Here is a 57,671-nt window from a genome sequence, read left to right on the forward strand (position 1 = left end):
CGGAGGCCGCCCCCGGAGAAACCAGTCCCGGAGAAACCAGTCCCGGAGAAACCGCTCCCGGAGGAACCGCCCCTGCAGAATCCGTCCTTGGGGACGACGATCCGGCCGCCGGCGATCCGCTGGCCGGCGAGGCATCGCTGATCGCCACCGGTGCGTCGTCATCCTCGTCGGTGGTGTCGGCGGGATTGGCGGGCGGGGTGATCACCTGCACCGGCGGCAGCCGGTTCTTCAGCTCCGCCATGCTGGTGAACTGGGTCGGCGAGATCGTATGCAGCTGGAGATACTGGTCGGAGTATTTCCGCAGCGTCTCCGGGTCGTTCAGCATCGTCCATTCGGCCGCCAGCAGGCGGCTCTGCTCGCGCAGCGAGGCGGTCTCCCGCACCGTGCGCTCGATGTCGCGGTCCAGCTCCTGCGTGGCGTGCTTGGTCTGATAGAGGTAGAGGCCGGAGCCGCTCGCCATCAGAAAGGTGATGATGGTCAGGGGTCTGATCATGGCTGGGACCCTTCCGAGGGGGCGAGGCGCTGCATGGCGCGCAGCCGGGCGCTGCGGGACCGCGGGTTGTCGCGGGCTTCGCGCGCGGTGGGACGCTGGGCCTTGGTGGTGAGCAGGCGAAACCGGCCCCCGGGCCGTGCTGTCAGGCCACGCGGATCGTGCCGCGACGGACCGGCGGCGCGCCCGGCGGCCTCGGCCATGGCGCGCTTGACCAGGCGGTCCTCCAGGCTGTGGAAGGAGACGACGACCAGCCGCCCATGCGGCGCCAGCAGGCGCGTCGCCTGGTCCAGCGCCCGTTCGATCTGGCCCAGCTCGTCGTTCACCTTGATGCGCAGGGCCTGGAAGCTGCGGGTCGCGGGGTCGATGCCGGACCGGTCGGGCGGCAGCACGCCGCGAATGATGGCGGACAGCCGGCCGGTGGTGACGATCGGCGCTTCCTGGCGCGCCGCGACGATGGCCTTGGCGATGCGGCGGGACGCCCGCTCCTCCCCGAACTCATACAGCACGTCGGCGAGCGCCTTTTCCGGCAGCGTGTTCACCAGCTCGGCGGCGGTCGTCCCATGATTTCCCATGCGCATGTCCAGCGGCCCGTCCTGGCGGAAGGAAAACCCGCGCGCCGGGTCGTCGAGCTGGTAGGAGGACACGCCCAGATCCAGCACGATCCCATCCAGGGCGGTGACGCCGGCGGCGGCGAGCAGGTCGACCATGTCGCCGAACTCGCCTTGCAGCAGATGCAGCCGGCCGGGATGGCGGGCGGCCAGCGCCGCGCCGCGCTGGATTGCCGCCGGATCGCGGTCGATCGCCCAGACGGTGCAGCGCGCGGCGTCCAGGATCGCCCGCGCATAGCCGCCGCCGCCGAAGGTGCCGTCCAGGTAGACGCCGCCATCCGCCGGGGCCAGCGCCGCCAGCACCTCGGCGAGCATGACCGGCACATGGCCGGGATCGGTCCGCGCGCCGCTCATGCGGGCACCGTGCGCAGACTGAGCTGGGCGGCCCGCACCGCGGCCTTGGCCTCGGCGATGCGGCGGGCGCCGGCTTCCGGCTCCCAGATCTGGAACGTCTTGTTGGTGCCGATGAAGGTCACGGTGTCGGTCAGGTTGGCATAAGCGACCATGTCGGCCGGCAGGACGATGCGCCCCTCGCGATCGGTCTCGATCGAGGTGGCATCGCCGAACAGCGCCATCACCAGGTCCTCATGCTCCTGGCTGAACTGGTTGTATTGGTCCAGCGGCGCGCTCAAGGCCTCAAACCCCTTCTCGGTCCACCCCTCGATGCAGGGGTACTGGTGGGACGGACGCAGCACCAAGGTCGCGACGAGCGCCGACTCACCGGCATGGCTCATCCGCTTCAGGACCGTGCGAAACGACGCAGGGATCGAAACGCGCCCCTTGGCATCCAGCTTGTTCTGGTATGTGCCGAGAAACAGGGCCATCGCGACCCGCCTGCCTTTCCCGCTTCGCGTTTCCCATGAGTGGATGCAGCATCAGCCATCTCGACGAGGTGCCACGACCGGATGACGGGGTGACCGGAGCGCTTCGCCGCCGCGCGGTGGATGATTGGTCCGCCGTGGGCCCGTATGGGATATCATGGGCAGGTATGGTCAGCAAGGTGTTTTGCCTCCCCGTCCGCCCGGACGGGTTAGATTTTGCCGGATTCGTCAAATACTTAAGGGCCGGCTGCCGAGTCCCCCCAAGCGGTATCTGTTTCGCAGGTGAATTCTTGTTTTGTTCCTGTGGACAACTCTGTGGATGCGGCGTCATCCGGCGTTGAGACTGAGGATAAGCAAAATCGGATAAGCGCCTGCGGCGGCAGCGTCCATGCGACGGCCGATCGCCCGCCGGTCAGCCGGATCCCCCGGCCGGTCCCCCAGCATGTCCCTCAGCCGGGCGCCGCCGCCGCGCCAGGGCGGCGCACAGGAGCCAGACAGCCTGTAAGCCGGGTTCTGTCCACCCCTGACGGGGCTGGACGGCCATTCCTCTGGGACGCATCTCACGATGCGCCTCACGCGACCAACCCGGGCGGCGGGGCGGGAACGCCCCCGCGGGCCGATGAACCGGCTGGACGCCGGCCATCCCCCGCAGCCGCCCCTATTCGGTCTTGCTCCCGGTGGGGTTTACCGTGCCACCCCTGTTGCCAGGGGCGCGGTGCGCTCTTACCGCACCGTTTCACCCTTGCCCGTGAGGCCGCAACGGCCCCGCACAGGCGGTCTGCTCTCTGTTGCACTGTCCCTGGGGTCGCCCCCGCCGGCCGTTAGCCGGCACCGTGTTCCCGTGGAGCCCGGACTTTCCTCCACCCTCGCGGGCAGCGGCCGTCCGGCTGTCTGGCTCCAGCCTCCACGTGGCGCATCACCGCGTCGGGGTCAAGGCAGACACCAGGGGGCGCTGCCCCCTGGACCCCCGCTAAGGGCGTAACGCCCTTAGAACCCATTTATTGGGGGGAAAAGGGAGGGGCGACGCGGACGTTGCAACCGGCATGGTCGCCCCTCCCTTTTCCCCCCAATGGACGGGGATCCAAAGGGGCGTGCCCCTTTGCGGGGTGCAGGGGCAGCGCCCCTGCGTCTGCCTCACCCTCGCGCGATGACGCCGCCGCCCAGGATGCGGGAGCCCAGATAGGCGACACAGGCCTGGCCGGGGGCGGGGAGAGCCGGGTCGTCCAGGGTGACGGTGGTGTCCAGGAGCGTGGCCGGGCGTGGGGTGTCGCGGGCGCGCAGCTTCACGGTGCAGCGGAGCGGGCTGGTGGGGCGCGGGATCAGCCAGTTCGGATCGCGCAGGCGCACAATACGGGTGCCGCTGCCACGGGGACCGACGATGATGCGGCGGCGGAGCGGGTCGGCGGCGAGGACGACCTGGCGCTCGCCGCCGACCTGGGCGGCGGGGCCGAGGCGCCTGGTCTGGCCCACCGTGTAGCGGGCGATGCCGTCGTGCTGGCCGACCGGGGTGCCGTCGGCGGTGACGATCTCGCCAGGCTCCAGGGCGTCCGGACGGTGCCGAGCGACGATATCGGCATAGCCGCCGGTGGGAACGAAACAGATATCCTGGCTGTCCGGCTTGGCGGCGACGGGCAGGCCAAGGCGTTCGGCAATGGCGCGGACGGCGCGCTTGTCCGGCATGTCGCCCAGCGGAAACAGGCTCAGATCGAGTTGGGCGGGCGTGGTGGCATACAGAAACCAGCTCTGGTCGCGCGCGGGATCGACCGCCGTGTGCAGTTCGGCACCGTCCGGCCCGTCCAGCCGCCGGACATAATGTCCGGTGGCCAGGCGCTCGGCGCCCAGCCCGGCGGCCAGGGCGGACAGGTCACCGAACTTCACCGTCTGATTGCAGGCGATGCAGGGGACCGGCGTCTCACCGGCCGCATAGCTGTCGGCGAAGGGGGCGATGACGCTGTCGGCGAAGCGGGCCTCGGCGTCGATCACGTAATGCGCGATGCCCAGCCGGTCGGCGACGCGCTTCGCGTCATGGATGTCCTGGCCGGCACAGCAGGCGCCCTTGCGGCCGCTGGCGGCGCCGTGGTCATACAATTGCAGGGTGACGCCGATCACCTCGTGCCCGGCCTCGTGCAGCAGGCCGGCGACGACGCTGCTGTCGACACCGCCGGACATGGCGACGAGGACTCTCATGCGGCCGGCGCCCCTACCCCATCGCGTTGCGGGTCGAGGCGGGCAGCTTCACCACCAGCCCGTCGAGCGCGTCGGTCAGCACGATCTGGCAACCCAGCCGCGAGGTCTGGGTCAGGCCGAAGGCAAGGTCCAGCATGTCTTCCTCATCCTCGGTCGGCTTGGCCAGCTTGGCGTACCAGGCGGGATCGACGATCACGTGGCAGGTCGAGCAGGCCAGCGAGCCCTCGCACGCGCCTTCGATGTCGACGCCGAACTTGTGCGCGATCTCTAGCACCGAGTAGCCGGCCGGCACTTCCACCTCGCGGCGCGTTCCATCGCGCTCGATAAACGTCATCTTCGGCATCGCGATCAGGCCTCAGCCAGTTGTCGGTGTGGTTGGGGTGGCCGGCGGGGGATGGACGGGTGCACCGCCGGCATGGGCCGCGGCGAGCGCCGCGGCGGCGTAGTCGACATCCGCGGCGGAGGTAAAGCGTCCCAGGCCGATACGCAAGGTCTTCCCCGCCTGTTCGTCGGTCAGTCCCATCGCGCGCAGGACATAGGAGGGCTCGACCGCCGCCGAGGAGCAGGCGGAGCCGGTGGACACGCACAGATCGGGCGCCGCCTCCATCAATGCGCTGGCGGTGGCCCGGGGAAAGGTCAGGTTCAGGTTGCCGCTGATGCGCGCGCGCATCGAGCCGTTGACCTGCAGGCCGGGGATCGCGGCCGACAGGCTGTGCAGCAGCCGGTCGCGCAGGCCGGCGATGCGTTCCGCGTCGGCCGGCAGTTCCGCCCCGGCGATGCGGCAGGCCTCGCCCAGGCCGACGATCAGCGGTGTGGGCAGCGTGCCGGAGCGCAGCCCGCGCTCCTGCCCGCCGCCGGAGAACAGCGGCTGCAGCCGCACGCGCGGGCGACGGCGGACGAACAGCGCGCCGATGCCCTTGGGACCGTAGACCTTGTGGCCGCTGACCGAGGCGAGGTCGACCTTCCAGCCGGCCAGGTCGATGGGGATTTTCCCCACGGCCTGGGCCAGGTCGGTGTGGAACAGCGCGCCGGCTTCCTTCGCCAGCGCCGCCAGGGCCGGAATGTCCTGGATCACCCCGACCTCGTTGTTCACCGCCATGATGCTGACCAGCAGGGTCGGCACCGCCAATGCATCCCGCAGGACGGCGGGATCCAGCAGCCCATCGGGCCGCACCGGCAGGAACACCGGTTCGAAACCTTCGTCGGCCAGGTCGGCGACGGATTCCAGCACGCATTTGTGCTCCGTCACGACCGTGATGATGCGCTTTCGCTCATTGCCGTAGGCCGCCGCGAAGCGGGCGGCGCCCTTGATGGCGATGTTGTTCGCCTCGGTGGCGCCGGAGGTGAAGATCACCTCCCGCTCATCCGCGCCCAGCAGGTGGGCCACCTGGTTGCGCGCGCGTTCGACGGCGGCTTCCGCCTTGCGGCCCATGGCGTGTTCGACGCTGTGCGGGTTTCCGTAGTCCTCCGAGAACCAGGGCAGCATCGCCTGCAGCACGCGCGGGTCGCAGCGCGTGGTGGCCTGGTTGTCGAGATAGACGGGCCGGTTGGGTGTGGCGGGCTGGGTCATGCGTCTGTCAGGTGGGGTCAGGCGGCGCTGGACGCCAGCGCCGGGCGCAGCCGGTCGGCTACGCGCTTGTACGCGGCGGCGAAGCCGTCGATATCGGCGCGGGCGGCCGTCCAGGGCAACGAGACGCGGATCGCCTCGGCGGCGCGCGCGCCCAGGCCCATCGCCCGCAGCACATGGCTGGCGGCCACCTTGCCGGAGCTGCAGGCGGCGCCGGCGCTGACCGCGACCCCTTCCAGGTCCAGCGCGATCACCTGCGCGTCGGCGCGCACACCGGGCAATGCCAGACAGGTGGTGTTGGGCAGCCGCGGCGCTCCGGCGCCGATGACAATGGCGCCGGCGTCGGCGGCGGCGGCCTCGGCGGCGTCGCGCAGCGGCAGGAGCGCCTGTGGGTCGTCGCCGGCGGAGGCCGTGGCCGCGGCGGCGAAACCGGCGGCCAGCGCGACCGGCTGGGTGCCGCCGCGCCGGCGCAGCTCCTGGCCTCCGCCGGCGATCAGCGGTCCGGCGAACGGCGCGTCCGGCGCCAGCAGCAGCGCCCCGATCCCGGCCGGGCCGCCCAGCTTGTGCGACGACAGGGCCAGGCTGTGCGCGCCAAGCTCCGCCAGGTCGACCGGAATCCGCCCGGCCGCCTGCACCGCATCCACATGCAGCAGGGCGCCCCGCGCGCGGCATAGCGCCGCGGCCTGCCGCACCGGCTGGATTACCCCGGTTTCGTTGTTCGCCAGCATCAGGCAGACCAGCGAGGGTACCCCGTCGGCCAGGATCGCCGCCAGCGCGTCCAGCTCCGCGATGCCGTCCGGGCGCACCGGCAGGGTCACGGTCCCCATGACGGTCCCGGTGGTGGTCCCGGTGGTAGTCCCCGTGGTGGTCTCCGCGACGGACCCGTTCGCGAAAGATCCGCCCGGCGCGGGCGCGGCGGCGCGCACGGCATCATGCTCGATCGCGCTGACCACCAGGCGCCGGCCGGCACCCAGCGCGTGAACCGCCAGCGCGTCCGCCTCGGTGCCGCCGCTCGTCAACACCAGGTCCCTCGCCCGGCCCCCGAACCGCTCGGCCAGCACCTCCCGCGCATCCTCCAGCAGCCGGCGCGCGGCCCTGCCGGCGCCATGGACGGAGGCGGCGTTGCCGGTCGTTTCCCAAGCGGTCATCATGGCCGCCTTCGCCGCGGGACGCAGCGGCTGCGTGGCGTTGGCGTCCAGGTAGATCGGGGGACCGGCACGCATCAGCCGGCTTCCCGCAGACCCGGACCCCGGGGATACGCGCCGGACCGACCGGCGCCCGCGTCCGCCACCGGCGGAACCGCGACGGCGCGGCCGGCGACCCGGCCTTGCACCACGTCGGCCAGGGTGATGCCGTCGAGGAACAGGGTCACCTGCCGTCCCAGTTCCCACCACAGGTCATGGGTCTGGCAGGGCCGTCCGGCGGCCGGCCTGGCGGGAGACACCCCGCTCGGGGACGCTTCCCTGGAGCACGCTCCGTCGGCCGCGGCCGTGCCGTCCCGGGGCGCTTGCGGCAACGCCAGGCAGCCGCCGCTGCCGATCTCGCAGCGGGTGGCCTTGATCGGTTCGTCAACCGCCAGGACGACCTCGGCGATGGCGATGGCGCTTGCGGGTCGCGCCAGCCGATACCCGCCGCCGGGTCCCCGAGCAGAGGCGACAAGGCCGGCTCGGCGGAGCTTGCTGAAGAGCTGTTCGAGATAGGACAGGCTGAGTTGCTGGCGGGCGGCGATTTCGGCGAGGCAGACCGGACCGCAATCGCCCTTGCCGTACCGGTTTCGCTGGCTGGGGTCTCGCTGGCCGGAGTCTCTGGGGCCGGAGTCTCTGGGGCTGGAGTCTCTGGGGCTGGAGCCGGATTCCCCGGGATTGGAGTCCGTGCGGCCGGCGTCCGGCGCGCCGGCGCTTCCCGGCGGCTTTGCTGCCTCCCGACCGGCGGTCTGGCAGGCGGCGAGGTCGACCATGGCCATGACGGCGTAGCGGCCGCGGGTGGAAATCTGCACGATCAGGCTGCCACTGTCTGGGGTTTATGAGGCGGCGGCATCAACTGTGGACTGCACGGTCTCGGTGTAAAGTCCGCGTTGTCATTGGCACAACCGGCGCCCTCATGGAAAAGTTGTCTTATATCCAGATAATTCAACCATTGGTAGTTGCAATCAACCAACCAAGACGCGGCCGTGGGCGGTTCTTCGCGCGGCTTTATTTTGATTGTCTTACGTCGGAACATAAAAGCCATGCGACATTTCCATTATGAAAGGTGCGCGATCTTGTCCTATAAGCGCCGCTACGGGTCGCCTTGCAGGTGGGGTTGAGGCCGGCGCGCTTGGAAGAAGGGGACTAGAGTGTTCGGACCCTGAGTGGTGGACGGCTTGCCTGCGTTGGTAGAATTTCCGACTCTATAGGTCAAGAATTGATGCCAGCGGAAGGATCGCGTCACTGCAATCCGGGCACTTCAATCCCCATAACAGGGATGGCAGGCCGGGGCACGCCCCGGTTCGTTCAAGTTGGGCATGCCGGCAAGCGACGCTCGGGACCACAGGTGGTTCCTGGTCGTCCACGCCAGGCGGGACAGGAAGCAGGTTGAATGCCAGAGGTTATGTTTGCAGGCCCGGACGGGCGCCTGGAAGGCCGTTACCACCATTCCAAGGAGCAGAATGCTCCGGTTGCCCTGGTTCTGCACCCGCACCCGCTGCACGGCGGGACCATGAATAACCGGATCACCTACTCGATGTACCAGGCATTCCAGAAGCTGGGATGCTCCGTCATGCGCTTCAATTTCCGCGGCGTCGGACGCAGCCAGGGCCGCTATGACGGCGGGATCGGGGAGATCGGCGACGCTGCCGCCGCGCTCGACTGGATGCAGGCGGTCAATCCGGGCCATGGCGGCCTGTGGATCGCCGGCTACTCCTTCGGCGCCTTCATCGGCATGCAATTGCTGATGCGCCGGCCGGAGATCTCCGGCTGGGTCAGCGTCGCGCCGCCTGCCAACCATTACGATTTCGGCTTCCTGGCCCCCTGTCCGTGCGGCGGCCTGATGCTGCATGGCGACAACGATGAGCTGGTACCGGAAAACGCCGTGCACAAGCTGGTCGACAAGCTGAACACCCAGAAGGGCGTGCATGTCGATTACCGCGTGCTGCCCGGCGCCGACCATGTCTTCGCCCAGCATGCCGACGTCATCGCCGACGCCGTCGAGGATTATTGCGGCAAGGCCATCGCCCGGAAGCAGATGGCGCTCGCCGCCGACTGACTGACCCCGTAGACACGCACCGTTCGGGCCGGCTGGCGGATCACCCGCTCACCGGCCCGCGGTGTTTTTATGCCCCGGCTGCGGCAGGCGGATCCCGGCCTGGCGGCCCGCCGGCCTCCCGATCGATATGCGCCTCTGGGTGTGCCGCTGGCGGAAACCGGCCTCAAGGCCGCCGGCTGCGCCGAGCCGCTGCGCCACCGCGGGCCTTGACGCCGGTCCCCGCCAGAGATTCCTGCTCCGCACGCCCCGCGGAGCCATCGACGAGAGGGAGTCAGCCGAACGCGGTGGGCAGCACGCCATGAGCGCTGCCGGGCGGGCGGATCAGGGATAGGCGATCCGGCCCCCGGTCAGCGGCGCCGGGACGCCAGTGGTACCGGGAAAGCTCAGCGGCAGCCCCGCCAGGACACGGGCCGCGAGAAAGCCGAAACACTGCGCCTCCACCGCATCGCCATCCCAGCCGGCGGCATCCGCAGGCTCGACCGGCACGCCCAAGGCGGCCGCAAGCCCGGCCATCAGCACCGGATTGTGCCGGCCACCGCCACACACCAGCCAGCGCGCCGGCTGGGCGGGCAGCGGCGCGGCCGCGACGGCCGCGACCGTGAAGGCCGCCAGCGTGGCGGCGCCATCGGCGGCGGACAGCCGCTGCAGCCCGCTGGCCGCCAGCGCCGCGGCGAAATCCAGCCGGTCCAACGATTTCGGCGGCGCCTTGCCGAAATACGGGTGCGCCATCAGCCGCCCCAGCACGGCCCGGTCCACCCGCCCCGAGGCGGCCAGAGCACCGTCCCGGTCATAGGCCTGGCCGGTGTGGCGCGCCGCCCAGTCGTCCAGCGGCCCGTTGCCCGGGCCGGTGTCGAACGCCAGCAGCGCGCCATCCGCTCCGATCCACGTGACGTTCGCCACGCCGCCGATATTCAGGATGGCCAGCGGCTTCGGCAGCGCCGCGGCCAGGGCGGCATGGTAGACCGGCGCCAGCGGCGCCCCCTGCCCGCCCGCCGCCACGTCGGCGGAGCGGAAATCATGCGCCACCGGCAGCCCGGTCCGCCTGGCCAGCAGCGCCGCGTCGCCGATCTGCCAGGTCCGGCGCCGGTCGGGCTGATGCAGGATGGTCTGGCCGTGGAAGCCGATCACGTCGGCGGGCTCGTCCAGCGCCTCGACCGCCAGAGCGTGGAACACGGTCAGCCGCTGCACTGCATCGCGCAGGCGCGCATCATCCGGCGCCAGGGTCGGGGCTGCATCCAGCAGGGCGCGCAGATCGCGGCGCAACGCTTCGTCATAGGGCAGGGTCAGCGACCGGCCGAACCCCGTCACAACGCGGCCGTCCGTCTCCACCAAAGCCGCATCCACCCCGTCCAGCGAGGTTCCGCTCATCAGCCCGATCGCGCGCGGCATTTTCCCTCGCGTCCGTCTATGGTAACCCGCCGCCTCCGCACAGCACGGGTTCGCGAGTCATGTCCACCGAGACTTTCCTGGAGGAAGCCGCCGCCCGCGGCTTCATTTTCCAGTGCACCGACACCGAGGCACTGGCCGCCGCCATGCGCGCGGCGCCGATCCGCGCCTATATCGGCTTCGACTGCACCGCGGACAGCCTGCATGTCGGCAGCCTGGTGCAGATCATGATCCTGCGCCTGCTGCAGAAGCACGGGCACAAGCCGATCGTGCTGCTGGGCGGCGGCACCACGCGGATCGGCGACCCGTCCGGCAAGGACGAGTCCCGCCAGATGCTGACCGACGCGGCGATCGCCGCCAACATGGCCGGTATCCGCCGCTGCTTCGGCCCGTTCCTGCGCTTCGGTGCGGGCGCGGCGGACGCGATGATGACCAACAACGCCGACTGGCTGGACCGGCTGGCCTATATCGACCTGCTGCGCGACATCGGCACCCATTTCACCGTCAACCGCATGATGACGTTCGATTCCATCCGCCTGCGGCTGGAGCGCGAGCAGCCGCTGACGTTCCTGGAATTCAACTACATGATCCTGCAGAGCTACGACTTCCGGGAGCTGCATCGCCGCCACGGCGTGACACTGCAGATCGGCGGGTCGGACCAGTGGGGCAACATCGTCGCCGGCATGGAGCTGACGCGCCGCACCGACGGCAAGCACGTGTTCGGCCTGACCACGCCACTGATCACCACCGCGTCCGGCGCCAAGATGGGCAAGACCGCCCAGGGCGCGGTGTGGCTGACCGATGACCGCGTCTCCGCCTACGAGTACTGGCAGTTCTGGCGCAACACCGAGGACGCGGATGTCGGCCGTTTCCTGCGCCTGTTCACCGACCTGCCGCTGAATGAGATCGCCGGGCTGGAACGGCTGCGGGGCGCCGATATCAACGAGGCGAAGAAGGTGCTGGCGACCGAGGCCACCGCCCTGGCGCATGGCCGCGACAAGGCCGAGGCCGCCGCCGAGACCGCCCGCCGCGCCTTCGAGGAGGGCGAGGCCGCCGAGACGCTGCCGAGTATCGAGGTCCCGGCCGGCGACCTGGCCGAGGGGATTCCGGCCTTCCGCCTGTTCGCCCTGGCCGGCCTGGCCGGCAGCAACGGCGAGGCCCGCCGCCTGATCCGCGGCGGCGGCGCGCGGGTGAACGACGCCCCGATCAGCGATGAGGGGACGGTGATCTCCGCCGCCCTGGTCCGCGATGGGGCGATCAAACTGTCGGCCGGCAGGAAGCATCACCGGCTGGTACGGGGGGTGTAGGCGGCCGGGTCGATATCCGGCGCCAACCCGCCCTCCGGTCAGCTCTTGACCAGCGGACAGCCGCCCTCGGACAGCGGCCGGAACGCCTGGTCCGCCGGCACCGTCGCCAGCACGTCATACACGTCGCCCGGATGCTTGCTTTCGGACGGCTTCTTCACCCGGAACAGGTAGCTGTCATGCAGTGCCCGCCCGTCGGGGCGGATCGTCGTCTTGCCGAACACGTCGTCGTCGAACGTGTTTTCCTTCATCGCGGCGATCGTTGCGCGGCCGGACGCCTTGGCCTTGGCCACCCCGATCTGCTTCACCGTCTCCAGATAGGCCCAGGTGGCCGAGTAGTTGCCGGCATGCACCGCGTTGGGGAACACGTTGGCCGGCAAGCGCGGCTTGATCCGGGACATGAACGCGCGGCTGCGGTCGTTGAGGTCCCAGTAGAACGTCTCGGATTGATAGACGTCCTGCATCGTGTCGAGCCCGGCACCCATCACGGCGGTGACGGAGCTGACCATCGCCGCGATGATCAGCCCCTTGCCGGTCAGGCCGAACTCGCGCGCCTGCTTGATGCAGTTGATGACATCATCCCCCGCATTCGCCAGCGCCAGCACATTGGCGCCGCTGGCCTGGGCCTGCAGCAGGTAGGAGGAGAAGTCGGTCGTGCCGGGGAACGGATACGCGGCGGATCCGGCCTTCGTGCCGCCGGCGGCCGCGAGCAGCTTCGTGGTATCGTCCTCGACCGAATGGCCGAACGTATAGTCGGCCGTGATGAAGAACCACTTCTTTCCGCCCTTGGCGACGATCGCCTGCGTCATCGTGTGCGACAGGTTCCAGGTGTCGTACGTCCAGTGAATCTGGTTGGCGTTGCAGTATTTCCCGGTCAGCACCGACGAACCCGCCGACGTGTTGACATGCGCCTTGTCCTTCTCGGCCGCCACCGTGGTCACGGCGATCGCGGCGGCGCTGTTGCCCACATCGGTGACCATGTCGACGCCGTCCTGGTCGAACCATTGCCGCACGATGGAGGCTGCCACATCCGGCTTGTTCAGATGGTCGCCGCTGATCAGCTGCACCTTGATGCCGGGGTTGGCCTTGGTGAACTCATCGACGGCGAGCTGGGCGCAGGCCACGCTGGTCGGGCCGGTCACGTCACGATAATTGCCGGACAGGTCCGTCAGCACGCCGATCTTGATGGTGTCGGACGCCTGCGCGCGCGGGTGGCGCAGCGGGGTGGCGGCAAGCGTGGCGGCGGCGGTCGTCAGCACGGCGCGGCGGGTGATGGCCATAGGCGGTCCTTCGCGGAAAATGGCAGGCTGGCTGCCGTACGGCGCGGACCCTATCAGACAGCGGCATTGGTGCAAACTCGGATCGATACGGCGATGCCGCGGCGTATCGAAAAGCCTTTCCGATGGCCGGCCAAAGGGCGGCCAAAGGGCGGCCAAAGGGCGGCCGGCCATCACACCGGATGGCGCCGAGACGGGTCCGCCGGATCAAGCGCGCTCGACGCGCCGAAGGCCACGGACGGTGGCGTGCAGAGGATGAAATCAGCGGATCGTTGAGACGAGATCCATGACTATTTTCCTTGACAGGATGTGGTAATTAGTCCTATGCACTCGGCACGGCAATCCTCTCCGCAAGGCCCCGCGATGTCCCATCCCCTGGCTGCCTTTTCCACCGTTATCCTCGCGGTCGTGCTGGACCCGCTGATTTTCCTTCTCCTGCCGGCTGCTGGCGGCGATGCCACCGCGGCTGGTGATGAGGCTTTGGAGATGATCGCGGAATTCGAGCCGGCCACTCGGGAGGAATTGCGTCTTGCCGCCGAGATTTCCGCTTTCGGACTGCAGGTCAACGCCACCCTGCGCGACGCGGGACGGGCCAGCCTGAACGAGGCCGCCGCGCAGGCGCTGCGCCGCACCGCCTGCCAGCTGCAGCGCAGCGAGACATCCGCCCGCCGCCTGCTGTCCTCGCTGCAACGCGCGCGGCGCGTCAAACCGGGGAAGGACGTCGAGGCACGGAGCAACACCCGGCCCAAGCAGGGTCCCGGCACCGGTACGGCCGAAACGGCGCCAGCCGCTCCGGCAACGCCTCCGGCCGCCGATCCCGGGCCGGCCGCCACGCCCGCGCCGGCTGTCCCGACGCTGGCTGCCCCGGCGCTGGCTGTCCCGGCGCTGGCTGTCCCTGCACCGGCCCCACGCCCGTGCGCCGAGCCGACCCGGGAGGAGGAAATGGCCCTGCAACCCTATCTCTCCGCCATCCGCGAGACCCTGATGCCGGCCCGCGCATCGAACCGAGCGAACGCGCTGCCGGCCGTATCCCGGCAGGCGATGACCGCGGCTTCCGCCTCCGTCGCCGCGACGGCCTGAACCCCCGGCCCGCGCCTCCTACGGGTCGATCAGCACACCCGGGTTCATCATCCCGCGCGGGTCCAGCGTCTTCTTCGCCGCCTTCAGGGCCGCAGCGAACAGGTCCGGCCGCTGACGGTCGTACCAGGGCCGATGCTCCCGCCCCACCGCGTGGTGATGCGTGATCGTGCCGCCGCCGGCGATCACCGCGTCCGAGGCGGCGGTCTTGATCGCCTGCCACTGCTCCAGCATCGCGCCGTGGCGGCCCTGGCCGTGGAAACTGAAATACGGCGCCGGGCCGTCCGGGTAGACATGGGTGAAGCGGCAGGTCACGAAGCCGGGCTTGCCGGTCACGTCGCGGATCGCCTTCTCGGTCGCCTGCTTGATGCTGTCGTGGAACGCCTCGAACCGGTCCCAGGTGATCGCCGTCTCGAACGTGTCGTTGATGATGGCGCGCGGGGTGAGGAATTCGCGCGCATACGGCATGCGGATGAAGGCGTTGCGCCACTGTCCGGCGGCGCCTTCCCGGTGCGCGTCGGGGCCGCCCTCGGTTTCCGGCACGCCGCCATGGTCGCGCACGATCTCCAGCGCGCGGGCCATCCAGGCATCGACCGGGTGGTCGGCGGACTCGAAGGCCAGCACCATGATCGCCGCGCTGCCATCGGCCGCCCCGGTGTTGCGCGCCTCGTTCGGGTCCAGGATACGGCAGTTGGACGGATACAGCCCCGCCTGGCTGAGCACCCGCAGCGCTCGGGCGGCGGCAAAGAAGTCCTTGAAACGGACGGCACCGCCGGCGCGGAAGGTCGGCCGGTCCTGCAACCGCATCCAGGCCTCGGTGATCACCCCCAATATCCCCTCGGACCCGATGAACATCCGGTCCGGGCTGGGCCCCGCCCCCGATCCCGGCAGCCGGCGGCTTTCCAGCGTGCCGGCCGGCGTCACCACCCGCAGGCTTTCCACGAGGTCGTCGATATGGGTGTACAGCGTGGCGAAATGCCCGCCGGACCGGGTCGCGATCCAGCCCCCCAGGGTGGAGTATTCGAAACTCTGCGGAAAATGCCGCAAGGTCAGCTTGTGCGGCCGCAACTGGTTTTCCAGCGCCGGGCCGAACACGCCGGCCTGGATGCGGGCGGCGCGGGAGGTCCGGTCGATCTCCAGCACCTTGTCGAGCCTCGACAGATTGAGCGTCACCACCGCCGGACCGTCGGCGGGCGGCGTCACGCCGCCGCACACGCTGGAACCGCCGCCGAACGGGATGACCACCGCGCCCGCGCCATCGGCCCACGCCATCACCGCGGCGATGTCCTGCTCCGTCTCCGGATAGGCGACGACGTCGGGCGCCGAGGCGAACCGGTTCAGCATGATCCGCACGTAATCGGTGTAGCCCTTGCTGTGCGCGTGCAGCGCACGCTCGTAACGGTCGGTCGAGCAGATGCGGGCCAGCGCGGCCGGCGGGGTGAGGCGCGGCGCCCGCAGGTCGTATTCCTCAAGGGTCGGGATCTTGTGGTCCGGGAAGTCGCGGACGCCGAACATGCGGCGGTAGCCGCCCATCACGAACGACTCCTCGTCGGGCGTCATGCCTTCGCCCTTGCGGCCCCAGCCATATACTTTCAGTCGAGCCTGCGCCATGGACCGTCCCTCCCATTGTGCCCCGCTGCGGGGTCCTGGTGCGGAGGGACTGTCGTGCATTTCCGCCGCACGGCACAAGAGCGGCACGCCGCGTGCCTATCGCCAGACTCTGGTCCGCGCGCTTACCGCAAGACTCTGGTCCGCGCGCTTACCGCAAGACTTTGGTCCGCGCGCTTATCGCACGACTTTGCTCCGCGCGCTTACCGCACGACTTTGCTCCGCGCGCTTACCGCACGACTTTGGCCCGCGCGCTTATCGCACGACCGCGATCTGCTCGCGGCGAAGCTGGACGGTCAGTTCGTCCAATGCCTTGCCGACACGGTCGAGCATCTCGTCGATCTCCTGCTGGCTGATGACCAGCGGCGGACTGAAGCACAGCACGTCGCCCATCACGGTGCGGGCGATCACGCCGTGCTCCTCGCACAGCCTTGCCAGGCGGCCGCCCACCTTGGCCGACGGATCGAAATTCTTGTGCGCCGCCTTGTCGGCGACCAGTTCCACCGCGGCGATCAGGCCGGTGCCGCGGACCTCGCCCACCAGCTCATGGTCCGCGAAGCGGCGCTGCAACGCCGCCTGCATGTACGGGCCGACGGCGCGGACGTGATCGCCGATCTTCATCTCGTCGTAGATCTTCAGCGTCTCGATCGCGACGGCGGCCGGGACCGGGTGGCCGGAATAGGTGAAGCCGTGGCCGAAGGTGCCGATCTTGTGGCTCTCATCGGCCAGTGCCTGGAACACGCGGTCGTTCACCATCACCGCGCTGATCGGCAGGAAGGAGGACGACAGCGCCTTGGCGCAGGTGATGATGTCGGGCTCGACATTCAGCGTCTGGGTACCCCAGTAGTTGCCGGTGCGCCAGAAGCCGCAGATGACCTCGTCCGCCACCAGCAGCACGTCGTATTTCTTCAGCACCGCCTTGATCTTCGGGAAGTAGCCTTCCGGCGGCAGGATGACGCCGCCGGCGCCCATGATCGGCTCCGCCCACATCGCCGCGACCGTGTCGGGGCCTTCCGCCAGGATCAGCTTCTCCAGCTCATCGGCGCAGCGGGTGGCGAATTCCGCCTCCGACTCGCCGGGCAGCGCGCCGTGGTAGAAATGCGGCGTCATCGTGTGGATGAAGCCGGGCAGCGGCACGTCGAAGCTGCGGTGATTGGCCGGCAGCCCGGTCAAGGAGGCCGATCCGATGGTGATGCCGTGATAGCCCTTCAGGCGGCCGATGATCTTCTTCTTCTGCGGCCGGCCCAGGGCGTTGTTCAGGTACCAGACCATCTTGATGGCGGAATCGTTCGCCTCCGACCCCGAGTTGGCGAAGAACACCTTGCTCATCGGCAGCGGCGCGCGCTGGATCAGCATCTCCGCCAGGTCGATCATCGGCTCATGCGACTTGGCGGTGAAGGCATGGTAGAAGGGCAGCTTGCGCATCTGGTTGGCGGCGGCCTGCACCAGGCGCTCATTGTCGAAGCCCAGCGCGGCGCACCACAGGCCGGCGACGCTTTCGATGTATTCCTTGCCGTTCTCATCCCACACGCGCACGCCCTTGCCGCGGGAGATCACCACCGGCCCGGCCTGCTGGTGCGCCTGCAGGTCGGTGTAGGGATGCAGGACGTTGGCGATGTCGCGGGCGACGGCGGAATTGGCGCCGGACGGCGGAGGCGGGGCCATGACGGTCTCCTGGCTGGCTTGCGGTGTGAGGGACCCTACCCCCGAACGGGGCGGGAGGGAACGCGGGTGATCGGTTTTTGTCGCCGCCGTCGTTTCAAGATGCCAAACATCGATACGACCATCGATGCGACCGTCGCCGGCTCGGCCGTCTCGCTGCGCCGACGGGTCGGTTGCAGGTCCGCGGCGCTATCGTCCGGTCTCCGCCCGCGCGCATGGCCGCCGCCGGTCATGCACGGCCGCAAGGATGTTCCCGCCGGCGACCGGAAGGCCGGGCGCCCTGCTACAGCCCCACTGCTGACCACCCCCACTGCTGACCGGTCCGGCCCACTCTTGCCCCGCCGTGCATCCCGGCTACCATCAACACCCGAGACAGAGACCGCGACCAGAAGGGGAAACACGTCCATGTGGCAGCCCAGCAGCCGCTATCCCGATCCGAATGTCCGCAGCCTGGATTCGAGCTTCAGCCAGTACAGGCTGCCGCTGGCTTCGGTGGAGCAGCTCTACACCGGCTGCCGCTGGTCCGAGGGCCCGGTCTATTTCGGCGATGGCCGTTTCCTGCTGTGGAGCGACATCCCCAACGACCGCATCCTGAAATGGGAGGAGGAGACCGGCGCCGTCAGCGTGTTCCGGAAGACCTCGTTCAACGCCAACGGCAACACGCGCGACCGGCAGGGCCGGCTGGTGACCTGCGAGCATCGCGGCCGCCGCGTCACCCGCACCGAGATCGACGGCAGCATCACCGTGCTGATGGACTCCCACCAGGGCAAGCGGCTGAACTCGCCGAACGACGTGGTGGTGAAGTCCGACGGCTCCATCTGGTTCACCGATCCGACCTTCGGCATCCTGGGCTATTACGAGGGCGAAAAGGCCGAATCGGAGCTGAAGCCGGCGGTCTGGCGCATCGACGGACAGACCGGCGAGGCGACGATGATGGCCGACGATATCGAGGGGCCGAACGGGCTGGCCTTCTCGCCGGACGAATCGATCCTGTACGTGGTGGCGTCCAGAGCCGAACCGAACCGGCTGATCCGGGCGTTCGACGTGGTGGATGGCGGGAAGAAGCTGACGAATAACCGGGTGTTCATCGATGCCGCGGGCGGCTCGCCGGACGGGTTCCGAGTCGATGTCGACGGCAATCTGTGGTGCGGCTGGGGCATGGGCGATGCGGAGCTGGACGGCGTGCGGGTGTTCAACAAGGCCGGGACGCCGATCGGCCATATCTCGCTGCCGGAACGGGCCGCCAATCTGTGCTTCGGCGGCCGCTACCGGAACCGGCTGTTCATGGCCGCGAGCCACGGGCTGTACGCGCTATACGTCAATACGCAGGGCGTGGCAGGCGGGTAACGCCCGGCCGCCGAAAGCGGCCATCCCGTGCTGTTGATCCGTTCAAGTCCTGGTTATTTGCCGATACTGCTGGCATGTCGCAAGCGGGAGATGCCGCCAACCGGCCTGCCGCCAGCGGACCGTCCCCCGCGGGATGTCCCCAGCGGGATGCCGCCAGCGGGATGCCGCCAGCGGACCGCCGTCGCTGGACTGATACCGCCGGGCTGTCGCCGGCGGACTGTCGCCGGCGGACTGGCGACCGTCGGCAATGCCGTCCGGTGGTTTCCCGCTTGCAACCCGCCCGATTCGGTGGTGACAGGGCATTGAAACAGGAGTGTCTGGGCATGCGCGATGGCTATGCGATCACTGCGGCGGCTGCGATCGGCCTGTCCGCCGCCGCCCTGACGCTGTCGGCGGGGACGGCGCGGGCGCAGCCGATCCAGGGGCCGTATATCAGCCTGGGCGCGGGCCTGCATGTGCCGAACACACCCAAGGCCACCCCGTACGGCCCCGGCTGGGGCACCGGGCGGGTGGAGATGAACCAGAATTTCGGCTTCAACGCCAACCTTGCGCTGGGGTACGGCATCGGCAACGGCTTCCGGTTCGAGATCGAGGGCGACTTCCTGCGCAGCACCCTGCGCAGCGTCGGCGGCACCCCCTTCCCCACCGCCGGCAGCGGCACCGTCCGCACCTGGGGCGCCATGGCGAACATGCTGTACGACCTGGATATCGGCTCGCCCTGGGTTTTCCCGTATCTCGGCGTCGGCGCCGGCTATCAGTGGACCAAGCTGAACACGCTATCCGCCATCCAGCCGGGCGGGCCGTTCGCCTTCGGCACCGACGGCCAGGCCGGCACCTTCGCCTGGCAGGCGATCGCCGGCGCGTCCTTCCCGATCCCGAACATGCCCGGCCTGTCGATCACCGCCGATTACCGGTTCATGGACATCCTGGGCGGCGAGAAGTTCTACGGCCCGCTGCAGGCCAGCGCGAACGGTCCGGTGACGACCGGCGCGCTGAAGATGCACAACCAGTACAACAATGAGGTCGTGATCGGCGTCCGCTATGCGCTGTTCGTGCCGCCTCCGCCGGTGCCGGCCACCCCGCCGGCGCCACCGGCGCCGACCGCGGCGCGCACCTTCATGGTGTTCTTCGACTGGGACAAGGCGACCCTGACCGACCGCGCCCGCCAGATCGTGAAGGAGGCCGCCCAGTCCTCCACCCAGGTCCAGTACACACGGATCGAGGTGAACGGCTACACCGACACGTCCGGCACGCCGCAATACAACAAGGGCCTGTCGATCCGCAGGGCCGAGGCGGTGGCCAGCGAGCTGGTGCGCAACGGAGTGCCGAAGACGGCGATCGCCATCCAGGGGTTCGGCGAGACGCATCTGCTGGTGCCGACCGGCCCGAATGTGCGTGAGCCGCAGAACCGCCGCGTGGAGATCATCATCAACAGCTGAGCATCCGGGCAGAGCCGCCCAAGCTGGACAGCCCAAGCCGGGCCGCCCCCAAGCTGGACAGCCCAAGCCGGGCCGGCCAGGCAGACCCGCCCGAACCGGGCAGGCCAAGCTGGACAGCCCGAGCCGAGCCACCCGGTTCGGCAAGCGGGCGGCGGTGTCATCATGGCGGCTCCCTCCATTCGTCTCTCCGCCCGGCGGCGCCGCTTCGTTTGAGTGGCCGCAATCGGCGGATGGCACTAGCCTGGGCCATCCCCCAGATTGCCGGTCATGAACCACATGCACACGATCGACCTGCCGACGGACGATGATCTCTGGCAGCAGGTTCTCACCCGCCAGGCGAATGCCGGCTTCCTGTATGCCGTGACGACGATGGGCGTGTATTGCCGCCCGGACTGCCCGTCGCCCCGGCCGCTGCGCCGCAATGTCCGCTTCTTCGCCACCCCCTCGGTCGCCGAGGCGGCCGGGTTCCGCGCCTGCAAGCGCTGCGACCCGAAGGGCGAACGGGCGCGAATCGCCCAGGCGGTGGTGCGCGACGCCTGCGCCTTCATCGAGGCCGAGGAGGACATCCCCTCCCTGGACGCTCTCGCCGCCAGGTCCGGCTATTCGCGTTTCCATTTCCTGCGGATGTTCCGCGACCACACCGGCGTGACGCCGCGCAGCTATGCCGAGGGGGTGCGGGCGCGCCGCCTGCAGGCGGCCTTGTCGAAGGGTGAGCGGGTGGCGGACGCGGTGGCCGGCGCCGGGTTCGGATCGGAAAGCCGCGTGTATGAGAAGACGTCGGCGCTGCTGGGCATGACCCCGGGCGCGGCGCGCCGGGGCGGCCAGGGCGAGGTGATCCGCACCGCCTTTGCCGATTGCCCGTTCGGCCGGCTGCTGGTGGGCGCGACGGACAAGGGGGTCTGCTTCATCGGCTTCGCCGAACCGGATGAGGCGCTGATGGGCGACCTGCGCCGCCGCTTTTCCAAGGCGCAAGTGACGGTGAACGACCCGTCCCTGGCCGCGACGGTCGCGACGGTGCTGGGCTTCCTGCGGGAACCCAAGCAGGCGCTGGACCTGCCGCTGGACCTGCGCGGCACGGCGTTCCAGCAGCGCGTCTGGCGGACCCTGCAGCAGATCCGGCCGGGCGAGACCCGCACCTATGCCCAGCTGGCGGCGATGACCGGCAACCCAAAGGCGATCAGGGCCGTCGCTCGGTCCTGCGCGACCAACCCGGTGTCGCTGGCGGTGCCCTGTCATCGCGTGGTCGGCAGCGACGGCGACCTGACCGGCTATCGCTGGGGCGTGCCATGCAAGCAGGCGCTGCTGGAGAAGGAGCGGCGGCTGAATCCGAGCCGGAAGGCGGCCGGCTGATCCCGCCGGCTGGCGGCGTCAGCCGGGCACCCGCCCCTATCCGAGCGCCCCCTTGTCCGGGTGCCCTATCCGAGTGCCCTCGCCAGCGCATCGGCGCTGCGGCCATTGGCGATGGCGGCCGACAGGCCGTGCCAGTGGATTCCGTTGACCCGGGCGAAGGCATGGTCGGCCGGATAGGTGTAGGTATGGACATGCGCATTGCCGCGCGCCGCGTCGATGACCTTCTGGCGGCCTTCGGCGGGGAAGAACTCGTCCTTGTCGGCGATATGCACCAGCAGCGGCCTCGTCACCTTGCCCAGATCGCCCAGCAGCCCATCCAGGCCGACGCCGTAATAGGACACGTTGATATCGGCATCAGACTGTTCCGCCATCATGAAGGCCAGCCGGCCGCCCAGGCAGTAGCCCATCGTCGCCACCTTGCCGTTGGCCCCGGGCATGGCCCGAGCGGCGGCGACCGTGGCCTTCAGGTCGGCGATGCCCTTGTCCTGGTCGAAGGCCTGGAACAGCTCGAAGGCGCGCTTCCATTCCGCCTCGGTCTTGTCGGTGATGTCGATCCCCGGCTCGATCCGCCAGAACAGGTCGGGGCATATGGCGATGAAGCCCAGGTCGGCCACCCAGGCGGCGATGTCGCGCATGGCCTGGTTGACGCCGAAAATCTCCTGAATCAGCACGACCGCGCCGGCCGGCTTGTCCTTCGGCTCCACGACATAGGCCTCGAAGCTGCCGCTGCCGTCGCTCGCCTGGATGGTCATGCTGCCCATGATGGTTCCTCCTGTTGCATCCGCCGCCAGATTACAGGCGGCGCGGCGGAAGCGGGAGGGGCGGTCATGCCTTCGCCGGCGCGTCCTCGCCGCCCGCCAGGCCCAGGCTTTGCAGGTACAGCAGCACGCCGGCCTCCAGCAGGTCCTCGGGCGACATCGGCAGTTTCCGCCGCGACGGGCCGCCGCGCACGAACAGCGAGGCGATGCCGTGCGACAGCGCCCAGACATGCAGCGCGATCATCAGCGCCGGCGGACGGCGGTGCGCCGGCATCGAGGCGGCGATCCGGTCCGCCGCCTCCCGCAGCACCGCGAAGGCGCGATCAGCGGCGGCTTGCAGGTCCGGGTGCGTCTCCAGCGCAAGCTGTGCGTCGAACATCGCGGCGTAATAGGCCGGTTCGTCGCGGGCGAAGGCGAGATAGGCGCGGCCTAGCGCCTCGAACGCCCGCGCCGGATCGGGGTGCCCGGCGTTCCAGGCTTTTGCCAGGCGTTCCGCGAACAATTCGTATCCGCGCAGCGCCACCTCGGCCAGCAGGGCCTCGGCGTCGCGGAAATGGCGGTATGGCGCGGCGGGGCTGACGCCGGCGAGGCGCGCGGCCTCGGCGATGGTGAAGCCGGCCGGTCCCTTGCCGGCGATCAACTCAATGGCGGCGGCGAGCAGCGCTTCCCGCAGATTGCCGTGGTGATAGCCGCGGCGCGACGATCCGCCGTCCCCCGATCCGCCGCCAGACGTCCCTGACCAACTCATGTAAGAGGCTTTTACATGAACCGCCGCCCGGCGACAGGGTGCGAGGCCGGTTCATGGCGATGACCGCGACCCTGTCCCGCACCGTTCAATCGACACGATGCGTCCCGGTCACAGCGCGGGTTCCTCGGGCAGCACCTTGCCGGGGTTCATGATCCCGGCCGGGTCGATCGCCGCCTTGATCCGCTGCATCAGCGCCAGCTCCGCCCCGCCGCGCCAGTCCGGCATCATGTAGGGCTTCAGCCTGCCGATCCCGTGTTCCGCCGAGAAGCTGCCGTCATAGCGGCGCACCACCTCGTTCACCGTGTCCATCACCGCGTGATCCTGCGCCAGGAACCAGGTGGCGTCGGAACCTTCCGGCTGTTCCAGGTTGAAATGAATATTGCCGTCGCCCATGTGCCCGAACGGCACCACGCGCACGCCCGGCATCAGCGCTTCGCACGCCACCGTCGCCTCGCGGATGAAGGCGGGCACTTTCGATACCGGTACCGAAACGTCGTTCTTGATGCTGGCGCCTTCGCGCTTCTGCGCCTCGGAATGTTCCTCCCGCAACTTCCAGATCGCCGCCCGTTGCGCTTCCGATTCAGCGATCGCCGCATCCGAAACGATTCCGTCGGTCAGCGCCTGCTCCAGCACGCCTTCCAGCATCGCGCGCAGGCCCGCGTTCGGCCGCGGCGTGGCAAGCTCCACCAGCACGTAGAACGGCGCCGGCGTTTCCACCGGCAGGCTGGCACCCGGAATGTGCCGCAGGACGAACTGCATGCCCAGGCCGGACATCAGCTCGAACGCGCTGATCGAGGCGGCGTCATGCGCCTGGAACCGCGTGAACAGCGCCAGCGCATCCTCCACGGCGCCGACGCCGCACAGCGCCACGGCGATTTCCCGCGGGGCCGGAGCCAGCTTCAGCACGGCGGCGGTAATGATGCCCAGCGTGCCCTCCGACCCGACGAAAAGCTGGCGCAGGCAGTAGCCGGTGTTGTCCTTGCGCAGCCGGCGCAGACCGTTCCAGATCTCGCCGTCGGGCAGCACGACCTCCAGCCCCAGCACCATGTCGCGGGCGTTGCCATAGCGCACCGTGTTGTTGCCGCCGGCATTCACCGCCAGCACGCCGCCGATCTGCGCGGTGCCTTCGGAAGAGATCGACAGCGGCAGCAGGCATCCCGCCTCGGCGGCCGCGAGCTGGGCGGCCTTCAGCGTGACGCCGGCCTCGATCGTCATGGTCATGTCCACCGGATCGATGGCGCGCACATGGTTCATGCGGGCCGTGGACAGGACCAGCTCCGACCCGTCCTCGGCCGGCACGGCGCCGCCGACCATGGAGGTGTTGCCGCCCTGCGGCACGACCGAGATGCCGAACCGCGCGCACAGGCCGACCACGGCCGCCAGCTCCCGGGTGGTGGCGGGGCGCACCACGGCCGGGGTGCGACCGCGATACAGACGGCGCCAGTCCTCGGAGTACGGCGCGGTGTCGTTCGGGTCGGTCAGCAGCCCGCGATCGCCCACGATGGCGCGGATCGAGTCCAGGAACGAGGGCGTCACGGCATCAGGCACGGGCGGTTTCCTTTCTGACCCTGTCTCGCCGACCCTGTCTTGGGGCGGCCTCCGGCGAACCAGCCGCGCCCTTCCCCCATCGTCATGGCCGGCGAGCGCCGATTACCCGCGCCGTCGCCTCGCGTCCAGGCGAGAGGCCGCGAGGCGTGGATGATCGGCCGTCGCCGATCATGACGGCTGGGGGTGCAGGACGCGAATCAGCCCCGGCGGTTCCGGCGGTTATAGCGCGCCCGCGGCCGGCAGCGACCGGCTCGATGCGGTCCGATCGGCCCCGCGTCAGCAGCCAGGCGCGGGGTTTTGCCGTCGACTGGGCTCAGCGCCCGGACGGCACCACGCCGCGCCGGCAACAGCGTCGGCAGCCGCGCCAGCGCGGTGACTGCCGCCATCGGCCACCCGCCAGCCCGGATCAGCACGGCCGGATCAGCCCACCGGATCGGCGCGGCCGGATCAGCATACCCGGGGATCAGCCTGGCCGACTCCGCCTGGCCGGATCAGCACACCCGTTCACCCACGACCTGCCGGCCCGCCTTGAACAGCTCCGACAGGAACTCCGCCTCGCCGTTGAACTTCGAGGAGATTGGCAGGTCCAGCAGCGTCGAATGCGCGTCATAGCTGGTCACCCGCACCCGCGGCGGCAGCGCCGTCAGCTCGGCCGTCAGCACGTTCTGGCAGGCGATCTCATTCAGCCGGTTGGTGATCTCCATCGGCGTCGAGGGTACCTTGGGGCGCATCGCCACCTGCGCCCGCACCACGATCAGCTCCGCCGGCAGGTCCGGCTCCAGCAGCGGCGCCAGCGGCGGATTGCCGGCATAGCCGCCATCCCAATAGGACCGGTTGCCGATCCGCACCGCCGGGAACACGAAGGGCAGGCAGGCCGAGGCGCACAGCACATCGACATCGATCGCCTCATTGCCGAAGAACACCGCCTCCCCGGTGGCGACGTCGGTGGCCGACACGGTCAGGCGCGGCGCCGACGGATGGCGCAGCAGCGCCGGCTGCACCAGGTCCTCCAGCAGCAGCCGCAGCGGGTTGTGGCCGAAGGGGTTGAGCTGGGCCGGGCTGAACATGCGCATCGCCCATTCCATGCCCTGCCACATCACCGAGTTCGACAGGTCCCAGCCCCATAGCCATCGTTCCAGGGGCGCCGCCTGGATCGGGCTGAGGGCGTGCGCCCTGGCGACGCGGCGCCACAGGCGGCGCATCTCCTCACGGGCGCCCTCGCGGCCGTTGCGCACCAGGCCTTGCGCCAGCATCACCGCCAGGATCGCGCCCGACGACACGCCGCAGATGCGGTCGACGTGCAACCCCTCCTCCAGCAACCGGTCCAGCACGCCCCAGGTGAAGGCGCCGTGCGCGCCGCCCCCTTGCAGGGCCAGCGCCACCGCCTGCCCCGACCGGTCCATATCCGTATCATCCATGGGCGCGCAGATGACGCTTTTCGACGCGTCACGGCAAGCGCGGCAACATGTGGACAAGGTTTCGCGCTCGCGCCGCGCGCGATCGTGGCACAAATGCCATGGACGAGCGTGCCAGGGACATGTGTGCCAGGGACATGCGTGCCATGGACGAGCATGCCAGGGGCATGAGCGGCAGCCGGCGGCTTTGGGGACACCGGCGCGCGGCGGGAATCATCCCGGCATGCCCTGCTTCGAGGCTGGCGGCCCGCATGGCCGGCCTGAGCCGGCGACTCCGGACGCGGAACCTCGCTTGTCCGGTGGTGCGCGCGGTCAATATAAGGGCGCTATGAGCGAGACGCATCACACCAGGGTCCTGATCATCGGCGCCGGACCCGCCGGTTATACCGCGGCGATCTACACCGCCCGCGCCAACCTGTCGCCGACCCTGATCGCCGGCCTGCAGCCGGGCGGACAGCTGATGATCACGACCGATGTCGAAAATTATCCCGGCTTTGCCGATGTCATCCAGGGTCCCTGGCTGATGGAGCAGATGGAGGCGCAGGCGCGCCATGTCGGCACCGCCATCGTGCATGACATCGTCACCGAGGTCGACCTCAGCCGGCGTCCGTTCCGCTGCCGGACGGATGGCGGCGACACCTGGCTCGCCGACTCCGTCATCATCGCCACCGGCGCCCAGGCCCGCTGGCTCGGCCTGGACTCGGAACAGACATTGCAGGGGCGCGGCGTGTCAGCCTGCGCCACCTGCGACGGCTTCTTCTATCGCGGCAAGGAGGTCGCCGTGGTCGGCGGCGGCAACACCGCGGTGGAGGAGGCCCTGTACCTGACCCACCACGCCGACAAGGTCACGCTGATCCATCGCCGCGATTCGCTGCGGGCGGAGAAGATCCTGCAGGCGCGGCTGTTCGCCAACCCGAAGGTGTCCGTCATCTGGAACGCCACGGTGGAGGAGATCCTGGCCGGCGGAAAACCCGAGGCGGTCACCGCCGTGCGGCTGCGCGACACGGTCACCGGCGCGGTCCGCGACCTGCCGGTCGACGGGGTGTTCATTGCCATCGGGCATTCCCCGACCACGGCGATCTTCGCCGGACAGGTCGAGCGGGACGCCGAGGGCTACATCATCACCACGCCCGGCAGCACCCGCACCTCGGTCCCCGGCGTGTTCGCCGCCGGCGATGTGCAGGACAAGGTGTTCCGCCAGGCGGTCACGGCGGCCGGCACCGGCTGCATGGCGGCGTTGGAGGCGGAGAAATTCCTCGCGGAGCAGACCGTTTCGCCGCCACTGGTCACAGCTTAGAGAAAAATCTTCGCAAGCCCGCGAAAACCCCTACAGAATCCTCAAAGTGTGTTTACAGTAAGCGCATAGCACGCATGCAGTGCGCGCCGATGTTTGACACACGGTCCGACGCATGGCCTCGCGACATCGCGCCTCCGCGCGGCAGTCGGCGGCCCCCCGCGCCGGACAGGAGAGGCGGTAGATGGATTGGGACAAGCTGCGCGTTTTTCACGCCGTGGCCGAGGCCGGAAGTTTTACCCATGCTGGCGACACGCTCAGCCTGAGCCAGTCAGCGGTATCCCGGCAGATTTCAGCGCTCGAGGAAGCACTGCAGGTTCCGCTGTTCCACCGCCACGCGCGCGGCCTGATCCTGACGGAGCAGGGCGAATCGCTGAACCGGACGGTGCGGGAAGTCTTCGCCAAGCTGGCGATCACCGAGGCGCTGCTGACCGAAAGCAAGGAGAAGCCCGCCGGGCGCCTGAAGATCACCACCACGGTCGGCTTCGGCTCCTCCTGGCTGGCGCCGCGGCTGAATGCGTTCCTGGAAGCCTATCCGGAAGTGACCGTGTCGCTGCTGCTGGATGATGCCGAACTCGACCTGGCGATGCGGGAAGCGGATGTGGCGATCCGCATGCACCCGCCGAAGCAGCCCGACCTCGTGCAGCGTCACCTGATGACCATGCACTGGCATGTCGTCGCCTCGCCCGAGTACCTGAAGAAGCACGGCGTGCCGCAGCGGGCCGAGGACCTGGACGCGCACCGCCTGGTGCTGTTCGGCACCCACCACCCGCCGGTGCCCGAGGTGAACTGGCTGGCCGAGGCCGGCCGCCGCCCCGGCAATCCGCGCCGCGCGGTGCTGGAGGTGAACTCGATCAACGCGGTGATGCTGGCACTGCGTTCCGGCATGGGAATCGGCGCGCTGCCCGACTACGTGGTGGCGGAGAATCCGGACCTCGTGCACGTGCTGGCCGACATGAAGGGGCCGAAGGTGGACGTGTTCTTCGTGTACCCCGAAGAGTTGCGCAATTCGAAGCGCGTGGCGGTGTTTCGGGATTTTCTGCTGGCGCGCCTGGCGGAGATGCACTGACCCATCCGGCGGGGCGATAGGCCGCAAGGGGACCCGGCACCGCGGTGCCGGGTTTTCTTTTGGGCGCTTAATCAATAGCTTACCAAATCCGATCGAGGTTCGAATTCCGACTGCCCGGCTCAGCCATTCCCGTTTCGCACGTGCTTATTATAAGCCATGCTCATATGGCATGGCCGCTGCCGCATTTCGTCGATGGTTGTGTTCGCATCTGCGGCATAGAAAAGCTCCACGAGTTACGGCGGCACCGCCGCCAGAGTTCCAGCGCCAGTCGCTGGAAGGGGGTCTCTGACCCCTACGTCTCCCAGACGTGAAGCCTCCCTGTATACTTGCCCCCGGTGAATAACCGGGGGCCTTTCTTTTTCGGCCGCATCCATGTGGGCCGAGGCCACGCGCGCCTTGGCCATGCCTTTCCTAGCCATGCCTGCCCGGGCCGAGTCTTCCCTGGCCATGCCTTCCCTGGCCGTGTCTTCCCTGGCCGTGTCGGCCCTGGCCGTGCCGGCCCTGCTCGTGCCGGCCCTGGTCATGCCCGGTCGGGCGGCATCCGGGCGAGCCGCGCCGGGTCGGGTTGTGCCCATGCGGGCGGCGCGTGCCCGGCCCGCCCGCAGCACCGCGGCCACCAGCGCCCGGATATCCGCCGCCTCGGTTCGGTGGTTCACGATCGCCGCCCGGATCGCCAGCACGCCGCCGACGCGGGTGGTGGAGGGCGCGGCCAGCCCCGCCTCCTGCAGGTCGGCCACGATATCCGCGTTCAACGCGTCCAGGTCGCCCGGCGCGTCGACATACCGGAAGCAGACGATGTTCAGGGCCACCGGCGCCAGCCGCTGCAGACCCGGCGTGCGGTCCACCAGCCGCGCCAGCCGGGTGGCGAGGCGGCAGCCGTGTTCCGCCACCGCGCCGATCCGGTCGGCGCCATGCACCGACAGCGTCATCCACACCTTCAGCGCCCGGAAGCCGCGCGACAGGTCGGGCCCCAGGTCGCACGGCCAGACGCCGCCGCCGGCCAGGCCCCGCTGCTCCCGCCGCAGATAGGCGGCCTCGTTGCTGAAGGTGGCGATCTGAGCCGCCGCGTCGCGCACCAGGATGCAGCCGGCGTCGTACGGCACCTGCGCCCATTTGTGGAAATCGAAGGCCACCGAGTCGGCGCGCTCAAGCCCCGCCAGCTTCGGCCGCAGCCGTGGCGACAGCGCGGCGACGGCGCCGAACGCCGCGTCGACGTGGAACCACAGAAGCTGTGCCGCCGCCAGCGCGGCCAGCGCCGGCAGGTCGTCGATCGCGCCGATATCCACCGATCCCGCCGTTCCCACCACCAGGAACGGCCGCAGCCCGGCGGCACGATCCTCCGCCAGCCGGGAGGCCAGCCGGTCCAGCCGCATGCGCCCGTCGCCGTCGGTCGGGATCAGCCGAAGCGCCGCGCCGCCGATGCCGGCCATCTCCATCGCTCGCGGAACGCAATTGTGTGCCGCCTCGGAGGCATAGGCGACGAGGCCGGCCGCACCGACCCCATCCCGCCGCGCCGTCTCACCCAGGTAGGCGGAGCGGGCGACCAGTACGCCGATCAGGTTGGCCATCGAGGTGCCGGTGACCAGCACGCCGGACGCGTCGGCGGGAAACCCGATCATTTCGGCCGCCCAGGCGATGACCTGCCGCTCCACCTCGATCGGCGCGTGATCACGGCCGCCCAGGTTGGCGTTGAGCCCGGCGGCGAGGAATTCGGCCAGCATGCCGACGGGATTGCCGCCGCCATGCACCCAGCCCATGAAGCGCGGGTGCAGGTTGCCGGTCGCATAGGGCAGCACGAGGCGGCGGAAATCCTGATAGACCGTTTCGGCGGGCGTGGGGGCGCGCGGCAACGGCCGGCGCAGCGCCGAGCGGACGGCGGGCGGCACGGGTCGCCAGACCGGCCCCTGCCGCAGCGTTTCCAGATGGTCGAACATGTCATCGACCATGCGGTGGCCCAGCGCCCGCAGTGCCGACCAGTCAGCCGGATCCAGGGAGGCGGTCATGTCCCTGACCCGGGTGTCGCGCAGCGCGGCTGCGGCTGGCCGCAGGTCTGCGCCTGCCGCGGCGAAGCGCGCCCCTGGGCGGCGTTTGCCTCCGCGCGCCCCGCCGGCAGCCCGATCGCCGGCAGCCCGATCGCCGGCAGCCCGATCGCCGCCAGCACCGCCGGGTCCAGGCGCGGCCGAGCGGGTGGCGGGCGCGGGACGTTCAGGCCCATCACGTCGTCGTAGCCCCACAGTGCCCAGGCGATGCCGTTCGCCCGGAAGGCGGCGCCGGCAGCGCGCAGCCAGGCCAGGCGGGCCGGTGGGTTGAGGGCCGCGGAGGCGCCGAACTCACCCGCGAGCAGCCGCGCGTGGTGCATGCGCGCCCAGGCGGCGGCCTGGTCGATCGGCTTGCGCAACGCCGCCTCGGTCCAGCCCAGCGCGCAGTAATAGCGCATCAGCTCGCGCGTCGGCGCGTCGCCCGCCGCGGCGGCGGCGCGACCGCAGCCGGCCCGGTCCGCGGCCGGAAACGGCAGCCGCGCCAGCGCCGCCCGATCCAGGCCGGCCCGGTAGGCGGCCAGCGTGGTCAGCTCCGGCGGGTCATAGAAATGGAAGCTGTAGACGACATCCGGATCCGCCTCGGGCGCCAGCGCCAGCAGCCCCTTGATGCTGCCCCAGTCCTGGCCGGTCAGCACCACCGTCGCATGCGGCAGGGCGGCACGGATATCGCCCAGCACGCGGTGCTGCAGCGTCGCCCAGCCGGCTGGATCATGCGGGAAGACCGGCTCATTGACGATTTCCGGCACCGTGCGGACGGGATCCAGCGCGCGGAGCTGCGGCGCCATTCCTTGCCAGAAGGCACGCAGGCGGCCTGGCTGCGCCTCCAGCCGCCAGTGCACCGGGTGTGGGGAGACGATCACCGCCAGCCCCTGGCGCTGGATGCGGCCGATCGCGCGCAGCAGCGCCTCGCTGCCGGCCGCATCCGCCACCATATCCGGATCGACGGCGAGACGAACGAAATCGAGCCCCGCCGCGCGCAGGTCCAGCAGCGCGGCGTCGGACAGATAGGAATCCAGCGCGGCGGGCTCGCGGGAGGGCGGGAAGCGGAACCAGCCGGTGATGTTGATCCCGCGCGCCAGCGGCGGCGGCGGGTCGGCCCGGCCAGGGGCGCCGCCGGCCAGCAGCGGCAACAGGATGCAGGCGAGGCGGCACAGCGTCCGCCGGAACGTAACCATTCGTTAACCACCCCATCCTACGGTCGGCGGCATGGCCGGACCGTTGCGGAGACGATGGGTGGATGTAGCGGACCGTGGGTTTCAGAATGGTTAATGGCGGCGGGTTGGCGGTGCGGCTGCCGTTTCTACACCGTCACGGTCAGCGCGGGCCGGCCGCCATGACGGTGGCGGGGCGGCCCGCCGCCTCGGACCCGGCGCGTTCCGGATGCCGCGCACCCGCGCCGTGGGTGGCGGTCATCGCCACACTCGTCCTCGCCGCCCTGATACTGTCCGCCGCCGCCTGGCTGCGCGGCGCCGAATACGATGAGCAATACACGCTGTTCCTCACGGCGGGCACCGCGCGGCCGGCCTGGCCGGTGACGCCGTTCCCGGCCGCGACGGTCGCCGCGGCGCAGGGCGGCCATGCCGGCCTGGGGGAAATCGCCATCTCGCTGCGGCAAACCGATGTCCACCCGCCGCTGTATTTCTGGGCCGTGTCGCTGTGGCGCGCGGCGCTGGGACCGTCGCTGTTCGCGGCGCGCCTGTTCTCGGTGCTCTGCGGACTGGTGTCGCTGGCGCTGGTCGGTGGCATCGCCCGGCGGTGCGGTATCCGTCCGGCGGGAGCGATGCTGCTGACCCTGGGATCCTACGGCTTCGCCTATACCGCCATCATCGCCCGCGGCTTCGCCCCCGCCCTGGCGCTGACGCTGGGTGCCGTGTGGCTGCTGGCGGGGCGGCGCCGGCCGGGCGCGCTGGTCGGGGCGGGCGCGCTGCTCGGGGCGGGCGCGCTGTTCGGGGCGGCCGCGGCCTGCAACTACCTGGCGGTGTTCGTGGCGATCGGCGTCGGCCTGGCGGGTTGCATCCGGTCCCGCCGCCACTGGCTTCTGCTGCCCGGGGCGGTGCCCTTCCTGGCGCTGGATGCGTGGTTCTTCGCGGCCCAGCATGGCGCGCGGAACGGGCAGTTTCCGCCATTCGCGCTGTCCTCCGCGCTGCCCCGGCTGGCCGGCTACCAGCTGGCCGCCCTGTTCGGCGGCCTGCCGCTCTATGCCGACGGTCCCGCGCGGCCCGCCATCGGCGCCGCCATCGCCGCGCTCGGGCTGCTGCTGGCGGCCACGGTGCTGTCGGCACGGCCATGGGCCGCGTCGTTCCGCGTCCGCCTGCTGGCCGCCGCGGCGGTGGCGCCCCCGATCGGGCTGCTGGCGCTGGGTGCCGTGTTCGACAACACGCCGATCGAGCTGCGCTACCTGTCCTTCGGCGTGCCGTTCCTGGCGCTGCTGCTCGCCTGGGCCTGCGGCCGGCGGCGCGGCGCCTGGCCTCTGCCGGTCCTGGCCGGGGCGGTGCAGGCGGCGGCGATCCTCGGCCTCGCGCTTGCGCCCGCCACGATGCAGCCGGCCGGCCGAGCCGCCTGGCAAGCGGCGCGTCTGGGGGACGGGGTGTCTCTGGCCGATGGCGTGGTCGCGCTGGTGCCGCTGGGCAACGATGGCGTCGGCATCGTCGGCGCCTTCGGTATCGAGGCACCGCCCGCCCTGCCCCTGCTGGTGGTCCGGCCGGCCGACACGGCCGCCGACCTGCGGCCCCGCATCACGCCTTACCGCCGCGTGGTGCTGGCCCTGCTGGGCCAGGACCGCGACAGCACCGCAACCCTGCCGGCGATGCGCCAGGCCGTTGCCGGTCCGGGCTGGCGCCGCATCGCCGCCGGGTCCACCACCGAGGCCTATGAGCGGGAGTAGGTCCATGTTCTTCGACGGTTTCACCCTGGAGCATGTGCCCGTACCGGGCGGTACGATCCGGCTGCGGCATGGCGGCTTCGGCCCGCCGCTGCTGCTGTTGCATGGCAACCCGCAGACCCATGCCATGTGGCACCTGGTGGCGCCGGAACTGGCGAGACGCTTCACCGTGATCTGCCCGGACCTGCGCGGCTATGGCTTTTCGCTGAAGCCGCCGGCCACATCGGACCATGCGCCCTATGCCAAGATCGAAATGGCGCGCGACATGACGGCCGTGATGGACCATTTCGGCTTCGACCGGTTCCTGCTGGCCGGGCATGACCGCAGGGCCCGGCTGGCGCACCGGATCGCGCTGGACAACCCCGACCGGGTGCTGAAGCTCGCCGTGCTCGATATCATCCCGACTCTGGAACATTTCGAGCGGGCGGACATGGCGTTCGGCCTGGGCTATTATCACTGGTTCTGGCTGGCACAGCCGCATCCGTATCCGGAATGGCTGATCACCCGCGCGCCTGAGGACTGGTGGCGCCAGCACACCAGCCGCGACCCGTCGCTGCCGGATCTGTTCCACCCCGATGCGCTGGCCGACTACATGGCGGCGGTGCGCCAGCCCGAGATGGTGCGCGGCATGTGCGAGGATTACCGCGCCGCCGCGACGATCGACCTGACGCATGACCGCGCCAGCCGCGCGGCGGGACTCAAGATCCGCTGCCCGCTGCTGGTGCTGTGGGGAGACAAGGGCAAGATCGGCCGGTGGTACGATGCGCTGGCGATCTGGCGGGCCTATTGCAGCGGACCCGTCACCGGCGGGTCGGTGGCCTCCGGCCACTATTTGGCGGAGGAAGCGCCGGAGGCGGTGCTGGCGCGGTTCGGGGACTTCTTTGGGTAGGCCGCGCCGGCGACAGGCCATGCCGGGGACAGCCATGCCGGGGACAGCCATGCCCGCCCGAACCACCCGATGATCGAACAGCCCGCATGACCGGCGCCGAGATCAAGGAACTGCCGGAGGACTGCCCCACCCTCCATCACATGGTGGAGCGGGGGAGCCGGCCTTGCATCCGGAGGCATGGGCGGCTGAATACCGCCGCCCTCCTGGACCGCTATGGCGTCGCCGGTGCCGATCGTGCATCGATCGAGGCACGGCGGGGCGCCATCCGTTTTCACGCCAGGACGCCGCCATGACCGACACTCCGGGCAAGCCCCGCCTGTACCATGCTCCCTCGTCCTACTATTCGATGATCGCGCGCCTAGCCCTGGCGGAGGGTCATGTCGATTACGATCCGGTGTACATGGACATCCATGTCCGCAAGAGCCAGCAGGAGCCCGGCTATGTGCGGCTGAACCCGAACATGACGGTGCCGACCCTGGTGCTGGCGGACCGCGTGCTGGACCAGAGCCGCGCCATCGCGGAATACGCGCTGGGCACCGATGAAGCGACGCTGGATGCCGAGACGAAGGCCTGGCTCGACCGTCACTATGCCTATCCGATCGAGGAACTGACATTCGGCCATGTCCTCGCCCGCAATCCGGTGGCGCGGGTCGTGATCCCCCGGCTGCTGCGCGGCATCCATCGCCGCCTGCTGGCGCTGGCGGCGGCGAATCCCGATCTGGCGCCGGTCTACCGGGCCCGGGCGGCGGTCTTTGCCGAACGCGTCCGCACCTTCGACCCTGCCGCCGCCGCGCGACTATGGCAGCGCCGCCGGGATGAGGCGATCGGGATGCTGGACCGGATGGAGCAGACGCTGGCCGACGGGCGGGCCACAATGGTGCCGCCCGCTTATGGCATCGCCGACACGATCCTGACGGTGTTTCTGGCCCGCATCGCCTTCACCGGTCTCGGTAACGAAATCGCGGCGCGCCCCGCGCTGCTGCGCTATTGGCGGACCATGCAGGCGCGCCCGAGCTTCGCCGCCGCCGATATCTGGACGCAGATGCACTTTGGCCGCCTGGTCGGGGCCATTCTGGGGTTCGGGCGCGGGGTCTGAGCCACCCGCATGGCACGCGCGCCGCGCGATGGATTGGCGGCGCGATGGCCAGGCACCGGCATCCACCTGAGGGGCGTGTTCTTCCTGACGCGGGCGCTGCTGCCGCTGATCGCCGATGGTGGGCGCATCGTGAACCTGTCCAGCGGCCCGACCCGCCCGCTTGGAGGACTGTCCTTGGAAGGCTGTCCTTGGAGGGCTGTCCTCTGGGGCTGTCCTCTGGGGCTGTCCTTGGGGGGCTGCCCAGCCTGGGGCCCGGGTTGGGGGGCGGCCCAACCGGGCTGGACGCGATGCCTATGCCTTCACCAGCGGGCACGCATTGTCCGACAGCGGCCGGAACGCCTCCTCGGCCGGGGTGACGCCGATCTGCTTGTACAGATCCCACTCGTGCCTGCTCTCCGACGGCTTCTTCACCTCGAACAGATAGGCCGGATGGATCTTGCGACCGTCCTCGCGGATCTTGCCGACGCCGAAACAGTCATCGTCCGTCGGCATCGCCTTCATCCGCGCCACCGTCGCCGCGCCGTCGGCCTGCGCCGCCTTCGGCCCCATGTCCGCCACCGCCTTCAGGTAGTGCAGCGTGCAGGAATAGTCCGCCGCCTGCGCCATGTTCGGCCACAGCGTCACCTTCGGCTGGATGCGCTTCTGGAAGCTGCGCGTCCGTTCGTTCAGGTCCCAGTAATAGGTCTCCGACAGCCGCGTGCCCTGCGCCATCTCGATGCCGATCGAGTGCATGTCGGTCGTATAGGCCACCATCGCCGCCAGGTTCATCGTCTGCGTCAGGCCGAATTCGTGCGCCTGCTTCACGATGTTGATCAGGTCCGATCCGGCGCCGCAGATTCCCAGGATCTTCGCGCCGGACGCCTGCGCCTTCACCAGGAAGGAGGAGAAATCGGTCGTCTCCGGGAACGGATAGATCTGCGCGCCCAGCACCTTGCCGCCCCCGGCCAGCACGAAATTCGTCGTATCGCGCTGCGTCGCCTCACCGAACGCGTAGTTGGGCGTGATGAAATACCAGGTGTCGCCGCCGGCCTTCACCATGGCGCCGCCGGTCGACCGCGCCTCCATGTAGGTGTCGAACGCCCAGTGCATCGAGTTCGGCGTGCACGCCTTGCCCGTCACGTCCGAGGACGCCGTGCTGGTGGCGATCATGATCTTGTTCTTCTCCTTCACGATCCCTGCCAGGGCCAGGGCGCAGGACGTCGCGGCGATGTCGATGACGATGTCGACGCCGCGGTTGTCGAACCACTCGCGCGCCAGGGAAATGGCGACATCCGGCTTGTTCTGATGATCGGCCGACAGCACTTCCACATCGAAGGCGCCGGACTGGAACTCCTGCACCGCCTGCCGGGTGCAGGCGACCCCGGTGGGACCGTTCACGTCACGATACGGGCCGGACATGTCGTTCATCACGCCGACCCGGACGATCGGTTTGGCCTGTGCCCTGGCTCGCAGCGGGGTCAGGAGCGGCGCGGCCGCGGCGCCTGCAAGCAAAGTGCGACGTTGGATCGACATTTTAGACGTTCTCCCAGTACTCCCGGTAGAACAACCTCAACCCGCGATCGAGTGCAAGCGGATTGTGTCGGCGCCAAGCCCCCACGCCTGCTCCGCGCGTCTGCTCCGCGCGCCTGCTCCCCGGCGTCAGATCCCCGGCGTCAGATCCCTTGGCGCCTGATCCCTGCGCCTGATCCTTGGCGCCCGTTCCCAGGCGGGCCGCTATCCGCCGGGCGCGGCCGGCGCCGACACCGGGGCCATGGCCAGGGCGATCGCCCGATCCAGCTTCTCCAGCGTCACCGGCTTGGTCATGAAGGCGTTCATGCCGGCGCGGTAGCACGCATCCTCGATCTCGCCCGCGACACTGGCGGTCAGGCCGATGATCGGCACCCGGCCGCGCCGCCCGGTCAGGTCGCGGATCGCCTCGGCGGCGGCCAGCCCGTCCATTTCCGGCATCGCCACGTCCATCACCGTCAGGTCATAGGGCCGGGTCCGTATCGCCTCGACCGCTTCCAGCCCGTTCACCACCATGTCCACCCGGTGACCCAGCCGCTCCAGCAGCCGGGCGATGACCATCCGGTTGGTATCGTTGTCGTCGGCCAGCAGCACGCGCAGGCTGCCGGGCTGGGGCGTCAGCACCGGCGCCGCGTCCGCCACCACCAGGGGCAGGTCGAAATAGAACATCGAGCCCCGCCCCGGCTCGCTCTGCACGCCGATCCCGCCACCCATCTGCTCCACCAGCCGCTTGCAGATCGCCAGCCCCAGGCCGGTGCCGCCGTACTGGCGGGACCCGCTCTCCCCCAGCTGCGAGAAGTGACGGAACAGCAGGGAGACCTTCTCGGACGGGATGCCGATACCGGTGTCGGTCACCCTGAAGGACAGCCGGTTCGCCCCGCCATCATCCTTGAACAGGCCCACATGCACCGCCACGCCGCCGACCGAGGAGAACTTCAGGCCATTGCCGATCAGGTTGATCAGGATCTGCCGCAGCCGCCCGGGATCGCCGAAGATCCGCCGCGGCACCTGCGGCGCCACCTCGGCCGACAGCGTCAGGTGCTTCTCCTGCGCCTGGCCGATCAGCAGTTCGATCGTCTGCCCGATCTCCTCCCGCAGGTCGAACGCCTCATTCTCCAGCTGCAGCTTGCCGGCATCCAGCTTGGACAGGTCCAGGATGTCGTTGATCAGCTGCAGCAGGTGGTTGCCGGACTGGCGGATGATGCGCACGTATTGATGCACGGTGCTGCCCAGCGGCATGTCCATCAGCAGGCTGGCGAAACCGATGATGCTGTTCATCGGCGTCCGGATTTCGTGGCTCATCATCGCCAGGAACTCCATCCGCGCCCGGCCGCTCGCCTCGGCCGCGTCCCGGGCGGCGGCCAGCTCCGCCTCCACCCGCTTGCGTTCGGTGATGTCGGTATAGGTGCGCACGGCACCGCCATCCGGCATCGGGTTGGTGGCGATCTCCAGCACCGTGCCGTTGGGCCGGCAGCGTTCATACGTGTCGGGCGTGGAGGCGATCCCGCCGGCCGCCAGGGTCTGGCGCAGGCCGTCGGGATATTTGTCGGGATCGCCGAATTCGCCGCTTTCGACCTGCCACGCCACCACATCGCGGAACAGCGGCTGTCCCTCCAGCAGGGCGGGCGGCAGGCCCAGCAGCTCGATCGCCCGGCTGTTGATGACGCCGACGCGGCCGTCCGGCTCCACCATCTGGATGCCCTGGTTCATGTTCTCCAGCGTCACCGCCAGCACCTCGTTCGACCGCAACAGCCGCCGCCGCTGCCGGATCATCAGCAGGGTCACGCCGATGACCCCCAGGGACACGATGCCGCCCCCGGCAACGCTGACCGACCGGTTGAAGCGATAGGTGGCGAAGACGTCGTCCTGCGCCAGGCCGACGGTCAGCAGCAGCCCCGGCTGTTCCAGGCGTCGGAAGCTGTACAGCCGCTTGGTGTGGTCCAGCGCGCTTTCCGCCTCGAAATGACCGGCCGGCGCCTCGCGCCGCATCAGCCGCATGAACGTCGAGTCGAGGGTCCGGCCCACCGTGTGCGGCCCGTCCGGCACGCGCGCCAGCACGTCACCCTGCTGGTCCGCCAGCGTGATCGAGCCGTTCCCGATCGCCATCGACGCATAGAAGCGGGAGAGCTCGGCCGGATCCAGCAGCGCCGCCAGCGCCCCTTCGAAGCTGCCGCCTCCCGCCGCAAGCGGTCGCCACAGCACGATCATCGGCCGATTGGACAGCACGCCGGTCAACGGCGCGCCGACCATCAGCTGGTCGGCGGGGTTCTTCGCCATCGCCTTGAAGGCGTCCCGCTCCGCCAGGTTCACCGATTGCGCCGGCGGACCCTCGGACGTCTGGGCGACATTGCCGGCCTTGTCGACCAGCAGCAGCATGACATCGTCGCCATGCACGCGCGGATGCGTCCGCGACCATGCCGCGAGGTCGAAATGAGCGGGGTCCCGCTCATACTGATCGCGCGCCCGCTGCAGGGTCTGATCCAGGCCGCCGACGACCCGCGAGATATTCTCGGTGAAGGCGCGCACCAGGTTGTCGGCGTCCTTGGCCGCGTCCTCCTGCACCGCCTGGCGCTGGCTTTCCATGTTCACGAGGATGCTGCCCCAGATCACCGCCAGGGCCAGCAGCATCACCGCGATATGGCCGAGCATGCCGTACCGCTGCCTGCGGTACAGGTTCGCCGCGGTACGCGTCATCGGCCGGGCCCCCGGCCGCTGCTCGGGCCGGCATCACCGTCCGGATCGGAATCCGGCCGCCCGCGCGCCGGCTGCGTCAGGAACCAGGCCAGCATCGCGGCCTGCTCGTCGGTGGGATAGGCGTGCGACAGGTCGGCAATCTCCCGGTAGGTGACGGCGGCGCCGGCGGCCGTCAGGGCCCGTTCGGCGGAGCGGGCCACGCCGACCGGAAACATCCAGTCCAGCGCCCCGTGAACGAGGTAGATCGGCAGCCGGGCGACCCGGCGCGGATCGGTCATGGCCAGCAGCATCGGATGGAACGACGCCGCGACCGGCGCCAGGTGCGTGAACGGCGATCCGTCATCCAGGCCGGACAGCAGCGTGAACGTGCCGCCGTCGCTCATGCCGGTCAGCAGCAGCCGCGCCGGATCGATCCGCCAGCGGGCACCGACCTGGTCCAGCACGGCGGCGATATGGCCGACATCCACCTGCGGCTCCATCAGCGACCAGGTCGACCCGACAGCGGTCGGCGCCACCACGATGAACCGGTGGACCCGCGCGAGCGGCACCCAGTTGGACAGGAACAGCCGGCCATGGCCCAAACCGCCGTGCAACGCCACGACCAGCGGCGCCGCGCGGCCCCCGGGTCCAGCGCCGTCCAGCGCCGGCGGCACGTAGACGGAATAACCGCCCCGCTCCCGCAAATCGTTGTCATGGTGGGACACGCCGGTGCCGGGCGGACCGGGCAGGGCCAGGCGCGCCGCCAGCGCGGCATCGCCGCGCATCGCCGCGGGCAGCAGGAACCGGCTGACCTCGGGCCGACGCTCCGCCTCCACCAGCAGCGCCAGCGCGCGCTGATACAGCCGCAACGCGCGATACGCATCCAGCATCGGGTTGTCGGCATCGCCCGCCTGCCGTATCCCCTCGCAAGCGCGCAGGGCCAGCGCCGCGACATCCCGCAGCGGGACGTCCAGACCAGCCTGCCGGTCGGACAGCGCCGCCGCCGGTTCGTCCAGGCAGGCCGCCAGCGCGGGCAGGCAGGGCGGATACATGGCGCGGCTGACCCGGCCCAGCGCATCCATCAGCGCGAACAAGGCATCGGACGCGCCGACGGACGCACCGGCCGCCAGGCGCGTCCCTAAGTCCCCGTCCTGGTCCTGTCCCTCCGCCATTCGGCGTGCCCTAAGATTGATAGCGGGTAATCCGCGACGCTTTACACGGAAACGAGGGGGGATGCACGTGCCACGGTTGCATGAACGGCTATTGGCGGTATGGGACCATCTGGGGCTGCGGCGGGCCCATGTCGCCACCCAGATGGCGGGCGACGTGGCCGACCTGGCCGCTCAGGCCGGGGAGCGGATCGGCAGCCTGCTGCTCTGCGTTCCCGCGCGGCTGGACCCGGCGCCGTTCGCCGCGCTGGCCGACCGCATGGTGCTGGTGTCCGGCGCCACCGGGCTGACCGCACAGGTCACCGCGCAGGCGGCGGCACGCCTGCCGGGCGCGCGGCGCGTGGTGCTCGACGGCTATGACGCGCCCGGCTGGGCCGATGTCGTCGCCGACCGCACCGAGGCGCTGCTGGCCCTGTTCCGCCAGTTGCCGCCGCTGCCCGCCGCGCGGCTGGCGAATGGCGAGGGCGAACATGCCGGCGTGACCTGGCGCATCCTGGGCAGCGGACCACCGCTCGTGCTGCTGCCGTTCTTCCTCGCGCCCTCGCAGTGGGAGCCGGCGGTCCAGGCGCTGGCGCGGGACTGGACGGTGATCATCCTGGGCGGCCGGCATGTCGGCGGCGTCGCGGCGCTGGAGGACCGGGCGGCCTCGGTCAGCTACCAGGGCATGGTGCGCACGCTGTGGGACGTGATGGGCGTCTGCCCCGGCGACGCCATCCTGGATGTCGGCTGCGGCTCCGGCGCGCTGGACCGCCTGCTGGCCGCGCGGCTGGGGCCGGGCGCGCGCATCACCGCCACCGACCTGAACCGCTTCCTGCTGCGCGAGGCGGCGGCCCTGGCCGCGGCGGACGGCGTGCGGGACCGCATCGACTTCCGCTTCGCCAACGCGGAGGCCCTGCCTTTCGCCGATGCCAGCTTCGACCGCGCCTTCACCGTCACCGTGCTGGAGGAGTGCGACGCCGCCGCGGCGCTGCGCGAACTGTTCCGCGTGCTGCGGCCCGGCGGGTCGGCGGGCGTGATCGTCCGCTCGATCGACCTGCCGCAATGGTGGAACCTGCCCTTGCCGCCGGCGATCGCCGCCAAGGTGACGGTGCCGCCGCAATCGGTCGCTGCCGCGGGCACGGCGGATGCCGGCCTGTATCCGCGGATGCGGCACGCCGGGTTCACCGCGCTGCGCTGCTTCCCCAGCCTGGTCACGCTGGACCACCCCGACGGCTCGATCTGGCGGTATCGGGAGGACCACGCCCTGTCCCAGCTCGGCGACGCCGAGCGCGCGGCCTGGCGGGGGCTGACCGCCGATGCCAGGGCCTCGGGCCTGCTGTTCATGGCGCACCCGATGCATTGCGTGGTGGGAACAAAGCCGGACTGAGCCGGACGGTCCCGGCGGCGATTCCACACGCGCGCGAGCGTCATTGAGGAATAAATGCCTTGAAATCCCGACAACGCCTCCCCACTCTCCGGCGCAGCCCCGTCAGCCCGAGCGAGCTTCGATATCCATGAACGATCCAGGCATCCTGGTGTCTCCGCAGATTGCGCCTCTCCTGGCACTCACCCTGCAACTTTTCCTACCATTGACGCAGGGTGACGGGGCACGCGCCATGGACCTGGCGGGCGCCGCGCTTCGGGAATTCAGCCCCCGGACCATCGAGGAGCTGCGGACGGCCCAGCAGATCGTCGGTTTCGGCACGCACGCGATGCTGGCGCTGGCCGATGCGATGAACCCGGAGCTGTCACCGATGGAGGCCTGCCGCTGCCGCGCCTCCGCCGCCGCCATGCTGCGGTCGGAGCGGGCGGCGCGCCGGCTGCTGGCGTCGATGCGGCCCGAGCCGGCGGACAAGCCGGACCACGACGCGGCGAAGCCCGGGCGCCCCGCATCGGGCATGCCGGCGCCTGCCATGGCGGCGCGTGAGACCGCGGCCGCGGCGGTCACGGACTCCGCACGGAGCCTGGCGCCGGCCGGCCGCCCGGGTCGGCAGGGCAGTGGCGCGGCGTCCCAGGTCCCGGTGCCGGCGGCCGAGGCCGGATCGGCGGCGTCCGGGCCGGACGGCTCGATCCAGCCCGCACCGGCGGCGGTTGCCTCTTCCGGGCCGCATCCCGCCGGGTCGCATCCTTTCGGCCCGAGTCCTTTCGGCCCAAGTCCTTTCGGCCAAAAATCGATTCCGCCCCATCCGCCGCGCGCCGGGCACGACCCGCGGGGAGCGGCGGACCCGGCCATCCGATCCGAGCACGATGAGATGGCCGAAACCGCCCGCGCCGTCCGCGCGACACTGGCCGATTCCGCGTTGGCGGACCGGGTGATCGCCGAGGCGGAACGGACCCCGCGCGGCATCCGCGCGGGACAGGAGACCGCGCCGCCGCGCCGCCTGGCGTCATAGGCGCGATCGCCTGAAGCCGGCGGTTGGAAGGCCGTGCCGGCAAGCAAAACGGCCGCCGGCAAGGCCTTCTAACCGCCGGCGGACGCCTGCAGGAACAGGTCGAAGGTGATACAGACCGGGTTGGCGCCGCGGGCCAGCCAGCCCTCATGCACGCGCCCCCGCATATCCACGGCCAGCAGGTCCAGCGCCGCCCTGCCGTCGCGCACGAAGCCCCGGCGCACCAGCACCTCGGTCGCATCGTCCGGCACGGTCGTGCCATCCGTGAAACACGCGCCGACCAGGCTCCCCAGGCTGCCGCGCACCACCGCGTCGCGCATGCCATGCGCCGCCGCCACCGTTTCCATGGCGGCCAGGATATCCTGGTTCGGCTTCACCCGGGCCACCACGCCCGATGTCCCCGGTATGTCCGATGTCCCCGGGGCGGGCTCGCCCGATGGGTGGAACCCCGGCGGCTGGACCTCTGATGGCTGGAACTCCGACGGCTGGAACAGTGAGAAATTCGTTTCCGGATCGGCCCGCGTCGCGATGCGGACCTGTCGGAACCCCCAGGCGGTGGCCTCGGCCGGGGCGCTCAGATACGTGTCCGCCGGCAGGATATGCCCGCCGCGGCGGGCGCCGTCCGGCTCGTGCCAGACGGCATGGCAATGGATCGCGGGCGCGGCATCCGCCCAGCCGAAGGTCGCGTTCGCCAGCTCGATCCGGCTGGTTCCCTCTGGCGCCTGCGTGGCCGAGAACCAGGCGACATGCGCCTGATCCGGCGAGGGGTTCGGCATCACGTAGCGGAACGGGTTCAGCGCCGCGCCGGCGAAGCTGACGGTGGCGCACTGGAAGCCGGCTGCCGCCAGCGGCTCGGCCACCGCCTGTTGCAGCGAGGCACCGGCCGGCAGGGTCAGGGTCAGGCGGCGGGGCGCCGCGGCAAATGCCTCGATCCGCGCCGGATGCACCGGTCCCGGTTGGCGCAGCGTCCGCATCAGCGGCCGACCGCATAGCCCTGCATGCCGCGCGGATTGGCGCCGGCATACATCTGTCCATCCGCCTCGATGCGCGCACCGGACAGGCGGCCCTCGCTCCAGTCCTCGCCCCTCGACGCGTCGTGGCCGCGCGCCAGCAGGTCCTCCAGCACGTCATCGGCGAAGCGGCCTTCCAGCACCAGCTTGCCGGGACGCGCCACGCGCGGCCAGAAGCTGGACGGCCAATGCTCCGAGTGGAACGACGGCAGGTCGATCGCCTGCTGGATGCCCAGCCCGTGATGCACCATGCGCAGGAACATGATGGTGGACCACTGGTCCTGCTGCTCCCCGCCCGGCGTGCCGAACGCCATCCATGGCTCGCCGTCCCGCAGCGCGAAGCTGGGCGACAGCGTGGTGCGCGGCCGCTTGCTGGGCTCCAGGCTGTTCGGCAGGCCGGGCTTCAGCCAGAACATCTGCCCGCGTGAGCCCATCGGGAACCCCAGCTCGGGGATCACCGGGGAGGATTGCAGCCACCCGGCCGAGGGTGTGGCGCTGACCATGTTGCCGAAGCGGTCGATGACATCGATGTGGCAGGTGTCGCCGCCGCTGGCGCCCAGCCGCGCCAGGGTCGGCTCGCCGGCGCCGGCCGCGGCATCGTCGTCCAGCAGGGCCAGCCGGTCGGCGGCGTGATGATCGACCTCGGCCGCGTAGCCCGGGATGCTGCCCGGGCGCAGCGCGGCGGACGCGGTTTCCGCGATCAGCCGGCGGCGATTGCCGTTGTAGTCGTCCGACAGCAGCGTCTCCATCGGCACCGACACGAAATTGGGGTCGCCGTAATAGGCTTCCCGGTCGGCATAGGCGAGTTTCGCCGCCTCGGTCACCAGGTGCACGAACTCCCCGCCGACCGGGTCCAGGTCGCCCAGGTCGAAGCCCCGCAGCAGCGCGAGCTGCTGCAGGAACACCGGTCCCTGGCTCCACGGCCCGCATTTCAGCACCGTGTGGTCGCGGTAGTCATAGGCCAGCGGCTCCTCGACCGAGGCGGACCAGATGGCGAAGTCATCCGCCGTCAGCAGGCCGCGATGGCGCCGGCCGGAGGTGTCCAGGATGTCCTGGCCCCGGAAGAACTTGTCCACCGCCTCGGCCACGAAGCCCTTGTACCAGGCGGCGCGGGCGGCATCGATCCGGCCTTCCCGGGTGGCGCCGACCGCTTCGCCGACCAGCCGCTCGTAGGTGTCGGCGAGCGCCGGACGGCGGAACAGCGAACCGGGCGCCGGGGCGTCGCCATTTACCAGGAACACCTCGGCGGAGGTCGGCCAGGCTTCCTGGAACAGCGGCCGGACGCGGGAGATGGTGGCGCTGACCCGTGGCACGACGTGCACGCCGTTGCGGGCGTAGCCGATCGCATAGGCCAGGACATCCGCCAGCTCCCAGGTACCCCAGTCGCGCAGCATGACGCACCAGGCGTCGAAGGCGCCGGGCACCACGGCGCAGAGCAGGCCGGTGCCGGGCACCAGGTCCAGGCCGAGCTTCTCGAACGCCTCGATCGACGCGGCGGCGGGCGACGGGCCCTGGCCGCAGATCACGTGCTGTCGGCCGCTGACCGCGCTGTGCAGGATGATCGGCGCGTCGCCGCCGGGGCCGTTCAGGTGCGGCTCCGCGACATGCAGGGTGAAGGCGGCGGCGGTCGCGGCGTCGAACGCATTGCCGCCGCGTTCCAGCACCGCCATGCCGACCTGGCTGGCGAGCCAGTGCGTGCTGGCGACAACGCCGAATGTACCGGCTATCTCGGGCCGGGTGGTGAACATGCGCTGCGTCCTTCGGTCGCGTTGGGGGAAACCATGCTAGTTCTGGTAGTCGGGCCGAGCGGCGCGGGCAAGGACACGCTGCTGCGGCTGGCGCGGGAGGGGCTGAGCGGGGAGGCCCGGGTGCGCTTCGTCCGCCGGGTGATCACCCGCCCCGCCGATGCCGGGGGCGAGGACCATGAGGCGGTGACCGGGGCCGAGTTCGGCCGCCGGAACCACGCCCTGCAATGGACCGCGCACGGCCTGCGGTACGGCATTCCGACGCAGATCGGCGCGGACCTGGCGCGCGGCCATGTCGTGGTGGCGAACGTGTCGCGCGGCGTCATCGCCGAGGCCGCCGCGCGGTTTCCGGTGCGGGTGGTGCTGGTCACCGCCCCGCCGGAGGTGCTGGCCGCCCGCCTGGCCGGCCGTGGGCGGGAGACCGCGGCCGACATTGCCGCCCGTCTCGCGCGGGATGTGGCGCTGCCCGAGGGCGTGCCCACGACGACGATCGTGAACGATGGTGCCCCGGAGGCCGGCGCCGCCCGCCTGATCGCGCTGCTGCGCGAATGGGCGGCGGGAAGCGGAACATAGGTGAACGCAACGAGCCTGCCGGCCGCCGGCTTCAAGCCGGCCCGCCCGGCGCGGGGACGCGTCGCCGCGCCCCGCCGGAGCCGGGCCGGAGCCAGAACGTTACTCCGCCACCTCGATCACCGCGTCGGCGGCGAAGGCGCCCTGCCCGTCCGGCATCGCGAAGACCGGGTTCAGGTCGATCGACACCAGCTTGTCCCCCGCCGCCGCGGCGAAGGCGGACAGGCGGGACAGCATCGTCGCCAGCGCCTTGATGTCCGCCGGGGGGCGGCCGCGCGCGCCCTGCAGCAGTGGCGCGCCCCTGATCGAGCGGATCATCTGCTCCGCCACGTCCTCGCCGAACGGGCAGCGGCGGAACACCACGTCCTTCAGGATCTCCACGAAGATGCCGCCGAGGCCGAACATCGCCATCGGCCCGAACACCGGGTCGCGGATGATGCCCATGATGCACTCCACCCCGCCCTTGAGCTGCTTGGCCACCAGCACGCCCTCGATCCGCGCGGTGGGGGCGGCGCTCTTCGCGCGGTCCAGCAGAAGGGCAAAGCCCTCGCGCACCGCGTCCGCATCGGCCACGTCCAGCAGCACGCCGCCGATCTCCGACTTGTGCAGGATGTCGGGGGACAGGATCTTCATCACCACCGGGAAGCCGAACCGTTCGGCCGCGGCAACGGCCTCGTCGGCGGTGGCGCAGGCGGCCTCGGGCGCCGACGGCACGCCGGCCTCGGCCAGCAGCTTCTTCGCCTCGGCCTCGGTCGGCGTCGCCGCCGGCAGCGTCACTTTCGGCACGGCCGGGGCCGGCGCGGGCTTCGGCGCGGCGAAGGCGGCGCCGAAACGACCCATCGCGTCGATCGCCGTCACCGCCCGCGTCGGGTCCTCATGCACCACCCAGCCATCGGCCTCCAGCTCCGCCCGGCCTTCCGGCGGCACGATGACCGACAGCACATACAGCCGGTCCGGGTTCTCGGCCTTCACCTGGTTGAGCTGCTCGCGGATCGCCGGCCAGCGGCGGGACGACGCGGTCATGCTGAAGAAGCCCAGCACCGAGGAATAGCCGCCGTCACGGACCATCGATTCGGTGAAGGTCTTCACCAGGGTCACGTCGTTGGACACCTGGGCGGTCGCGTCCACCGGGTTGCGCGGGGCGCAGAACGGCACCAGCTCACGCAGCCGCTTCTGCGCCGCCGCCGGCATCTCCGGCATCTCTAGCCCCAGCGCCTCGGCCGAATCGCTGATCAGCACGCCGGCGCCGCCGGATACGGTGATGACGCCCAGCGTATTCCTCACCGGATAGATCTTCCGCGTCGCGGTATGCGCGATGTCCAGCATCTGCTCCGAGTTCACCGCCCGGAACACCCCGAACTCGTTCATCACCGCCTCGGTCACCGCGTCGTCGCCGGCGATGGAGGCGGTGTGCGACTGCGCCGCCTTGCCGCCCAGCTCACTGCGGCCGACCTTCTGCATCACGATCGGCTTGCGGGCCTCGCGCGCCGCCTGCAGCGCGGCGACCAGGCCCGCGGACTCGCGGATGCCCTCGGCATAGACGGCGATGACGTCCACGTCCGGGTTCTCGGCCAGCCAGCCGATGCACTCGCCGACCGTCACGTCCGCCTCATTGCCGGTCATGACGCACAGCGAGGCGCCGATGCCGCGGTTGCGGGCCAGCGTATACAGATGCGTGCCGTAAGCGCCGGACTGCGAGGCGATGCCGATCCGTCCCATGACCGGCCAGCCGGAATCGAAGGAGGAGGAGAAGGTCGCGTAGTACGACCGCCGCGCGTCGAACACGCCCAGGCAGTTGGGGCCGAGCAGGCGCATGCCCGAGGCCTTGGCGATGTCGACCAGCTTCTTCTGCGCCTCGGCCCCCGCCTCATCCATTTCGGCAAAGCCGGCGGTGAACATCACCACGGCCTTGCAGCCCCGGCTGGCCAGATCCTGGATCGCCTGGGTGGCCAGCTCGGCCGGCACCGCAACGATCGCGGCATCCGGCGTTTCCGGCAGCGCGCCGACCGAGGGATAGGCCTTGATGCCCTGGATCTCGGCGCGGTTCGGGTTGATCGGATACAGCGTGCCCTGGAAGCCCTGCGCCTTCATATAGGCGATCGGCCGGCCGCCGATGCGGGTGGCATCCGAGGATGCGCCGACGACGGCAATGGATTGCGGCGCAAGCAGCGGCGTGAGGCCGGCGAAACGTGACATTGTCCTGGACGGTTCCCGAAACAAGTTGGCGAAGCGCCTATCCTGGCCCGCAACGGTCCATCCCGCAACCGCCGGCTGGCCGGCTCAGCCATGCGGCACCGGCAATGTCGCCACGACCGGCATGCCGCCGCCGGGAACGGTCAGCGCACCCGCACCGAGGCCTGTGCCGCAGCGCCGTCCGCGTCCACCACGGTGATCCGGTAGAAGCCCGGCGAAGGCGGCAGCCACGACGCCTCCCGCCGCGCGGCGTCGCTGTCCAGCGGGGTGCCGTCGACCAGGAAGGTCAAGGGGCGGCGCCCGCCCATGGTGCGCAGGGTCACCGCGCCGGCATCGGACAGCACCGCCCGATCGGGCGGGAACAGCAGGTGCAGCGCGTCGGACCGGGGTGCCGCCTGGCCGGCGAGGCCGATCGGCGCCGTCAACGCCGGCGCCGTCAACGCCGGCGGCGGCGCGGCACGCGGGGCCGGCGGCAGCAGGTCGAAGACATGGCTCAGCAGCGGCACCGCCAGCGATAGGCCCGTCGCGGCGGGGATCGCGGTGCCGTCCGGCCGGCCGACCCAGACGCCGACGACATGCCGCCGGTCGAAGCCCAGCGCCCAGGCATCGCGGCCGCCCCAACTGGTGCCGGTCTTCCAGGCAATGCCGGACTGGCCGCGGTCGGGCAGGCGCTGGGTCAGCACGTCCGCCACGGTCGCCGCCGCGCGCGGGTCCAGGAACGGGCGCAAGTCCAACGGCTGGCCGGCGAACAGGCGCAGCGCCGCCATCTGCCCGTCGGTCGCCAGCGCGGCATACAGACCGGCCGCCTGGCGCAGGGTGATGCCGCCGCCGCCCAGCGCCAGCGGCAGGGAGGGCGCGGCATGGCGCGGCAGCACCAACGGCACGCCGGCGACCCGCAGCGCCTCCAGGAAGCGCAGCGGCCCCACGCGGTCCAGCAGCGCCACCGCCGGCAGGTTCAGCGACCGCCGCAGCGCGTCGGCGGCGGTCACCACGCCGTGGAAGCCATGGTCGAAGTTCTCCGGCGCATAGCCGCCGAAGCGGCGCGGCAGATCGTCCAGCACCGTTTCGGGGCCGACCCGGCCATCCTGGAAGGCCAGCCCATAGATGAACGGCTTCAGCGCCGACCCTGGCGACCGCACCGCTCGGGTCAGGTCCAGCGCCGCCGCCCGCGCCTCGCCGCCGCGCGGATCGCCCGGCACGATCGCCAGGACCTCCCGCGTCCGGGCATCGGCGATCAGCAGGGCCAGCGACACGCGGGGCGGCAAGGTGGCCAGACGCTCCGCCGCCAGCCGTTCCAGCGCCAGTTGCAGCGGCAGGTCCAACGTGGTGACGACGCGGGTGCCGGGGGGCAGGGCTCCGGTGGGCAGGTCGGACGGATGCGGGCCGGCGGGCATGCCTGCGAAGGCAGGCATCGCATGGCGGGGCATCGGCTGCCGCGCCCGCGGCATGCCGGCGTCCAGGATCGCGGCTGCGGCCAGGGTCAGCGGGGCTGGCGCGCCGCCCTCGCCATGGTCCATGGCGGCCAGGATGCGGTCTCGCAGCAGCCGCGCGCGCTCGGCGTGGCGGTCGGGCCGCAGCGCCTCCGGCCGGCGCGGGATCGCCACCAGCAGCGCGGCTTGGGCGGGGTCCAGCAGCCGCGGTTCGGCACCGAACCAGGCCAGGCTGCCGGCGCGCACGCCTTCCAGGTTGCCGCCCATCGGCGCCAGGGTCAGCCAGATGCCCAGGATGTCGCGCTTGGTGAAATGCGCCTCCAGTTGCAGCGCCCGGGCAATCTCCAGAACCTTGCTGCGCCATGTGCGCGGTCGCGGTTCGAGCAGCCGAGCGGCCTGCATCGTGAGGGTCGAGCCGCCGGAGACGATCCGGCCGGCGCGCAGGTCGGACAGCGCCGCGCGGGCGATGGCGACCGGATCGATTCCGAAGTGATGCCAGAACCGGCGATCCTCGGTGGCGACCAGGATCTCCAGCAGCACCGGCGAGACGTCGTCCGCGGTGACGCGCAGCCGCCAGATGCCGCCCTGGGCCGGGCGCAGGGCGACCAGGCGGCCCTGGCGATCGACGATCTCGGTGCCGGTGGCGCTGAGGCGGGACAGGTCGGGCGGGAACAGCCGATCCAGGACGACGGCCCCGCCGGCCGGGACGGCCAGAACGGCCAGGACGGCCAGCAGGAGGCCGGCAGCCCGGCGCCAGCCCGCTCGGCGGAGCGGCGTTCGGCGGACCGGCGCTCGATGCCGCCGGCCCGCGCCAATGGGAGGGGTTGGTCCCGCCAGGCCCGAATCCGCACCGACGGCGGGGGCCGGAACCGGCGGGTCCGTCCCCGCGCCAACGGGAGAGGCTGGCGCCGGCGGGCTGGCGATCGGCCGGCCGGCTTCCCGCCGGCGTTTCATTCCGGCGGCAGGACCTGGATGCGGTTGACGCCCTGCCGCGCGTAGACGGCGGGGATGTACATATCGGATACCTCGGCGCCCGGCAGCTCAAAGGAACCGGGTGTCACCGCCCGCAGCCGCACGGCGACGCGGAAATCGGGCGTGTCCTTGTCCAGGACGATCACGGCGGCGAAACGGTCCTCGGCGGCGGACTGGGCCTCGACATCGGTCAGGCCGGTCAGCCAGGGCAGGCCGGCGGCGGCCGCGTCGGGGATGCGCCCGACCACCTCCCAGCCCGCCGGCAAGCCCTGGCTCAGCAATACGCGGTGCGGCTGCCCGTCCTCCACCTTGCCTTCCAGCACCAGGACGAACGTCGCGTTCTGCCGCAGCGTGTCCAGGTTCAGCGTCTCGCCGCTCATGGCCAGGAAGCGGCGGCGCACCTGCATCTGGCTGCGCGAGGCCGGCAGCGGCGTGGCCGGAATGCCGGTCGAGGCCACGCTGGCCCAGACCGGCTTATGCCCCAGGTTCCGCACCGACCCGTCCTGGGTCAGCGGCGCCGAGACCACCGGCGCCTCGGGGAGCGGCGTCCCGTTCAGCGCCACGCGGACCGGCGTCCCGTCACGGCCCAGCACCGCGGCGGCGGCGACGAGCCACGCCTGCTCCTGCGTGTTCAGCCGCTGCGGCACCAGGTCGGGACCGGGCAGCGCGGCGGCCAGCAGCGCGATGCGGTCCGGCGCGGCGCCATTCTCCTTCATCAGCACCAGGGTCGCGGCCCGGTCCCGCAGGGTGGTGCCGTAATCGAAGGCCCACCAGTTCCGCACCGGCGCGGATGCCGCGGCGGCGAAGGCGGTCTCGGCGCGCGGCATGTCATGCGCCAGGGCCAGCGCGGCGCCCAGCTGCGCCCGCGACAGAGGGGTCGGCAGGGTCTTCAGCTGCTCGAACAGCACCCGGGCGGCGCCGGGCTCGCCGCGGCCGGCCAGGGCCAGGACATACAGGCGATAGGCGAACTCGGCGCGTCCTTCCGGCGTGTTGTCGGGCCCTTCCATGTCGCCGGTCAGGTATTTCAGGGTGGCATCCAGGGCGGCCTGGGGGACCGCCGCGCCGGCCTTGCGGGCGCGCAGCAGGAATTCCAGGGCGTAGTTGGTCAGCCAGGGCTGCGCCTCGCCGCCGGCGCGCCACAAGGCGAAGGCGCCGTCATAGCGCTGCCGGTCGAGCACCGCCGCCACCGCGGCCTGCAGCCGGCCGGCCTGGTCGCCCGTCGCGGCCATGCCGCCCGCCATGCCCTCGGGCAGCATGGCCAGCGGCAGGCCGCGGCTGGTCACCTGTTCCAGGCAGGTCATCGGGTAGTCGGCCAGCGCCTGCGTCAGCGCCGCGACGTCATAGCGCACCGGCGCGCCGAAGCTGGCGGTCGCCGCCCAGGTGCCGGGCAGGAAGGACGCGGCGGCGACCGGCAACGACACCTCGGTGTCCGGCGCCACGTCGCGGCCGCTGACCACCGAGACGGCGGGACGCGCCGGCCGCACCGTCAGCCTCCATTCGTGGTCGACCCGGAACCCGGTGGGGCCGCTGGCGGCCAGCCGGATGACCGCGGTGCCGGCGCCGGTCGCCTTCAGCGTGGTGAACGGCAGCGCGCTGGCACCCGGGGCCAGGGTGGTGCTCAGCCGGTCTGGCCCGGTCAGCGCCACCGGGCCTTCCAGGCTGATCGCCGCGCTGGCCTCGCCCGCTGGCAGATCCAGATTGTGCAGCAGCACGGGCAGGCGCACCTCGTCGCCGGGGGCGAGGAAGCGGGGTGGCAGCGCCTCGGCGATCAGCGGGTCGCGCACCGTGACGTCGGTGGCGCCGCCACCGATCCGCGTGCCCTGCCAGCCGACCGCCATCAGCCGCACCTGGCCGTTATAGTCGCCGATATCCAGCGGGATCACCGCCGTCCCGTCCGGCCCGGCCTGGACCGGCGGCACGAACAGGGTGACGGTGCGGGTCGGGTCCTCCCGCGGCATGGTGCCGAACGCATCGCCGCCCTGGCGCAGCAGGGTCGGGGTGCCGTCGGCCGGGGCCAGCAGCCGGCCCCAGTCGTCGCGGATATCCATCCCCAGCAGGCGGCGGCCGAGGAAATGCGGCACCGGGTCGGGAGAGGCGAAGCGGGTCAGGCGCAGGATGCCCTCATCCACCGCGGCGACGCTGACCCAGGCGCCCGGCGCGGTGTGCACCGGCACGACCAGCCTGCGGCGCGGGGCGGCGCGCGCCGGCGCGTCGAACACGACCGGCAGCGTGCGTGCCGCCGGGTCGATGCCGACCCAGGCGAGGCCGATCGCGCGGTTCGGCCGCTTGTCGCCCTGGCCGCCGCGGAAGACGTGCACCGTGACATAGGCGCCCGGCCCCCAGTCGGCCGAGACCGGCACGGTGACGTCGGTGCCGCCGGCCGGGACGTTCAGGGTCTTCAGCATCTGCACCTTGTCGGTCAGCACCAGCAGCGTGGCCTGGCCGGCGAAGGGCGGATCGATGTGCACGCTGACCGACCCGCCGGCCGGCACCGTCTTGCGGTCGACCGACACGTCCACCCGGTCCGGCACATCCGGGCTGTCACCGCTGGCCCAGCCGGAGCGGAACCGATAGGAGGTGATGGCCATGCCGCCGGCCTCGGAGACCTCGATCCGGTAGCGGCCCCAGGGCAGCTTGCGCCCGACATGCACCGGCGCGCCGGCATCCAGGGACAAGGCGCGGGTCTCCAGCGGCTCGTCGCGCCACACCGTCTCATACCGGGCGGTGCCATCGCGGCTGACGAGGCGCCAGTCGGGGCGTTCGCGGACCAGGCGCAGCCGCGCCTGCATCGTCGTGGGCACACCGTCGGGCGTCAGCGCCTGGATGTCGAAGCCCGCCTCGGAACCCAGGTTCACCGCGTCATCGGGAAACGCCGGGCGGATGCCGATCAGCGGCGCGGTGCCGCGCACCGGCAGGCTGGCGGCGGCATGCGAGGCATGGCCGGACGGGTCGTTCACCGCGATGTCCAGCTCCGCCTTCAGCGGCCGCGTGGTATCCGGCACCTGGTCCAGGCCGACCACCACCGCCGTGCGGCCGTCCCCGTCCGTGTTCGGCACCGGCAGGTCGCGCTGATCCGGCGCGAAGGGCTCATCCGCCAGGCCGAAGCGCCAGCCCGCGCGGTCGGCGAAGGGCAGCGGGTCCGCCACCAGCCGCATCGTCGCCGAGGCGCTGAGCTGTGCCGCCGGGGCGCCATACAGGAAGCGGGCGGTGACCGGGATGGTGGTCTTGCGGCCGACCGGCAGCGCCTTGGGCAGGTCCGGCGTTTCCACCGCCAACCGGTCCGGCACGAAGGTATCGACGCGGAATTCGGCGGTGCCGATCGGCGGCCGGGACGGATCGGCCTGCAGCTCGATGGTCCAGGTGCCGGCGGCGGCGCCGCGCGACAGGACCACCGGCAGGTGCAGCGCGCCGTCCGGCAGGCGCGGCGGCGTGGCCTGCAGGAAGACCTGGCCGTTCGGACGGCGCACGGTGACGCGGGCGGGGATGTCCAGCGACTGGCCGGCCGCGTCGCGCAGCAGCGCCATCACCTGCACCGTCTCGCCCGGCCGGTAGATGCCGCGGTCGAGCCAGACGAAGGAGTCGATCGGGCCCGGATTCGGCTGGCCGGAGACGCCGCGATCCGACAGGTCGAAGGCGGCGACGGTCAGGTCCAGCGCGGTGAAGTCGTCCTGCGGCCCGAACGCGTGCAGCACCGACGGGGCCAGCGGTCCCTCGCCGCGCAGCAGGGCGGCGGGAAAGCGGGCGACGCCGTCATTGTCGGTGGCGGCCTCGCCCAGGACATCGTTGTTGCGGGCCAGCAGGACCAGCCGGACGCCGGCGCGCGGCGCCGCGTCGGCATAGGAGCGGACCTGCACCGTCAGCCCGTCCGACCCGCGCCAGACGGTCGGCGCCAGGTCGGTGCGGAGCACCATCTGCACCGAGGCGGCGCCGTATTCGCGGGTGCCGTCGCCGGGCGTGGCCAGCAGCGCATACAGGCCGGGGCCGCCGGACGCGAGCGATTCGGGGAACGGCACCCTGGTCCGGGCGGTGCGGTTGCGCTGCCAATCGGGGATGTCGGCCTTGCCTTCCCAGACGACGCGGCCATTGGTGTCGCCGATGTCGTCGGCGGTGTAGCGGGACACCGGCTCCCCCAGCTTCTGGTCGCGCAGGAAGGGCGGGATGTTGCGCTCCGTCAGCCGCATCAGCTTCAGGTCAACCGCGGACAGGTTGACGGTGGACAGGGTCACGGCGGGTGCCTGGCCGCGTGGCAGGATATAGAAGCGGGTGTCGAAATCGATCCGCGGCCGGCGGTCCGGCATCGCCACCGGCACGGTCAGGTCGCCGGCCAGGGCCATGTCCTGTTCCGCTGGCAGGCCGGACCGGAACACCAGCCGCGTGGTCGCGCCCCAGGGCAGGCCGGAGACGCAGATCTCCCGCCCTTCCAGCGTGGCGGCGGCGCCGGCCACCGGCGGCTCCAGCCGCACCCAGTCCTGCGGCTGGAAATCGGTGCGCCGCGTCGGCGGCACGGTGAAGGCGACGCAGGCCCGAGCGGGTTCGGCTTCAGGCTCCAGCCGGACCGCGCGCAGGCGGACGCCGGCGGCGCGCTGGGCGTCGGCCAGCAGCGCCTTGTTCTCCGGCGTGTCGGCACGCTGGATCACCGCCTCCAGCACCGGGATCGCGGCTTCGTTCATCCCCTGGCCGCGCAGGGCGCGGGCGATGAGCTGGAGCGCGGGCAGCTGCGCCGCATCCGAATCGGCGGCCTCATAGGCGCGGGTGCCGGCGGCCAGCGCCCGGCGCCAGTCGGGCGGCGTGCGCTCAACATACAATTGACCGAGGGCGACCAGCGTGTCCGCCGGGACGTCGCCCATGCCGACGCGGCGTTCCAGCGCGCCGACGGCGGCGGCGGTGTCCTTGCGGGCAAGCGCCTGGGCCGCCTGCTGGTCCGCGTCCTTGCGCTGCTGGGCCGAGGCGCCGGCGGGAAACGCCCTGGTCAGGCCCCGCAGCCAAACCTGGCTGTCGGCCCGCAGGCCGGGCGGCAGCGGCTCATCGGCCCGGGCGGCGCCCTGCCCCAGCGCGGCAAACAGAAGCAGCAGGACACAGAGCAGACGCGGGACCATGGGCGATGCCTTCGGAGCGGTGTACGTCCGGGGGGACGCCCAGGCTGCTTAGCACGTGCGCGGGACGGTTTGCCCGTCAGTTGTTTTGCCCGTCAGCTGTTCTGCCGTCAGTTTTTGCCGTCAGTTATCGTGAATCACCGTGACCTGGGGCGTGAAGAAATAGCCGCCATAGCGGATCGTCTTGATGAAAGACGGGTCCTTGGTCCGCGTCTCGATCTTGCGGCGCAGCCGGCTGATCTGCACATCCACGCTGCGGTCGAACACCGCCGCCGCGCGGCCGTGCAGCTGGTCCAGCAGCTCATCCCGCGACAGCACCTTGCGCGGGTTGTTGCAGAAGATCGCCAGGATGTTGAACTCGCCGCTGGTCAGCGAGCGCGGCTGGCCGTCCGGGTCGAACAGCTGCCGGCGGGCAAGGTCGAGCTTCCACCCCTCGAACATCATCACCCGGGCGGTGTCGGCCTGCTGGCGCTCCGCCATGGCGCTGCGGCGCATCACCGCCTTGACGCGGGCGACCAGCTCACGCGGGTTGAAGGGCTTCGGCAGATAGTCGTCGGCGCCGATCTCCAGCCCGACGATGCGGTCGGTATCGGAGCCGCGGCCGGTCACCATGATGATCGGCACCGAGGACTTGCCGCGCAGGCGGCGGCAGATGCTCAGCCCGTCCTCTCCCGGCAGGCCGACATCGAGGATCACGAGGTCGATCTTCTCCGACGACATCACGCGATCCAGGTCGCGGCCATTGGCGGCCGGCGTCACCTCGAACCCATGCTCCGTCATGCAGGAGACCATCATCCGACTGACGTCCGGATCATCCTCCACGACCGCGATACGCGAAGACGTGTCCATGTCGCACCTTTTGCCTCGATGGAAGACCCTTGCACTTCAGTTGTATCACAAACAAGGCTCGGCTGGCCCTGGACATAATTTGAAACTGAACGGACATGGCCGGTAAGATCGCGCGGGCAATCCGGCGGGAACGGGACGAGGACGAGGGGGGCATGCCGCAACGGCAGGCGGACGGCGCCGGACCGCGTCAGGGCGGCGGGGTAGCCGAAGCTTTACCGATGGGTATAATCCGGGCCGCGACGGCGGAACATGGGTTGCCCCGCATCGCCGGTCGAATGGGGGCAGCCGCAACAGCCCTGATGGGGAGCGAAGCATGAGTTTGAAGGGTGCGGGCTATATCGTGGGGGCATGGGAACACCCCACGCGCAAGGCGACGGACAAATCGGTCGCCCTGCTCCACGCCGAGTGCGCCAAGGGCGCGCTGGAAGATGCCGGGCTGACCAAGGACGACGTCGACGGATATTTCTGCGCCGGTGACGCACCGGGCTCGCTCGGCGGCCTGTCGATGGTCGACTACCTGAACCTGAAGGTCCGCCATATCGACAGCACCGATGTCGGCGGGTCGTCGTACCAGGTGGCGGTCGGCCACGCGCTGGAGTCGATCGCGGCCGGCCGCTGCAACGTGGCGCTGATCACGCTGGCCGGGCGTCCGCGCAGCGAGGGCATGGCCACCGGCACCGCGCCGCGCGCCGGCAGCCCGGTCGATCCGGTGAACCAGTTCGAGTATCCGTACGGCCCGACCGTGGTGAACCAGTACGCCATGTGCGCCGCGCGCCACATGCACGAGTACGGCACCACCAGCGAGCAGCTGGCCTGGATCAAGGTCGCCGCGTCCACCCACGCGCAGTACAACCCGAACGCGATGCTGCGGGACGTGGTCACGGTGCAGGACGTGGTGTCCTCCCCCATGGTGTCCACGCCCCTGCACCGGCTGGACTGCTGCGTGATCTCGGACGGCGGCGGCGCGCTGATCGTGACGCGGCCGG

Annotated in this window: 42 protein-coding genes, 1 other RNA gene and 1 pseudogene (1 of these 44 running past the window's edge); 16 read left to right on the forward strand and 28 right to left on the reverse strand. The window is 70.8% G+C overall.

Translation table 11 applies throughout. The annotated features are described in order from the left end of the window. The 9 genes from ftsL to VHC04_RS10400 all read right to left on the reverse strand — a co-directional run. A partial coding sequence (ftsL, locus tag VHC04_RS10360; RefSeq protein ID WP_422662675.1) for a cell division protein FtsL occupies positions 1 to 493 on the reverse strand: 493 nt, incomplete at its 3' end. Further along, complete coding sequence (rsmH, locus tag VHC04_RS10365; protein WP_325680785.1) at positions 490 to 1,455, reverse strand: 16S rRNA (cytosine(1402)-N(4))-methyltransferase RsmH; 966 nt, start codon at positions 1,453 to 1,455, stop codon at positions 490 to 492. The genes ftsL and rsmH, both read right to left, overlap by 4 nt. Next, complete coding sequence (mraZ, locus tag VHC04_RS10370) at positions 1,452 to 1,925, reverse strand: division/cell wall cluster transcriptional repressor MraZ (protein WP_325680787.1); 474 nt, start codon at positions 1,923 to 1,925, stop codon at positions 1,452 to 1,454. Before mraZ ends, rsmH begins: the two co-directional genes overlap by 4 nt. A gap of 483 nt (positions 1,926 to 2,408) precedes the next feature. Beyond that, an RNA gene (rnpB, locus tag VHC04_RS10375) (RNase P RNA component class A) lies at positions 2,409 to 2,817 on the reverse strand. Positions 2,818 to 3,056: 239 nt separating this feature from the next. Continuing rightward, on the reverse strand, positions 3,057 to 4,109 hold the full coding sequence (gene mnmA / locus VHC04_RS10380; protein WP_325680789.1) for a tRNA 2-thiouridine(34) synthase MnmA: 1,053 nt from the start codon (positions 4,107 to 4,109) through the stop codon (positions 3,057 to 3,059). Between the two features lie 13 nt (positions 4,110 to 4,122). Beyond that, positions 4,123 to 4,452 carry a ferredoxin family 2Fe-2S iron-sulfur cluster binding protein gene (locus VHC04_RS10385; protein ID WP_325680791.1) on the reverse strand — a complete coding sequence of 110 codons (330 nt, stop codon included), beginning with the start codon at positions 4,450 to 4,452 and terminating at the stop codon, positions 4,123 to 4,125. Positions 4,453 to 4,464: 12 nt separating this feature from the next. Next, entirely contained in the window at positions 4,465 to 5,679 is a 1,215-nt protein-coding gene (locus tag VHC04_RS10390; RefSeq protein ID WP_325680793.1) for a cysteine desulfurase family protein, read from the reverse strand. A 17-nt stretch (positions 5,680 to 5,696) separates the two neighbouring features. Then, positions 5,697 to 6,899 (reverse strand): cysteine desulfurase family protein, encoded by a 1,203-nt coding sequence (locus VHC04_RS10395; RefSeq protein WP_325680795.1) that lies wholly within the window; start codon positions 6,897 to 6,899, stop codon positions 5,697 to 5,699. Then, positions 6,899 to 7,672, reverse strand: coding sequence for an Rrf2 family transcriptional regulator (locus tag VHC04_RS10400; RefSeq protein ID WP_325680797.1), 774 nt, complete (start codon positions 7,670 to 7,672; stop codon positions 6,899 to 6,901). The genes VHC04_RS10395 and VHC04_RS10400 overlap by 1 nt, the downstream gene beginning before the upstream one ends. A 581-nt stretch (positions 7,673 to 8,253) precedes the next feature. Here VHC04_RS10400 and VHC04_RS10405 point away from each other — a divergent pair. After that, positions 8,254 to 8,919 (forward strand): alpha/beta hydrolase, encoded by a 666-nt coding sequence (locus tag VHC04_RS10405; RefSeq protein WP_325680799.1) that lies wholly within the window; start codon positions 8,254 to 8,256, stop codon positions 8,917 to 8,919. A gap of 321 nt (positions 8,920 to 9,240) precedes the next feature. Here VHC04_RS10405 and VHC04_RS10410 read toward each other — a convergent pair whose 3' ends face one another. Continuing rightward, positions 9,241 to 10,308, reverse strand: coding sequence for an anhydro-N-acetylmuramic acid kinase (locus VHC04_RS10410; protein WP_325680801.1), 1,068 nt, complete (start codon positions 10,306 to 10,308; stop codon positions 9,241 to 9,243). A gap of 59 nt (positions 10,309 to 10,367) precedes the next feature. Here VHC04_RS10410 and tyrS point away from each other — a divergent pair, with 59 nt between their 5' ends. Further along, positions 10,368 to 11,612 (forward strand): tyrosine--tRNA ligase, encoded by a 1,245-nt coding sequence (tyrS, locus tag VHC04_RS10415; RefSeq protein WP_325680803.1) that lies wholly within the window; start codon positions 10,368 to 10,370, stop codon positions 11,610 to 11,612. Positions 11,613 to 11,650: 38 nt separating this feature from the next. Here the strand turns inward: tyrS and VHC04_RS10420 are convergent, their stop codons facing one another. Then, entirely contained in the window at positions 11,651 to 12,889 is a 1,239-nt protein-coding gene (locus VHC04_RS10420) for an ABC transporter substrate-binding protein (RefSeq protein WP_325680805.1), read from the reverse strand. A 360-nt stretch (positions 12,890 to 13,249) separates the two neighbouring features. Between VHC04_RS10420 and VHC04_RS10425 the strand changes: the two genes are divergently transcribed. After that, a complete protein-coding gene (locus VHC04_RS10425) occupies positions 13,250 to 13,966 on the forward strand; it encodes a hypothetical protein (protein ID WP_325680807.1) in 717 nt (238 codons plus the stop codon). A gap of 18 nt (positions 13,967 to 13,984) precedes the next feature. On the opposite strand, the gene VHC04_RS10430 is transcribed toward VHC04_RS10425, so the two are convergent. Together VHC04_RS10430 and VHC04_RS10435 are read right to left on the reverse strand one after the other, a co-directional pair. Then, positions 13,985 to 15,574, reverse strand: coding sequence for an FAD-binding oxidoreductase (locus VHC04_RS10430; protein ID WP_325680809.1), 1,590 nt, complete (start codon positions 15,572 to 15,574; stop codon positions 13,985 to 13,987). Between the two features lie 252 nt (positions 15,575 to 15,826). Next, the gene (locus VHC04_RS10435; protein ID WP_325680811.1) at positions 15,827 to 17,236 is read right to left on the reverse strand and encodes an aspartate aminotransferase family protein; all 1,410 of its coding nucleotides are present in this window, start codon (positions 17,234 to 17,236) and stop codon (positions 15,827 to 15,829) included. A 402-nt stretch (positions 17,237 to 17,638) separates the two neighbouring features. On the opposite strand from VHC04_RS10435, the gene VHC04_RS10440 reads away from it, so the two are divergent. The 3 genes from VHC04_RS10440 (at position 17,639) to ada (ending at position 21,369) form a co-directional block, all read left to right on the forward strand. Beyond that, positions 17,639 to 18,580 (forward strand): SMP-30/gluconolactonase/LRE family protein, encoded by a 942-nt coding sequence (locus VHC04_RS10440; protein WP_325680813.1) that lies wholly within the window; start codon positions 17,639 to 17,641, stop codon positions 18,578 to 18,580. Between the two features lie 323 nt (positions 18,581 to 18,903). Beyond that, complete coding sequence (locus VHC04_RS10445) at positions 18,904 to 20,019, forward strand: OmpA family protein (protein WP_325680815.1); 1,116 nt, start codon at positions 18,904 to 18,906, stop codon at positions 20,017 to 20,019. Between the two features lie 267 nt (positions 20,020 to 20,286). Then, positions 20,287 to 21,369: a bifunctional DNA-binding transcriptional regulator/O6-methylguanine-DNA methyltransferase Ada gene (gene ada / locus VHC04_RS10450; RefSeq protein WP_325680817.1), complete on the forward strand. Its 1,083-nt coding sequence runs from the start codon at positions 20,287 to 20,289 to the stop codon at positions 21,367 to 21,369. A gap of 65 nt (positions 21,370 to 21,434) precedes the next feature. Here ada and VHC04_RS10455 read toward each other — a convergent pair whose 3' ends face one another. The 4 genes from VHC04_RS10455 to VHC04_RS10470 form a co-directional block, all read right to left on the reverse strand. Next, positions 21,435 to 22,130, reverse strand: coding sequence for a dienelactone hydrolase family protein (locus tag VHC04_RS10455; protein ID WP_325680819.1), 696 nt, complete (start codon positions 22,128 to 22,130; stop codon positions 21,435 to 21,437). Positions 22,131 to 22,194: 64 nt separating this feature from the next. Next, positions 22,195 to 22,875, reverse strand: a complete 681-nt coding sequence (locus VHC04_RS10460) for a TetR/AcrR family transcriptional regulator (protein ID WP_325680821.1) — start codon at positions 22,873 to 22,875, stop codon at positions 22,195 to 22,197. 108 nt (positions 22,876 to 22,983) lie between these two features. Beyond that, positions 22,984 to 24,423: an FAD-binding oxidoreductase gene (locus VHC04_RS10465; protein ID WP_325680822.1), complete on the reverse strand. Its 1,440-nt coding sequence runs from the start codon at positions 24,421 to 24,423 to the stop codon at positions 22,984 to 22,986. Positions 24,424 to 24,914: 491 nt separating this feature from the next. Further along, on the reverse strand, positions 24,915 to 25,841 hold the full coding sequence (locus tag VHC04_RS10470) for a patatin-like phospholipase family protein (RefSeq protein WP_325680824.1): 927 nt from the start codon (positions 25,839 to 25,841) through the stop codon (positions 24,915 to 24,917). A gap of 325 nt (positions 25,842 to 26,166) precedes the next feature. Between VHC04_RS10470 and trxB the strand changes: the two genes are divergently transcribed. Together trxB and VHC04_RS10480 are read left to right on the forward strand one after the other, a co-directional pair. Beyond that, on the forward strand, positions 26,167 to 27,135 hold the full coding sequence (gene trxB / locus VHC04_RS10475) for a thioredoxin-disulfide reductase (RefSeq protein WP_325680827.1): 969 nt from the start codon (positions 26,167 to 26,169) through the stop codon (positions 27,133 to 27,135). A gap of 181 nt (positions 27,136 to 27,316) precedes the next feature. Beyond that, entirely contained in the window at positions 27,317 to 28,201 is an 885-nt protein-coding gene (locus VHC04_RS10480) for a LysR family transcriptional regulator (protein WP_325680829.1), read from the forward strand. Between the two features lie 584 nt (positions 28,202 to 28,785). Here the strand turns inward: VHC04_RS10480 and VHC04_RS10485 are convergent. Together VHC04_RS10485 and VHC04_RS10490 are read right to left on the reverse strand one after the other, a co-directional pair. Then, positions 28,786 to 30,204: pseudogene (locus VHC04_RS10485) on the reverse strand (pyridoxal phosphate-dependent decarboxylase family protein); the annotation flags it as partial. Then, complete coding sequence (locus VHC04_RS10490; RefSeq protein WP_325680831.1) at positions 30,201 to 31,415, reverse strand: glycoside hydrolase family 5 protein; 1,215 nt, start codon at positions 31,413 to 31,415, stop codon at positions 30,201 to 30,203. The pseudogene VHC04_RS10485 and the gene VHC04_RS10490, both read right to left, overlap by 4 nt. A gap of 74 nt (positions 31,416 to 31,489) precedes the next feature. On the opposite strand from VHC04_RS10490, the gene VHC04_RS10495 reads away from it, so the two are divergent. The 4 genes from VHC04_RS10495 (at position 31,490) to VHC04_RS10510 (ending at position 35,106) form a co-directional block, all read left to right on the forward strand. Continuing rightward, the gene (locus VHC04_RS10495; RefSeq protein WP_325680834.1) at positions 31,490 to 33,124 is read left to right on the forward strand and encodes a glycosyltransferase family 39 protein; all 1,635 of its coding nucleotides are present in this window, start codon (positions 31,490 to 31,492) and stop codon (positions 33,122 to 33,124) included. A gap of 4 nt (positions 33,125 to 33,128) precedes the next feature. After that, positions 33,129 to 34,010, forward strand: coding sequence for an alpha/beta fold hydrolase (locus tag VHC04_RS10500; RefSeq protein WP_325680836.1), 882 nt, complete (start codon positions 33,129 to 33,131; stop codon positions 34,008 to 34,010). An 86-nt stretch (positions 34,011 to 34,096) separates the two neighbouring features. After that, positions 34,097 to 34,303: a DUF7002 family protein gene (locus VHC04_RS10505; RefSeq protein WP_325680838.1), complete on the forward strand. Its 207-nt coding sequence runs from the start codon at positions 34,097 to 34,099 to the stop codon at positions 34,301 to 34,303. Further along, the gene (locus VHC04_RS10510) at positions 34,300 to 35,106 is read left to right on the forward strand and encodes a glutathione S-transferase family protein (protein WP_325680840.1); all 807 of its coding nucleotides are present in this window, start codon (positions 34,300 to 34,302) and stop codon (positions 35,104 to 35,106) included. The genes VHC04_RS10505 and VHC04_RS10510 overlap by 4 nt, the downstream gene beginning before the upstream one ends. 291 nt (positions 35,107 to 35,397) lie before the next feature. On the opposite strand, the gene VHC04_RS10520 is transcribed toward VHC04_RS10510, so the two are convergent. The 3 genes from VHC04_RS10520 to VHC04_RS10530 all read right to left on the reverse strand — a co-directional run bounded on the left by VHC04_RS10520 (position 35,398) and on the right by VHC04_RS10530 (position 40,457). Further along, positions 35,398 to 36,618: an ABC transporter substrate-binding protein gene (locus VHC04_RS10520; protein WP_325680842.1), complete on the reverse strand. Its 1,221-nt coding sequence runs from the start codon at positions 36,616 to 36,618 to the stop codon at positions 35,398 to 35,400. A 201-nt stretch (positions 36,619 to 36,819) separates the two neighbouring features. Continuing rightward, positions 36,820 to 39,306: an ATP-binding protein gene (locus tag VHC04_RS10525; protein WP_325680844.1), complete on the reverse strand. Its 2,487-nt coding sequence runs from the start codon at positions 39,304 to 39,306 to the stop codon at positions 36,820 to 36,822. Beyond that, the gene (locus tag VHC04_RS10530; RefSeq protein WP_325680846.1) at positions 39,303 to 40,457 is read right to left on the reverse strand and encodes a hypothetical protein; all 1,155 of its coding nucleotides are present in this window, start codon (positions 40,455 to 40,457) and stop codon (positions 39,303 to 39,305) included. Before VHC04_RS10530 ends, VHC04_RS10525 begins: the two co-directional genes overlap by 4 nt. A gap of 67 nt (positions 40,458 to 40,524) precedes the next feature. Here VHC04_RS10530 and VHC04_RS10535 point away from each other — a divergent pair, with 67 nt between their 5' ends. Together VHC04_RS10535 and VHC04_RS10540 are read left to right on the forward strand one after the other, a co-directional pair. Next, a complete protein-coding gene (locus VHC04_RS10535) occupies positions 40,525 to 41,820 on the forward strand; it encodes a class I SAM-dependent methyltransferase (RefSeq protein WP_325680848.1) in 1,296 nt (431 codons plus the stop codon). 127 nt (positions 41,821 to 41,947) lie between these two features. Continuing rightward, complete coding sequence (locus VHC04_RS10540) at positions 41,948 to 42,826, forward strand: hypothetical protein (RefSeq protein ID WP_325680850.1); 879 nt, start codon at positions 41,948 to 41,950, stop codon at positions 42,824 to 42,826. A 68-nt stretch (positions 42,827 to 42,894) separates the two neighbouring features. Here the strand turns inward: VHC04_RS10540 and VHC04_RS10545 are convergent, their stop codons facing one another. Then, positions 42,895 to 43,797, reverse strand: a complete 903-nt coding sequence (locus tag VHC04_RS10545) for a hypothetical protein (RefSeq protein ID WP_325680852.1) — start codon at positions 43,795 to 43,797, stop codon at positions 42,895 to 42,897. Continuing rightward, positions 43,797 to 45,581 carry a gamma-glutamyltransferase family protein gene (locus VHC04_RS10550; protein ID WP_325680854.1) on the reverse strand — a complete coding sequence of 595 codons (1,785 nt, stop codon included), beginning with the start codon at positions 45,579 to 45,581 and terminating at the stop codon, positions 43,797 to 43,799. The genes VHC04_RS10545 and VHC04_RS10550 overlap by 1 nt, the downstream gene beginning before the upstream one ends. Before the next feature lie 33 nt (positions 45,582 to 45,614). Here VHC04_RS10550 and phnN point away from each other — a divergent pair, with 33 nt between their 5' ends. Beyond that, on the forward strand, positions 45,615 to 46,151 hold the full coding sequence (phnN, locus tag VHC04_RS10555; RefSeq protein ID WP_325680856.1) for a phosphonate metabolism protein/1,5-bisphosphokinase (PRPP-forming) PhnN: 537 nt from the start codon (positions 45,615 to 45,617) through the stop codon (positions 46,149 to 46,151). A gap of 99 nt (positions 46,152 to 46,250) precedes the next feature. Here the strand turns inward: phnN and VHC04_RS10560 are convergent, their stop codons facing one another. From VHC04_RS10560 to VHC04_RS10575, 4 genes are all read right to left on the reverse strand, one after another. Beyond that, positions 46,251 to 48,344 carry an acetate--CoA ligase family protein gene (locus tag VHC04_RS10560; RefSeq protein ID WP_325680858.1) on the reverse strand — a complete coding sequence of 698 codons (2,094 nt, stop codon included), beginning with the start codon at positions 48,342 to 48,344 and terminating at the stop codon, positions 46,251 to 46,253. A gap of 140 nt (positions 48,345 to 48,484) precedes the next feature. Next, positions 48,485 to 50,725: a penicillin-binding protein 1C gene (pbpC, locus tag VHC04_RS10565; RefSeq protein ID WP_325680860.1), complete on the reverse strand. Its 2,241-nt coding sequence runs from the start codon at positions 50,723 to 50,725 to the stop codon at positions 48,485 to 48,487. Continuing rightward, complete coding sequence (locus tag VHC04_RS10570) at positions 50,722 to 55,839, reverse strand: alpha-2-macroglobulin (protein WP_325680861.1); 5,118 nt, start codon at positions 55,837 to 55,839, stop codon at positions 50,722 to 50,724. The genes pbpC and VHC04_RS10570 overlap by 4 nt, the downstream gene beginning before the upstream one ends. Positions 55,840 to 55,959: 120 nt before the next feature. Further along, a complete protein-coding gene (locus VHC04_RS10575; RefSeq protein ID WP_325680862.1) occupies positions 55,960 to 56,685 on the reverse strand; it encodes a response regulator in 726 nt (241 codons plus the stop codon). A 313-nt stretch (positions 56,686 to 56,998) separates the two neighbouring features. Here VHC04_RS10575 and VHC04_RS10580 point away from each other — a divergent pair, with 313 nt between their 5' ends. Next, positions 56,999 to 57,671, forward strand: partial view of a thiolase domain-containing protein gene (locus tag VHC04_RS10580; protein ID WP_325680864.1) — the 5' portion only. The gene runs 500 nt beyond the window's last position; the window shows 673 of its 1,173 coding nt (coding positions 1-673); it begins with the start codon at positions 56,999 to 57,001; the stop codon falls past the right edge of the window.

The organism is Rhodopila sp. (genome assembly GCF_035548095.1).
Lineage (GTDB): Bacteria > Pseudomonadota > Alphaproteobacteria > Acetobacterales > Acetobacteraceae > Rhodopila.

What these genes read in the sequence shown, in the direction of transcription:
- rsmH (WP_325680785.1), bottom strand. Translation starts at nt 1,455, where the DNA reads ATGAGCGGCGCGCGGACCGATCCCGGCCATGTGCCGGTCATGCTCGCC.
- mraZ (WP_325680787.1), bottom strand. Translation starts at nt 1,925, where the DNA reads ATGGCCCTGTTTCTCGGCACATACCAGAACAAGCTGGATGCCAAGGGG.
- mnmA (WP_325680789.1), bottom strand. Translation starts at nt 4,109, where the DNA reads ATGAGAGTCCTCGTCGCCATGTCCGGCGGTGTCGACAGCAGCGTCGTC.
- VHC04_RS10385 (WP_325680791.1), bottom strand. Translation starts at nt 4,452, where the DNA reads ATGCCGAAGATGACGTTTATCGAGCGCGATGGAACGCGCCGCGAGGTG.
- VHC04_RS10390 (WP_325680793.1), bottom strand. Translation starts at nt 5,679, where the DNA reads ATGACCCAGCCCGCCACACCCAACCGGCCCGTCTATCTCGACAACCAG.
- VHC04_RS10395 (WP_325680795.1), bottom strand. Translation starts at nt 6,899, where the DNA reads ATGCGTGCCGGTCCCCCGATCTACCTGGACGCCAACGCCACGCAGCCG.
- VHC04_RS10405 (WP_325680799.1), top strand. Translation starts at nt 8,254, where the DNA reads ATGCCAGAGGTTATGTTTGCAGGCCCGGACGGGCGCCTGGAAGGCCGT.
- VHC04_RS10410 (WP_325680801.1), bottom strand. Translation starts at nt 10,308, where the DNA reads ATGCCGCGCGCGATCGGGCTGATGAGCGGAACCTCGCTGGACGGGGTG.
- tyrS (WP_325680803.1), top strand. Translation starts at nt 10,368, where the DNA reads ATGTCCACCGAGACTTTCCTGGAGGAAGCCGCCGCCCGCGGCTTCATT.
- VHC04_RS10420 (WP_325680805.1), bottom strand. Translation starts at nt 12,889, where the DNA reads ATGGCCATCACCCGCCGCGCCGTGCTGACGACCGCCGCCGCCACGCTT.
- VHC04_RS10425 (WP_325680807.1), top strand. Translation starts at nt 13,250, where the DNA reads ATGTCCCATCCCCTGGCTGCCTTTTCCACCGTTATCCTCGCGGTCGTG.
- VHC04_RS10430 (WP_325680809.1), bottom strand. Translation starts at nt 15,574, where the DNA reads ATGGCGCAGGCTCGACTGAAAGTATATGGCTGGGGCCGCAAGGGCGAA.
- VHC04_RS10435 (WP_325680811.1), bottom strand. Translation starts at nt 17,236, where the DNA reads ATGGCCCCGCCTCCGCCGTCCGGCGCCAATTCCGCCGTCGCCCGCGAC.
- VHC04_RS10440 (WP_325680813.1), top strand. Translation starts at nt 17,639, where the DNA reads ATGTGGCAGCCCAGCAGCCGCTATCCCGATCCGAATGTCCGCAGCCTG.
- VHC04_RS10445 (WP_325680815.1), top strand. Translation starts at nt 18,904, where the DNA reads ATGCGCGATGGCTATGCGATCACTGCGGCGGCTGCGATCGGCCTGTCC.
- ada (WP_325680817.1), top strand. Translation starts at nt 20,287, where the DNA reads ATGAACCACATGCACACGATCGACCTGCCGACGGACGATGATCTCTGG.
- VHC04_RS10455 (WP_325680819.1), bottom strand. Translation starts at nt 22,130, where the DNA reads ATGGGCAGCATGACCATCCAGGCGAGCGACGGCAGCGGCAGCTTCGAG.
- VHC04_RS10460 (WP_325680821.1), bottom strand. Translation starts at nt 22,875, where the DNA reads ATGAGTTGGTCAGGGACGTCTGGCGGCGGATCGGGGGACGGCGGATCG.
- VHC04_RS10470 (WP_325680824.1), bottom strand. Translation starts at nt 25,841, where the DNA reads ATGGATGATACGGATATGGACCGGTCGGGGCAGGCGGTGGCGCTGGCC.
- trxB (WP_325680827.1), top strand. Translation starts at nt 26,167, where the DNA reads ATGAGCGAGACGCATCACACCAGGGTCCTGATCATCGGCGCCGGACCC.
- VHC04_RS10480 (WP_325680829.1), top strand. Translation starts at nt 27,317, where the DNA reads ATGGATTGGGACAAGCTGCGCGTTTTTCACGCCGTGGCCGAGGCCGGA.
- VHC04_RS10490 (WP_325680831.1), bottom strand. Translation starts at nt 31,415, where the DNA reads ATGGTTACGTTCCGGCGGACGCTGTGCCGCCTCGCCTGCATCCTGTTG.
- VHC04_RS10500 (WP_325680836.1), top strand. Translation starts at nt 33,129, where the DNA reads ATGTTCTTCGACGGTTTCACCCTGGAGCATGTGCCCGTACCGGGCGGT.
- VHC04_RS10505 (WP_325680838.1), top strand. Translation starts at nt 34,097, where the DNA reads ATGACCGGCGCCGAGATCAAGGAACTGCCGGAGGACTGCCCCACCCTC.
- VHC04_RS10510 (WP_325680840.1), top strand. Translation starts at nt 34,300, where the DNA reads ATGACCGACACTCCGGGCAAGCCCCGCCTGTACCATGCTCCCTCGTCC.
- VHC04_RS10520 (WP_325680842.1), bottom strand. Translation starts at nt 36,618, where the DNA reads ATGTCGATCCAACGTCGCACTTTGCTTGCAGGCGCCGCGGCCGCGCCG.
- VHC04_RS10525 (WP_325680844.1), bottom strand. Translation starts at nt 39,306, where the DNA reads ATGACGCGTACCGCGGCGAACCTGTACCGCAGGCAGCGGTACGGCATG.
- VHC04_RS10530 (WP_325680846.1), bottom strand. Translation starts at nt 40,457, where the DNA reads ATGGCGGAGGGACAGGACCAGGACGGGGACTTAGGGACGCGCCTGGCG.
- VHC04_RS10540 (WP_325680850.1), top strand. Translation starts at nt 41,948, where the DNA reads ATGAACGATCCAGGCATCCTGGTGTCTCCGCAGATTGCGCCTCTCCTG.
- VHC04_RS10545 (WP_325680852.1), bottom strand. Translation starts at nt 43,797, where the DNA reads ATGCGGACGCTGCGCCAACCGGGACCGGTGCATCCGGCGCGGATCGAG.
- VHC04_RS10550 (WP_325680854.1), bottom strand. Translation starts at nt 45,581, where the DNA reads ATGTTCACCACCCGGCCCGAGATAGCCGGTACATTCGGCGTTGTCGCC.
- phnN (WP_325680856.1), top strand. Translation starts at nt 45,615, where the DNA reads ATGCTAGTTCTGGTAGTCGGGCCGAGCGGCGCGGGCAAGGACACGCTG.
- VHC04_RS10560 (WP_325680858.1), bottom strand. Translation starts at nt 48,344, where the DNA reads ATGTCACGTTTCGCCGGCCTCACGCCGCTGCTTGCGCCGCAATCCATT.
- pbpC (WP_325680860.1), bottom strand. Translation starts at nt 50,725, where the DNA reads ATGAAACGCCGGCGGGAAGCCGGCCGGCCGATCGCCAGCCCGCCGGCG.
- VHC04_RS10570 (WP_325680861.1), bottom strand. Translation starts at nt 55,839, where the DNA reads ATGGTCCCGCGTCTGCTCTGTGTCCTGCTGCTTCTGTTTGCCGCGCTG.
- VHC04_RS10575 (WP_325680862.1), bottom strand. Translation starts at nt 56,685, where the DNA reads ATGGACACGTCTTCGCGTATCGCGGTCGTGGAGGATGATCCGGACGTC.